Origin of the sequence: Pseudomonas sp. 20P_3.2_Bac5 (assembly GCF_025466035.1) — a bacterium.
GTDB lineage: Bacteria > Pseudomonadota > Gammaproteobacteria > Pseudomonadales > Pseudomonadaceae > Aquipseudomonas.
In genome coordinates this window covers 1-56,524 of record NZ_JANLOA010000096.1, presented here as the reverse complement: position 1 = coordinate 56,524, position 56,524 = coordinate 1, and the positions used below count along the sequence as shown (strand labels likewise).

49 protein-coding genes and 2 pseudogenes (1 of these 51 cut by a window edge) are annotated in these 56,524 nt (G+C 65.0%); 31 read left to right on the top strand and 20 right to left on the bottom strand.

The window, feature by feature from the left end:
• The 7 genes from NTD88_RS17350 to NTD88_RS17320 all read right to left on the bottom strand — a co-directional run.
• Window positions 1-645, bottom strand: the 5' portion of a protein-coding gene (locus tag NTD88_RS17350) for an ABC transporter permease (RefSeq protein ID WP_262155770.1). Its footprint begins 306 nt before the window's first position; only the first 645 of its 951 coding nucleotides appear in the window; its start codon is at window positions 643-645; the stop codon falls past the left edge of the window.
• Window positions 642-2,270: an ABC transporter substrate-binding protein gene (locus NTD88_RS17345; protein WP_095159640.1), complete on the bottom strand. Its 1,629-nt coding sequence runs from the start codon at window positions 2,268-2,270 to the stop codon at window positions 642-644. The genes NTD88_RS17350 and NTD88_RS17345 overlap by 4 nt, the downstream gene beginning before the upstream one ends.
• Window positions 2,271-2,322: 52 nt before the next feature.
• Window positions 2,323-4,737 carry a TonB-dependent receptor plug domain-containing protein gene (locus NTD88_RS17340; RefSeq protein ID WP_262155774.1) on the bottom strand — a complete coding sequence of 805 codons (2,415 nt, stop codon included), beginning with the start codon at window positions 4,735-4,737 and terminating at the stop codon, window positions 2,323-2,325.
• A 353-nt stretch (window positions 4,738-5,090) separates the two neighbouring features.
• Window positions 5,091-7,238, bottom strand: coding sequence for a TonB-dependent receptor (locus NTD88_RS17335; RefSeq protein ID WP_262155775.1), 2,148 nt, complete (start codon window positions 7,236-7,238; stop codon window positions 5,091-5,093).
• A gap of 157 nt (window positions 7,239-7,395) precedes the next feature.
• Complete coding sequence (locus NTD88_RS17330) at window positions 7,396-8,196, bottom strand: class II aldolase/adducin family protein (protein ID WP_262127950.1); 801 nt, start codon at window positions 8,194-8,196, stop codon at window positions 7,396-7,398.
• A 64-nt stretch (window positions 8,197-8,260) separates the two neighbouring features.
• Window positions 8,261-9,205 carry a D-isomer specific 2-hydroxyacid dehydrogenase family protein gene (locus NTD88_RS17325; protein ID WP_262155776.1) on the bottom strand — a complete coding sequence of 315 codons (945 nt, stop codon included), beginning with the start codon at window positions 9,203-9,205 and terminating at the stop codon, window positions 8,261-8,263.
• Window positions 9,202-10,398 carry an acyl-CoA dehydrogenase family protein gene (locus tag NTD88_RS17320; protein WP_262155777.1) on the bottom strand — a complete coding sequence of 399 codons (1,197 nt, stop codon included), beginning with the start codon at window positions 10,396-10,398 and terminating at the stop codon, window positions 9,202-9,204. The genes NTD88_RS17325 and NTD88_RS17320 overlap by 4 nt, the downstream gene beginning before the upstream one ends.
• Before the next feature lie 300 nt (window positions 10,399-10,698).
• Here NTD88_RS17320 and NTD88_RS17315 point away from each other — a divergent pair, with 300 nt between their 5' ends.
• The 3 genes from NTD88_RS17315 (at window position 10,699) to NTD88_RS17305 (ending at window position 13,761) form a co-directional block, all read left to right on the top strand.
• Window positions 10,699-11,664, top strand: a complete 966-nt coding sequence (locus NTD88_RS17315) for an ABC transporter substrate-binding protein (protein WP_262155778.1) — start codon at window positions 10,699-10,701, stop codon at window positions 11,662-11,664.
• A gap of 16 nt (window positions 11,665-11,680) precedes the next feature.
• Window positions 11,681-12,643 carry an aliphatic sulfonate ABC transporter substrate-binding protein gene (locus NTD88_RS17310; RefSeq protein ID WP_262155779.1) on the top strand — a complete coding sequence of 321 codons (963 nt, stop codon included), beginning with the start codon at window positions 11,681-11,683 and terminating at the stop codon, window positions 12,641-12,643.
• A 77-nt stretch (window positions 12,644-12,720) separates the two neighbouring features.
• Window positions 12,721-13,761 carry an NADP(H)-dependent aldo-keto reductase gene (locus tag NTD88_RS17305; protein WP_262155780.1) on the top strand — a complete coding sequence of 347 codons (1,041 nt, stop codon included), beginning with the start codon at window positions 12,721-12,723 and terminating at the stop codon, window positions 13,759-13,761.
• Window positions 13,762-13,888: 127 nt separating this feature from the next.
• Here the strand turns inward: NTD88_RS17305 and NTD88_RS17300 are convergent, their stop codons facing one another.
• The gene (locus NTD88_RS17300) at window positions 13,889-15,403 is read right to left on the bottom strand and encodes a nucleobase:cation symporter-2 family protein (RefSeq protein WP_262130134.1); all 1,515 of its coding nucleotides are present in this window, start codon (window positions 15,401-15,403) and stop codon (window positions 13,889-13,891) included.
• A 131-nt stretch (window positions 15,404-15,534) separates the two neighbouring features.
• Entirely contained in the window at window positions 15,535-16,893 is a 1,359-nt protein-coding gene (locus NTD88_RS17295; RefSeq protein WP_095159649.1) for an 8-oxoguanine deaminase, read from the bottom strand.
• Window positions 16,894-17,465: 572 nt separating this feature from the next.
• Here NTD88_RS17295 and NTD88_RS17290 point away from each other — a divergent pair.
• The 3 genes and pseudogenes from NTD88_RS17290 to NTD88_RS17280 form a co-directional block, all read left to right on the top strand.
• Complete coding sequence (locus tag NTD88_RS17290; protein ID WP_262155781.1) at window positions 17,466-17,945, top strand: GNAT family N-acetyltransferase; 480 nt, start codon at window positions 17,466-17,468, stop codon at window positions 17,943-17,945.
• A gap of 33 nt (window positions 17,946-17,978) precedes the next feature.
• A pseudogene (locus tag NTD88_RS17285) lies at window positions 17,979-18,092 on the top strand (IS5/IS1182 family transposase); the annotation flags it as partial.
• Window positions 18,093-18,106: 14 nt separating this feature from the next.
• A pseudogene (locus NTD88_RS17280) lies at window positions 18,107-18,229 on the top strand (LysE family translocator); the annotation flags it as partial.
• Between the two features lie 111 nt (window positions 18,230-18,340).
• On the opposite strand, the gene NTD88_RS17275 reads toward NTD88_RS17280, so the two are convergent.
• The gene (locus NTD88_RS17275; RefSeq protein ID WP_262155783.1) at window positions 18,341-19,924 is read right to left on the bottom strand and encodes a rhodanese-related sulfurtransferase; all 1,584 of its coding nucleotides are present in this window, start codon (window positions 19,922-19,924) and stop codon (window positions 18,341-18,343) included.
• Complete coding sequence (locus NTD88_RS17270) at window positions 19,921-20,529, bottom strand: cysteine dioxygenase (RefSeq protein WP_262155784.1); 609 nt, start codon at window positions 20,527-20,529, stop codon at window positions 19,921-19,923. Before NTD88_RS17270 ends, NTD88_RS17275 begins: the two co-directional genes overlap by 4 nt.
• 255 nt (window positions 20,530-20,784) lie before the next feature.
• Here NTD88_RS17270 and NTD88_RS17265 point away from each other — a divergent pair, with 255 nt between their 5' ends.
• The 6 genes from NTD88_RS17265 (at window position 20,785) to NTD88_RS17240 (ending at window position 27,595) form a co-directional block, all read left to right on the top strand.
• Window positions 20,785-21,867, top strand: a complete 1,083-nt coding sequence (locus NTD88_RS17265) for an LLM class flavin-dependent oxidoreductase (protein WP_262155785.1) — start codon at window positions 20,785-20,787, stop codon at window positions 21,865-21,867.
• An 86-nt stretch (window positions 21,868-21,953) separates the two neighbouring features.
• The gene (locus NTD88_RS17260) at window positions 21,954-22,439 is read left to right on the top strand and encodes a tripartite tricarboxylate transporter TctB family protein (protein WP_256587890.1); all 486 of its coding nucleotides are present in this window, start codon (window positions 21,954-21,956) and stop codon (window positions 22,437-22,439) included.
• Window positions 22,440-22,448: 9 nt separating this feature from the next.
• Window positions 22,449-23,951, top strand: coding sequence for a tripartite tricarboxylate transporter permease (locus NTD88_RS17255; protein ID WP_262155788.1), 1,503 nt, complete (start codon window positions 22,449-22,451; stop codon window positions 23,949-23,951).
• A 35-nt stretch (window positions 23,952-23,986) separates the two neighbouring features.
• Window positions 23,987-24,961 carry a Bug family tripartite tricarboxylate transporter substrate binding protein gene (locus NTD88_RS17250; protein WP_262155789.1) on the top strand — a complete coding sequence of 325 codons (975 nt, stop codon included), beginning with the start codon at window positions 23,987-23,989 and terminating at the stop codon, window positions 24,959-24,961.
• A gap of 173 nt (window positions 24,962-25,134) precedes the next feature.
• Window positions 25,135-26,040, top strand: a complete 906-nt coding sequence (locus NTD88_RS17245) for a LysR family transcriptional regulator (RefSeq protein WP_262155790.1) — start codon at window positions 25,135-25,137, stop codon at window positions 26,038-26,040.
• A 37-nt stretch (window positions 26,041-26,077) separates the two neighbouring features.
• The gene (locus NTD88_RS17240; protein ID WP_262155792.1) at window positions 26,078-27,595 is read left to right on the top strand and encodes a xylulokinase; all 1,518 of its coding nucleotides are present in this window, start codon (window positions 26,078-26,080) and stop codon (window positions 27,593-27,595) included.
• Window positions 27,596-27,597: 2 nt separating this feature from the next.
• Here NTD88_RS17240 and NTD88_RS17235 read toward each other — a convergent pair whose 3' ends face one another.
• Window positions 27,598-28,530 carry a LysR family transcriptional regulator gene (locus NTD88_RS17235; protein WP_177454496.1) on the bottom strand — a complete coding sequence of 311 codons (933 nt, stop codon included), beginning with the start codon at window positions 28,528-28,530 and terminating at the stop codon, window positions 27,598-27,600.
• A gap of 210 nt (window positions 28,531-28,740) precedes the next feature.
• Between NTD88_RS17235 and NTD88_RS17230 the strand changes: the two genes are divergently transcribed.
• The 9 genes from NTD88_RS17230 to NTD88_RS17190 all read left to right on the top strand — a co-directional run bounded on the left by NTD88_RS17230 (window position 28,741) and on the right by NTD88_RS17190 (window position 38,180).
• The gene (locus NTD88_RS17230; RefSeq protein WP_095159657.1) at window positions 28,741-29,259 is read left to right on the top strand and encodes a flavin reductase family protein; all 519 of its coding nucleotides are present in this window, start codon (window positions 28,741-28,743) and stop codon (window positions 29,257-29,259) included.
• A 46-nt stretch (window positions 29,260-29,305) separates the two neighbouring features.
• Window positions 29,306-30,289 carry an ABC transporter permease gene (locus NTD88_RS17225; RefSeq protein ID WP_095159658.1) on the top strand — a complete coding sequence of 328 codons (984 nt, stop codon included), beginning with the start codon at window positions 29,306-29,308 and terminating at the stop codon, window positions 30,287-30,289.
• 43 nt (window positions 30,290-30,332) lie between these two features.
• Entirely contained in the window at window positions 30,333-31,268 is a 936-nt protein-coding gene (locus NTD88_RS17220; protein ID WP_095159659.1) for a substrate-binding domain-containing protein, read from the top strand.
• Window positions 31,269-31,278: 10 nt separating this feature from the next.
• Window positions 31,279-32,775, top strand: coding sequence for a sugar ABC transporter ATP-binding protein (locus NTD88_RS17215; protein WP_095159660.1), 1,497 nt, complete (start codon window positions 31,279-31,281; stop codon window positions 32,773-32,775).
• A gap of 11 nt (window positions 32,776-32,786) precedes the next feature.
• Window positions 32,787-33,584 carry an SDR family NAD(P)-dependent oxidoreductase gene (locus NTD88_RS17210; protein ID WP_095159661.1) on the top strand — a complete coding sequence of 266 codons (798 nt, stop codon included), beginning with the start codon at window positions 32,787-32,789 and terminating at the stop codon, window positions 33,582-33,584.
• Between the two features lie 80 nt (window positions 33,585-33,664).
• Window positions 33,665-34,783 carry an LLM class flavin-dependent oxidoreductase gene (locus NTD88_RS17205; RefSeq protein WP_095159662.1) on the top strand — a complete coding sequence of 373 codons (1,119 nt, stop codon included), beginning with the start codon at window positions 33,665-33,667 and terminating at the stop codon, window positions 34,781-34,783.
• Window positions 34,784-34,821: 38 nt separating this feature from the next.
• Complete coding sequence (locus NTD88_RS17200) at window positions 34,822-35,700, top strand: transketolase (RefSeq protein WP_095159663.1); 879 nt, start codon at window positions 34,822-34,824, stop codon at window positions 35,698-35,700.
• A 2-nt stretch (window positions 35,701-35,702) separates the two neighbouring features.
• Complete coding sequence (locus tag NTD88_RS17195; protein ID WP_095159664.1) at window positions 35,703-36,683, top strand: transketolase family protein; 981 nt, start codon at window positions 35,703-35,705, stop codon at window positions 36,681-36,683.
• 324 nt (window positions 36,684-37,007) lie between these two features.
• Window positions 37,008-38,180 (top strand): maltoporin, encoded by a 1,173-nt coding sequence (locus NTD88_RS17190; protein WP_262155849.1) that lies wholly within the window; start codon window positions 37,008-37,010, stop codon window positions 38,178-38,180.
• Between the two features lie 73 nt (window positions 38,181-38,253).
• On the opposite strand, the gene NTD88_RS17185 is transcribed toward NTD88_RS17190, so the two are convergent.
• Complete coding sequence (locus NTD88_RS17185) at window positions 38,254-39,159, bottom strand: NAD-dependent epimerase/dehydratase family protein (protein ID WP_262130106.1); 906 nt, start codon at window positions 39,157-39,159, stop codon at window positions 38,254-38,256.
• 311 nt (window positions 39,160-39,470) lie between these two features.
• On the opposite strand from NTD88_RS17185, the gene NTD88_RS17180 reads away from it, so the two are divergent.
• On the top strand, window positions 39,471-40,253 hold the full coding sequence (locus NTD88_RS17180; protein ID WP_095159667.1) for an SDR family NAD(P)-dependent oxidoreductase: 783 nt from the start codon (window positions 39,471-39,473) through the stop codon (window positions 40,251-40,253).
• Here the strand turns inward: NTD88_RS17180 and NTD88_RS17175 are convergent, their stop codons facing one another.
• Entirely contained in the window at window positions 40,254-41,450 is a 1,197-nt protein-coding gene (locus NTD88_RS17175; RefSeq protein WP_095159668.1) for an MFS transporter, read from the bottom strand.
• A gap of 563 nt (window positions 41,451-42,013) precedes the next feature.
• Between NTD88_RS17175 and NTD88_RS17170 the strand changes: the two genes are divergently transcribed.
• Window positions 42,014-42,220 (top strand): hypothetical protein, encoded by a 207-nt coding sequence (locus NTD88_RS17170; protein ID WP_262155795.1) that lies wholly within the window; start codon window positions 42,014-42,016, stop codon window positions 42,218-42,220.
• 26 nt (window positions 42,221-42,246) lie between these two features.
• Here NTD88_RS17170 and NTD88_RS17165 read toward each other — a convergent pair whose 3' ends face one another.
• Window positions 42,247-43,167, bottom strand: coding sequence for a LysR family transcriptional regulator (locus NTD88_RS17165; protein ID WP_262155797.1), 921 nt, complete (start codon window positions 43,165-43,167; stop codon window positions 42,247-42,249).
• Window positions 43,168-43,255: 88 nt separating this feature from the next.
• Between NTD88_RS17165 and NTD88_RS17160 the strand changes: the two genes are divergently transcribed.
• Window positions 43,256-43,702, top strand: coding sequence for a multidrug/biocide efflux PACE transporter (locus tag NTD88_RS17160; RefSeq protein ID WP_262155798.1), 447 nt, complete (start codon window positions 43,256-43,258; stop codon window positions 43,700-43,702).
• Between the two features lie 77 nt (window positions 43,703-43,779).
• Here the strand turns inward: NTD88_RS17160 and NTD88_RS17155 are convergent, their stop codons facing one another.
• Complete coding sequence (locus NTD88_RS17155) at window positions 43,780-44,271, bottom strand: MaoC family dehydratase (protein WP_218241403.1); 492 nt, start codon at window positions 44,269-44,271, stop codon at window positions 43,780-43,782.
• A 43-nt stretch (window positions 44,272-44,314) separates the two neighbouring features.
• Here NTD88_RS17155 and NTD88_RS17150 point away from each other — a divergent pair, with 43 nt between their 5' ends.
• The 6 genes from NTD88_RS17150 (at window position 44,315) to NTD88_RS17125 (ending at window position 50,238) form a co-directional block, all read left to right on the top strand.
• The gene (locus NTD88_RS17150; protein WP_262155801.1) at window positions 44,315-45,169 is read left to right on the top strand and encodes an AraC family transcriptional regulator; all 855 of its coding nucleotides are present in this window, start codon (window positions 44,315-44,317) and stop codon (window positions 45,167-45,169) included.
• 51 nt (window positions 45,170-45,220) lie between these two features.
• Window positions 45,221-45,628, top strand: coding sequence for a DUF2000 domain-containing protein (locus NTD88_RS17145; protein WP_262155802.1), 408 nt, complete (start codon window positions 45,221-45,223; stop codon window positions 45,626-45,628).
• Between the two features lie 10 nt (window positions 45,629-45,638).
• Window positions 45,639-46,259: a LysE family translocator gene (locus NTD88_RS17140; protein ID WP_095159675.1), complete on the top strand. Its 621-nt coding sequence runs from the start codon at window positions 45,639-45,641 to the stop codon at window positions 46,257-46,259.
• A gap of 85 nt (window positions 46,260-46,344) precedes the next feature.
• Window positions 46,345-46,878: an RNA polymerase sigma factor gene (locus NTD88_RS17135; RefSeq protein WP_175650890.1), complete on the top strand. Its 534-nt coding sequence runs from the start codon at window positions 46,345-46,347 to the stop codon at window positions 46,876-46,878.
• Window positions 46,875-47,717, top strand: coding sequence for a FecR family protein (locus NTD88_RS17130; protein WP_262155805.1), 843 nt, complete (start codon window positions 46,875-46,877; stop codon window positions 47,715-47,717). Before NTD88_RS17135 ends, NTD88_RS17130 begins: the two co-directional genes overlap by 4 nt.
• Before the next feature lie 100 nt (window positions 47,718-47,817).
• On the top strand, window positions 47,818-50,238 hold the full coding sequence (locus NTD88_RS17125; protein WP_262155806.1) for a TonB-dependent siderophore receptor: 2,421 nt from the start codon (window positions 47,818-47,820) through the stop codon (window positions 50,236-50,238).
• 42 nt (window positions 50,239-50,280) lie between these two features.
• Here NTD88_RS17125 and NTD88_RS17120 read toward each other — a convergent pair whose 3' ends face one another.
• Both NTD88_RS17120 and NTD88_RS17115 read right to left on the bottom strand, forming a co-directional pair.
• Window positions 50,281-51,696, bottom strand: a complete 1,416-nt coding sequence (locus NTD88_RS17120; RefSeq protein WP_262155807.1) for a hypothetical protein — start codon at window positions 51,694-51,696, stop codon at window positions 50,281-50,283.
• A 118-nt stretch (window positions 51,697-51,814) separates the two neighbouring features.
• The gene (locus NTD88_RS17115; protein WP_262155809.1) at window positions 51,815-52,981 is read right to left on the bottom strand and encodes a GGDEF domain-containing protein; all 1,167 of its coding nucleotides are present in this window, start codon (window positions 52,979-52,981) and stop codon (window positions 51,815-51,817) included.
• Between the two features lie 202 nt (window positions 52,982-53,183).
• Between NTD88_RS17115 and NTD88_RS17110 the strand changes: the two genes are divergently transcribed.
• The gene (locus tag NTD88_RS17110) at window positions 53,184-53,894 is read left to right on the top strand and encodes a metallophosphoesterase (RefSeq protein ID WP_262155812.1); all 711 of its coding nucleotides are present in this window, start codon (window positions 53,184-53,186) and stop codon (window positions 53,892-53,894) included.
• Window positions 53,895-53,956: 62 nt separating this feature from the next.
• Here NTD88_RS17110 and NTD88_RS17105 read toward each other — a convergent pair whose 3' ends face one another.
• Both NTD88_RS17105 and NTD88_RS17100 read right to left on the bottom strand, forming a co-directional pair.
• Entirely contained in the window at window positions 53,957-55,192 is a 1,236-nt protein-coding gene (locus NTD88_RS17105; RefSeq protein WP_095159681.1) for a saccharopine dehydrogenase family protein, read from the bottom strand.
• A gap of 26 nt (window positions 55,193-55,218) precedes the next feature.
• Window positions 55,219-56,316, bottom strand: coding sequence for a carboxynorspermidine decarboxylase (locus NTD88_RS17100; protein ID WP_095159682.1), 1,098 nt, complete (start codon window positions 56,314-56,316; stop codon window positions 55,219-55,221).
• Window positions 56,317-56,524 lie beyond the last annotated feature (208 nt).

Genomic DNA, 56,524 nt, shown 5'->3' with positions numbered 1-56,524 from the left:
GTAGGCGGTGGTGATGTAGGGCTCGCGCCAGATGTCCTGGAAGCCGCGTTGCAAGACCTGGGCATACACCGCGGCGCTGGGGATCGCCAGGGTCACCGCGGGCAGGACCAGGCTCTCGAAACCGAGGCTGCCGGTGGCCGGGAACCAGCCGAGGCCAAAAGCGAAGATCTGGATCAGCAGCAGACCCATCCAGAACACCGGCACCGAAAAGCCCAGCGCCGGCAGGCGGGCGAGGGCGATTTTCAGTGGCTGCCAGCGCACATAGGCGGCGAGATAGGCCAGGCCGACCCCGCCGAGCAGCGACAGAAGGATCGCCAGCCCGGCCAGGGCCAGGGTTTGCGGCAGGCGTTCGGCGAGGATCGCGGTGACCGGGCGGCTGAGGGTCAGCGACTGGCCCAGGTCGCCCTGCAATACGCCCAGCAGCAGGTCCACGTAGCGCTCCAGCAAGCCTTGGTCGAGGCCGTAATAGGCGCGGGCCTTGGCCAGTTGCTCGGGTGACAGCGCATCGATTTCCATGCCCGAGGCGCTGAGCATGATGCTCAGCGGGTCGCCCGGCAGCAGGTAGAGAATGAAGTAAGTAATGGTGTAGGCGCCCCAGAGCACCAGCGCGGCCTGGGCGATGCGGCCGAGCAGGTAGCGGCTCATGGCTTGACCTCGATGTCATTGAGGAAGGCAAAACCTTCGGCGCTCCAGCGGAAGTTCTGCACGCGCTTGGAGGTCGCCGCCTGCCAGACCCGCTCGTACACCGGGATCGCCGAGCCCTGATCGATCAGCAGGTCTTGCAACTGGCCGTAGGCGTCGGCGCGTTGTTGCGGCGCGGTGGCGGTGAGGCCGGCGTCGAACAGCGCCTGAGCCTGCGGCAGCACGGTCGGCGTGTAGGTGTTGGTGGCCAGGGTGGCGCTGTTGGCGGTGCGCGGATCGAGGATGGTCTGCAGGATGATCGGGTCGGCGCGGGTCATGTAGGTGTAGGTCAGGTCGTAGTTGCCGGCGGCGTTGGCGGCGGCCCACTCGGCGGTGGTTTGCACCTTCAGCCTGATGTCGATGCCGACCTGGCGCAGTTGGTCCTGGATCAGTACGTCGCCGGCGGTTTCCTTGCCGGCCAGGTTGTAGACCAGGGTCAGGCGCTTGCCGTCCTTCTGCCGGTAGTTGTCCGCGCCGAGGCGCCAGCCGGCGTCATCCAGCAGTTTCGCCGCGCCTTGCGGGTCGTAGGCCAGTTTGTCGCCCTGGCTGCGGAAGAACGGCGTGGTCACGTCGTACACGCCGTCCACCACCGGGAAGGCGGCGTTGTAGACGGTGCTGGCGTAGCTCTTGCGGTCGATGGCTTTTTGCACGGCCAGGCGCACGTTGTGGTCGGCGAGGATGCGGTTGTCGCGGGTGTTGGGGTAGAGGTTCCAGGCCGGACCCGGCAGGGAGCGGCTCTGGATGGTGGCGTCGTTGCGTTGCAGCAGTTGCAGGTCGACTTCGGAAAACGGCACCCGCGGCCAGAGGATGTCCACCTTGCCCTGCAGGAACAGGCCGTTGCGCACGCTGTCTTCCGGCACGTAGCTGACTTCGATGGCGGACAGGTGCGCGTCGCCCTTGTTCTGCACGTTGGCCGAAGCCCAGGTGTAGCCGTCGCGGCGGACCAGCTTCAGGCCGGTTTCCGGGGTGTAGTGCTCGAGCTTGAACGGGCCGCTGCCGATCACCGCGCCAAGGGAGCGCTCCTTGGCGCTCTTGCGGTAGGACTCGGGCGCGAGGATCGACAGGTTGGTGGTGGACGTGGCCTGGAGAAAGCCCGCGTTGGGTTTGCTCAGCACCAGCTTGATGGTCTGTGGGTCGATGATTTCGGCGTGGTCGTAGCCGGCCAGGTAGGTGGCGCCGAAGGTGCTCGGCAGTTCGGCGGCGAAGGCCTTGTTGCTGTCGAAGGCGGTTTTCACCGCCTGGGCGTCGAAGACCTCGCCGTTGCTGAAGGTCACGCCCTGGCGCAGGTAGAAGGTGTACGCGCGGGCGTCGGGGCTGATGTCCCAGCGCTCGGCGAGCCACGGAATGATGTTGCCGGTCTGCGGGTCCTGGTCGGTCAGCGACTCGACCACGTTGCGCAGCACCACGCGGTGTTCCAGCCAATAGACCTGGAATGGATCGATGCTGACCAACTGCGTGTTGTCGTTCCAGAACGCGATTTTCAGTGTGCTGGCCGCCTGTGCGTCCGGTTGCGAAGGCGAGCAGCCCGGCAGGGTCAGGCCCAGGGCCAGCAGGATGGCCGCGCTGGCCAGGGTTCGTTGCAGTCTCATGGGCATTCCTCGTTGAGGGCCGCGCCGCATCCCGGCGGCGCGGCCGGGCTGATCAGAAGTCGTAGGCGATTTTGCTGTACCAGTAGCCGCCGCCCGGATGGAACGGCGGGTTGCCGTACGGCGCCAGGCCCAGCGGGCTGTACACCGCGTGCTTGTCGGGGCGCACGTCGAACAGGTTGGTGGCGCCGACGCTGAGGGTCAGTTGATCGAAGAAGGTGTAGGCGACGTCGAGGTCGGTGATCCATTTGGCGCCGAAGCTGCGGTCGCCGCTGGGGTTGACCGCGAGGGTCTTGACGCTGCCGAAGCGGGTGGTCTGCAGGTTCACCGCGAAGTCGCTGACCTTCCAGTTGGCGCCGAGGATCCACTTGGTTTCCGGGCTGGCCACGGTCAGGTCGCCTTCGCGGTCGCGGCCCACCAGGGTCACGCCGGAACCGGCGAGGGAGGCGGGGGTGTCACGCACGTCCTCGATGCTGGTTTTGTTCCAGTTGAACGCCAGGCTCCAGCGCACGTCACCCCAGGCGCCGAAGTCGGTGCTGTGGTCGGCGACGATATCCAGGCCCTTGGTGCGGGTGTCGTAGGCGTTGGTGTAGTAGTTGACCCAGGTGCCACGGGCCACGCCCTGGCTTTGCAGAATGCTGGTGATGACGCCGTTGCCCTGGTCGTAGATGTTGCTGGTCAGGGTGATGCGGTCGTCGATATCGATCAGGTAGGCGTCGGCGGTGATGCTGGTGCGCGGCGCCGGTTGCCAGGTCAGGCCGAGGCCGAGGTTGCGCGACTTCTCCGGCTTCAGCGCGTCGCCGCCGAGGGCCGCGGCCAGGCTGCTGTCGGACGGGGTCAGGCGGGTAACGGCCGGGACCACGTTGCCGTTGACGTCGGTGGCAACGCGGTTGTCCGCCACGGTGTAGCCGATCTGGGTCAGCGACGGCGCGCGGAAACCGGTGCCGACGGTGCCGCGCACGGCGACGCTGTCGGTCAGTTCATAGCGCGAGTTGAGCTTGAGGCCGAAGGTGTTGCCCGAGTCGTCGTCGTAGTGCTCGACGCGGCCGGCCAGGTCGAGGAACCAGCGGTCGGTGAGGTCGAAGCCGAGGTCCAGGTAGGCCGCGTAGTTGTTGCGGATCAGGCTGACTTCGTCTTCCGGACGCAGGGTCACCGCGGCCTGGGCGCCGGAGGCCGCCGGGTAGTTGCCGGTGAGGTACGCGGCGGGCTCGCCGGCGAAGGTGCTGAAGCGTTCCCAGCGGTGTTCGAGGCCGGCCGATACCTGCACCGGCGAGGTCAGGCCGAACAGGCTGTCGTAGCGGCGGGTCAGGTCGAAGTTGTTGACCCACTGCTCGAAGCGGAAGGTCGCCAGGTTGTCGAAGCTGGTGGGCGTGGCGGTGCCCAGCGACGGGTTGATGTTGAAGTCGCTGGAGTGGTGGATGTTGTTGCGCCCGTAGGTGGTGCTCAGGTCCCAGTGCCAGTCGGCGCGTTCGCCCTTGCCGCCGAACAGGAACTGGTAGTCGCGGTCCTTGATGTTGTTCAGCGGGTAGTAACCGTCCGGGAACAGCTCCGGTACCGATGCGGTGCCGGTGGGCAGGCGGAAATAGTTGTAGGCCTCGGCGTCGCGTTCGCCGTAGGTGGCGTAGGAGTAGAGGGTCAGCGCGTCCAGCGGCAGTTCGGCGTTGTAGGCGACGTTGAAGGCCTTGATCTCGGGGTCGCCGTTCTTGATCGCGACGCGGTCCCAGGCAGCTTCCTTCACCGGGTCGCGGAAGGCCCGCACGCTGCTGTCGGCCTTGTCGTTCCAGGCCGCGTCGCCGCGTTTGCGGGCGTCGGCGGACAGGTGCACAAAGCCGCTTTCACCGAGCTTGAAGCCCTGGTCGCCGGCCACCTTGATGGTTTCGCCCTGGCCGGAATAGAGCTGGCCATAGCTGGTCTCGACATGCCCGCCGGAGGCGCTGGACTTGAGGATGATATTGATCACCCCGGCCACCGCGTCAGAGCCGTACTGGGCGGCGGCGCTGTCCTTGAGGATTTCGATATGGTCCACGGCGCTGACCGGGATCAGGTCGATGTCCACCGCGTTGGCGCCGCTGTTGTCGATATTGCCGCGCTGACCGACGGCGCCGTTGTGGCGGCGCTTGCCGTTGACCAGCACCAGTGTGTAGGCCGGGCCGAGGCTGCGGTTGCTCAGCGGCCGGGTGACCGAGTTGTAGCCGGCGATATTGGTGCCGAAGTTGAATGACGGCAGCAGGCGGGAAATGGCTTCGGACAACTCGGCGCGGCCGGTCTTGAGCAGTTGCTCGCTGTTGATCACATCGATCGGCGCCGGGCTGTCGGCGACGGTACGTGCCTGGCCGCGGACACCGGTGGAAATCACCGTCACGGTATCGAGGCGGGCGTCTTTGTCTGCGGCCTGGGTTGCGGGCGCAAAGCCGGCGAACAGCAGGGCGGTGGTGAGGGTGCTGAGGTGCGGGTATCGGGATAAGTGCATGCGGGCATAGTCCGTTACTACGTGGCACTGGCCCTGGGTCTGGGTGCAGGTATGTCGCCTGGCGTTGATCGTTTTTAGAAGGGGGACGAGGTCGTCTGGGATTGATCTTATTTTTATAAGAACGTCAGCGGAAATTCTTTTTTGGAATATGAATATTATTCTTTTTAGGAATTATTATTTATTTTTAATATGCAAATTATTGATGTGTTTCTCTCCCTGGTTCCCTGAAACCACTGTGGGAGCTGGCTTGCCAGCGATAAGGCCAGGCCGGACACCCGCGGTGTCCCTGACTGCCTCATCGCTGGCAAGCCAGCTCCCACGGGTGAATCAGTGTTAGACGAGCCTAATCCGCCTCACAGGTCATACCGCACACTCAAGGTCACCGTCCGTGGGTCGTTCACCGAGTAATACGCGGTACTGCTCGCCGCCGAGTACGCGATGCTTTGCGGATACGCCCGGTTGAGCAGGTTCTTCACCGCCAGGGTGGTGGTCCAGTGGCCGTCGCCGCTGCTGTAGCTGGTGTTGGCGTTCCAGAAGCTTTGTTCCGGGACTTCATAGATGTCGCCATTGACCGCGTTGGCGTACGACTTGGTCTGGAACTGCCAGTCGGTGCCGGCCACCAGCGCGCCCGGCAGGTCCACCGGTACGGTCCAGTTCAGCCCCAGCGCCAGGTTCCAGCGCGGGGCGAAGACCATCCAGTTGCCGTCGGCATCGACACCCGGCCCGGCGGCGTTCTTGAAATCGTCGTACTGGGCCTTGAGGAAGCCGAGGTTGACCGTGGCGGTCAGGTCGCGGCTGAGCAGGGCGGTGTTTTCCAGTTCCACGCCATAGCTGTGGGCGCTGCCGACGTTGGTTCGCAGGTTGGCGCTGATGGCCGGGTCCCAGGCGTTGGTCTGCAGGTCTTTGTAGTCGTTGTAGAACACCGCGATGTTGCTGCGCAGACGCCCGTCGAGGTAGTCGCCCTTGAGCCCGGTTTCGTAGGTGATGACGTTTTCCGGGTCGAAGCCCTGCAAGGCGGCGAGACGGGTCGGCGCGCGGTTGTCGAAGCCGCCGGCCTTGAAGCCCTTGGCGACGTAACCGTACTGGATCAGGTTGTCGGTCCAGGCGTATTCCAGGCCGAGTTTCGGGCTGAAGGAAGCCCAGCTCTCGCTGGTTTCAGCCTCGAAGTTAAGGCCCGTGATGTCCCGCGCGGTGGTGATGCGGTAGTTCTTGTACTCGAAGTTCTTGTGCTCGGCGGTGTAGCGCAGGCCGCCGGTGACGGACAGGCGCGAGGTCAGTTTGTAGGTGCCCTGGCCGTACAGCGCGTAGCTTTCGGTGTCGGTGGTGCTGTACTGGCCGCTGGCGTTGACCCGGTCGGCGGCGACCGAATAGGTCAGGCTGTCGCGTTCGGCGCGGAAGCGCTCCTTGTACAGGAAGGCGCCGAGGGTGAAGTTGAAGCGCTCGTACTCGCCGTTGAGCTGGAACTCCTGGGTGGCGTAGCGCTGTTTGTAGTGGATCAGGTTGTTCTGCACCGGCGCGGCGTTGCCGCTGTTGGCCTCGCCGGAGTTGTCGTAGTCCACCGGCTGGTCGAAGGTCGACCAGGCCGTGACCGACTTGGCGCTCAACTGGTCATCGATGTGGTAGATCGAGCGCAGCACCGCGCTGCCCTGGTCGAGGCGGTTTTTCGGATCGAGGCTGCTGTAGGTCTTGAACTTGTCGAAATGGCCGTTGGCCGGGTCGAACGGCGTGTAGCTGGTGGTGTCGCCGCGGTCGAAGGTGCCGGCCAGGGTCAGTTGCGTGTCCCACGGCGAATCCGCCGGGGCCAGGCGCAGCTTGCCGCGGTAGGACTGGATATCGACGTTGTTGACGTCCTTGTCGCGGGTGCGGTTGCGCACGGTGCCGTCGCGACTCAGGCGCACAGCCGAGAAACTGCCGAACAGGGTGTCGTCGACCAGCGGGCCGCTGACCAGCAGGCGGCCGTTGCGCGCATCGTAATTGCCGGCGCCCAGCTCGACGAAGGCGCGGGTCTTCTGGTCCGGGTCGCGGGTGATCACGCGGATCGCCCCGGCCGCGCTGTTGCGCCCGTACAGGGTGCCTTGCGGACCGCGCAGGACTTCGACGCGCTCGACGTCGTTGAAGTCGAGCATCGAGGAAATCGCCCGCGGGATGTACAGGTCGTCGGCGTACACCGCCACCGCCGCTTCCTGGATCGGGTCGGTCTCGCCGATGCCACGGATGCCGTAGGTTTGCGCGCTGTAGGAGATCGACTGGCGGTTGAGGGTCAGGTTCGGCACGCGCCCGGAGAGGTCGCGGATGTTGTTGATCTGCTGGTCGCGCAGGGTGTTTTCGTCGAAGGCGCTGATCGCCACCGGGGTTTTCTGCAGGTTTTCCTGACGGTGCTCGGCGGTCACGGTGACGCTCGGCAGGCGTTCTTCCTTGGGGGCTTCGGTGGCGGCGAAGGTGGTCAGGGGGAGGGACAAGAGCAGTGGCGGGAGTGTGTGGCGCAAGGCTGGTCGGGGCATGCTGGGGGCTTCCTGGCTTTTTTTGGATTTCCTCCCTGAGTGGGGTCGGTCAGTTGGATTGGGGCTGGTTATCGCGAGCAAGCTCGCTCCTACAGAGAAAACGCGTTGCACCTGTAGGAGCGAGCTTGCTCGCGATGGCCTTGAACATCACAAAAAATCAATGCTTGTAGCCATCGCCCTCCCGATCCAGTTGCCGAATCAGCGCATCCCAATGCCGCTGGATCCCCGGGTTGTTGCCATCAAGAAACGCCGCCGTCTGCTGCTTCACTTTCTCGATCGCCGCCTCCGGCGCGAACAGCAGGTCGGCATTGCCGCCCGCCTGCGCGGCGATCTGGATATTGCAGGCGCGCTCCAGGCCATGCAGCTCGCGGAACGCATGTTCGACACTGCTGCCGCCGGTGAGCAGGCCGTGGTTGCGCAGGATCAGGATGTTGCTGTTGCCCAGGTTAGCCACCAGGCGCACTTGCTCGTCGAGGTCCAGGGCCACGCCTTCGTAGGTGTGGTAGACGACCCGGCTGTAATAGGCCAGTGCATGCTGCGACAGCGGCAGCAGGCCATCGCGCTGCGCCGACACCGCCGCGCCATCGCGGGTGTGGGTGTGCAGCACCGCCTTGAGGTCGGGGCGGGCGCGGTGGATGGCGCTGTGAATCACGTAGCCGGCCTGGTTGATGCCCAGCCCCAGCGGGTCGTCGATGATCGTGCCGTCGACGTCCACCTTGACCAGGTTGGAGGCGGTGATTTCATCGAACAGCAGGCCATAGGCGTTGATCAGGAAGTGCTCGTCCGGGCCGGGCACCCGCGCCGAGAAGTGCGTGTAGATGTGGTCGGTCCAGCGAAACAGCGCAGCCAGGCGGTAGGCGGCGGCGAGTTTGACCCGCACCTCCCATTCTTCGGCGCTGACCCGCTGGCGCACGCTATCGAGGTCGGAGGAAACGGTCAGAACGGAAACGGCAGTCATTGCAGTGCTCCCCACGCGCCAGGCGGCGCGTCAAGTTCATAGGTTCAGGTTCGAGGGTTCAGGTTCAGTAGCCGCGCTGGTGGTCCACCAGATTGCGCAGCGCTTCGCCCTGGTGATAACGGCGGAAGTTCTCGACGAAATCCTCGGCGAAGCCGCGGATGCCCTCGGTGGAAATGGCGCAGGTGTGTGGCGAGATGAACACCCGCGGGTCGCTGTACAGCGGATGGCCGGCGGGTAGCGGCTCGGGCTCGGTGACGTCGAGCGTGGCGCGGCCGATCCAGCCGGCTTCCAGCCCTTCGAGCAGGGCCTGCTGGTCGAGCAGGCCGCCGCGGGCGATGTTGATCAGGTGCAGGCCGGGCTTGGCGCTGGCCAGCACGTCACGGTTGATCAGGCCACGGGTCTGGGCGGTGAGGGGCGCGGCGATAACCAGATGATCGGACTCGGCGAACAACTGGTGCAGGTCAGCCACCGCCTCGACCGGCACGCCGGCTTCCAGCGCCTGGCCCGGCCGGCCCAGGGCGATCACCCGCAGGCCCAGGGCATGGCCCTTGGCGGCGAGGGCGCGACCGATGCTGCCCAAACCGAGGATGCCGAGGGTCTTGCCGCGCACCGGTTGCAGCGGGGTGAAGCTCCAGTCGTCGTCCTTGACCCAGATGTTCGGCAACTGCTTGGCCGCCGAGAAAATCGCCGCCAGGGCAAACTCGGCCACCTGCTCGGCATTGCTGCCCTTGCCGCTGGTGACCGGCGGGCCCTGGAACAGCCAGTCGGGATAGAAGTCGATGCCCGACGACACCAGTTGCACCCAGCGCAGCGACCACGGCCAGCCCGCAGGCGGCTGATCGACGCGACGGCCACGCACGTTGATCGGACGCACGATCAGTACGTCGGCGCGCTCGGCATTGAATTGATCCGGCGAGAGGTCCAGCACCCGGTGCTCGGGCAGTTGCTGGCGAATGTAGTCGTTGGCCTGCGCGTCGAGCTGGCTGGCGATCACGCTGATGGTGCTCATTGGCTTGCTTCCTCGCTGAGGGCCGCGCGGCCGGTGCCGTGGAACACCACGTCGTCCTGCGGGGTGTGAATGCGGCTGCACAGCACGTCGCGGTAGTGCCGTTCCAGCGGGTTATGGCGCGACAGGCCGGGGTTGCCGGTGGCCTCGATGGCCAGTTCCACCGCCTGGATCGCGTTCTGCGTCACCAGTTGCTTGAGCTGGCCGGCGTTCTTCGGCTCGACCAGGCCGGCGGCGGCAGAGTCCAGCAGGTTGCGGTTGGCGAACAGCAGGGTTTCGATGCGTCCGACCCGCTCCTGGAAGCGCGGCAGGCTGGCCAGCGACTGGCCGAGGTTGGACGGCACCCGCTCACGCAGGAAGGTCACCAGCCAGTCGCGCGCGGCCTGGGCCACCGCGTCGTAGATGCTCGACAGCAACACCGCCATCCACACCAGGCCTTCGCCGTCCAGCTCCGGGCGCGGCGCGCTGGCCGGGCTGACCGAGACGGCGTGGTCGAGGGGCAGCAGCACGTTGTCGAATTCGACGCGGTGGCTGCAGGTGGCGCGCATGCCGAGGTGGTCCCATTCATCGACGATACGGATGCCCGGCGTGTCCTTGTGCACCAGGAAGCCGCCCACCAACGGGTCGGCGTCATCGCTGCGGCCCCACACCAGATACCACTCCAGGCCATGGCTGCCGGTGGAGTAGAGCTTGGTCCCGGACAGCCGCCAGCCGTCGGCGGTGCGCCGGGCGATGGTCGCCGGCAGGCCGCCACGGGCCGGGGTGCCCAGTTCCGGCTCGACGCGGAAGGCGTTGATCAGCGCGCCGTTCTCCACGGCTTCGCGGGCCAGTCGCTCGCGCAGGTGGGCCGGCCAGCGCTGGTCGTCTTGCAAGCGGAAATGCTGCAGGTACTGCATCACCAGAATCAGCGCGGTGGACGGCTCGCCCTTGGCCACCGCGGCAATCACCTTGCGTGCGCTGGGCAGGTCGGCACCGCCGCCGCCCAGCGCCTTCGGCACGGTCAAGCCGAGCAGGCCATGGCGTTGCAGCAGGGCGAAGTTGGCGGCGGGGAAGGCACCACTGCGGTCGTAGTCGGCGGCACTGGCCGCCAGCTCGCGGGTGATGGTCGAAAGCACGACCGGGTCCAGGCCGGACGGGGCACTGTCCGACGGGGTCGGCCGGTGCAGCGGGACAGCAGTGGCGGAAGACTGGCTCATCAGGCACTCATCGCATAAGACGCAGGGAGCGCCCCCGAGGAGCGCCGTTCACCCACCCGGGACAGCGGATCCATGCCGGTGGGGCTTATGACCGTATGCTTGGCAAAGTGCTATGTAAAATTCTTTATGGTTCTAAGCTAATGGCGAGAATGAAAAATTGTTCGCATATTAGGTTATGACCAAAATGCATTTCACTGATTATCTAGGTGTCGGTACAGTCTGCTGACATTCGCGACACATGGCGGATGGAACCCAGAACCTGACAACAGGCTGTAGTCCAGCCTCCAAGGAGTGTCCGCGATGATCCCTTTCAAACGAATTCTGGCGCTTGGCGCCGCCGTGCTGCTGGCCGGCCAGGTGCTGGCCGCCGACCGCCTCGAACTGCGCATCGGCGACCAGAAAGGCAACATGCGCGCCCAACTGGAAGCCGCCGATGCCCTGCGTGATTTGCCCTATGACATCCGCTGGGCCGAGTTTCCCGCCGCCGCACCGCTGGCCGAGGCATTGAATGCCGGGGCGATCGATGCCGGCATCATCGGCGACGCGCCGTTGCTGTTCGCCCTGGCCTCCGGGGCGCAGGTCAAGGCCATCGCCGTGGACAAATCCGATGCCTACGGCACCGCGGTGCTGGTGGAACCGAAGTCGGCGCTGAAAACGGCCGCCGACCTCAAGGGCAAGCGCATCGCCACCGGACGCGGCTCCATCGGCCACTATGTAGCGCTCAAGGCCCTGGCCAGCGCTGGTCTCACCGAGAAAGACGTGGAGTTCCGTTTCCTCGGCCCGGTGGACGCCAAGGTCGCCCTGGCCAACGGCTCGGTGGATGCCTGGGCCACCTGGGAACCCTACACCGCGCTGGCCGAGTTGAGCGGGCAGGGCCGGGTGCTGGTCAATGGCCGCGGCCTGTCCAGTGGCAACAGTTTTCTCGCCGCCACCGACAAAGCCCTCGATGACCCGGCCCGCCGCGAAGCCCTGCAGGATTACCTGACACGCCTGGCCAAGGCCCAGGACTGGGCCAACCACAACCTCGACAGCTATTCGAAAACCCTGGCGCAGATCATCGGCTTCCCGGTGGAAGCCGCGCGCCTGCAGTTCGAACGCCGGCAACTGCGCTGGCAGGCGGTAGACGCCAAGACCATCGGCGAGCAGCAGGAAACCGCTGACTTCTACCAGGCCCATGGCCTGATCGCCGAACGCCTCGATGTGAAACCGACCTTTGCCAGCGGCTTCGTCCTGCCGGCCGCCGCCGCCCTGACTAAAACCCCCTGAAACCGGAGCTTCCCGCATGATTCCATTCCAGCGTCTGTACCGGCTGGCCGCCGCCGTGGTGCTTGGCGCCAGTCTTGTCGGCACGGCCAGCGCCGAAGAAACCCTGCGCATCGGCTACCAGAAATCCTCGACCCTGCTGACCCTGCTCAAGGCCCAGGGCGATCTGGAAAAGCAACTGGCCGGGCAGGGCATCACTGTCTCCTGGCATGAATTCGCCAGTGGTCTTCCGCTGCTCGAAGCGCTCAACCTGGGCAACGTCGATGTCTCGGCGGACGTCGCCGACACCGTGCCGGTGTTCGCCCAGGCCGCGGGTGCCAAGCTGACCTACTTCGCCCGGGAGACCCCGTCGCCGCTGGCCCAGGCCATTCTGGTGCCGGCCGATTCGCCGCTGAAAAGCCTGGCCGACCTCAAGGGCAAGAAGATCGCTGTGACCAAGGCCGCCGGCAGCCACTACCTGCTGATCCAGGCCCTGGCCAAGGCCGGATTGAACTTCAGCGACATTCAGCCGGCCTACCTGATTCCGGCCGATGGCCGTGCCGCATTCGAGAACCGCAAGGTGGATGCCTGGGTCACCTGGGACCCGTTCGTCGCCAGCGCCCAGCGTCAGCAACATGCGCGGGTGTTGAGCAATGGCGAGGGCCTGTCCAACTATCAGCGCTATTATCTGGCGTCCAGCGACTACGCCAAGGCCCACCCCGCAGTGCTCAACACCTTGTTCAACTCGCTGAGCAACGCGGGCAAGTGGATCAAGGCCAACCCGACCGATGCCGCCAAGGTGCTCGGGCCGCTGTGGGGTAACCTGGATGTGGCCACGGTCGAGCAAGCCAATGGCCGACGCAGTTATGATGTGCAGCCGGTGCAGGCCGACAACCTCGCCGAGCAGCAGCAGATCGCCGATGTGTTCTTTGCCCAGGGCCTGCTGCCGCGCAAGATCGACGCCAGCGCCGTGGAGCTTTTCAAGCCCGCCGTGCAGCGCTGATACCGTCACCGATCCAGGGCCGCTGGCACCTCTCGGGGTGCCAGCGGCCTTCGCCGTTATCAACCAAGGAGTGATTCATGGAAAAGCGTCAACTGGGCAACAGCGGAATCGAAGTCAGCGCCATCGCCCTCGGCACCATGACCTGGGGCGAGCAGAACAGCGAGGCTGAAGCCTTCGAACAGATCCGCGTGGCCCGCGAGGCCGGGGTCAACTTCCTCGACACCGCCGAGATGTACCCGGTGCCGCCGATCGCCCGGACCTACGGCGAAACCGAGCGGATCATCGGTAACTACTTCGAGCGTTTCGGTGGCCGCGACCAGTGGGTACTGGCGAGCAAAGTGGCCGGCCCGCACCGTATCGACCACATCCGTGCCGGCAATACCCGCCTCAACCGCGCCAACATCACCGCGGCGCTGGAAGAAAGCCTGAAGCGCCTGAAGACCGATTACCTGGACCTCTATCAACTGCACTGGCCGGATCGCCAGGCAAACTTCTTCGGTCAGCTTGGCTACGTGCACGACGCTGACGACAATGAAGCCGTCGCCATCGAAGACACCCTGGAAGTGCTGGCCGACCTGGTGGCCTCGGGCAAGGTACGCCAGATCGGCCTGTCCAACGAGACGCCGTGGGGCGTGCAGCGTTTCCTGCATCTGGCCGAGACCCGTGGCTGGCCGCGCGTGGTGTCGATCCAGAACCCCTACAGCCTGCTGAACCGCAGCTACGAAGTGGGCCTGGCGGAAATCTCCATTCGCGAGCAAGTCGGCCTGCTGGCCTATTCGCCGCTGGCGTTTGGTGTGTTGTCGGGCAAATACCTGAACGGCGCGCAGCCGGCGAAATCGCGCCTGACCCTGTTCGATCGTTTCCAGCGCTACAACAATCCGCAGGTGGAACGTGCGACCGCAGCCTATGTGGCATTGGCGCAGGAGCACGGCGTTGACCCGGCGCAACTGGCGCTGGCCTACGTCACCAGCCGCCCGTTCGTGACCAGCAACATCATCGGCGCAACCACCCTTGAGCAGTTGCACAGCAACCTGGACAGCGTTGAGGTGAACTTGACCGAAGAGTTGCTGCGCGGGATCGAAGCGATCCACGTAGAACAGCCGAACCCTGCGCCGTAGCAGAAATACGCCGGCCCCTCCTGTAGGTATGCCGGCCCCCCCTGTAGGAGCGAGCTTGCTCGCGAATGCCTCAGTCAACTCACTGACGCATCGCGAGCAAGCTCGCTCCTACAGAGAACAGGCTGGCTCAGTGCACCTGCTCGACACTCCGTTTACGCGGCGCATGACCTTGCTCATGCGCCTCGTCGCTTTCCACGATCGGCACTTCCTTGCCGTCGCAGTCAAACAGCTTGCCGTCGCGGAAGAAATCGCCATCGTTCAGGCCGGAGATGTCCGTGTAGCGCAAGGTGCGCTCACTGGCAGCGGCGAACACTGATTGATTGTCCGAATTGCCAGCCCGCAGGTGGTTGAACAGCAGGTTGAGCAGGATCGCCATGATCGCTGACGAGCTGATGCCGGAGTGGAAGATGGTTTCGACCCAGGCCGGGAAGTGGTGATAGAAGCTCGGCGCGGCGATCGGGATCATGCCGAAGCCGATCGAGGTGGCCACGATGATCAGGTTCATGTTGTTGCGATAGTCGACCTGCGCCAAGGTGCGAATGCCGCTGGCCGCGACGGTGCCGAACAGCACCACGCCGGCACCACCGAGAACCGCGGTAGGCACGGCGGCAACCAGTCGCCCCATCACCGGCAGCAACCCCAGCACCACCAGAATCATCCCCGCATAGGCCACCACGTAGCGACTCTTGACGCCAGTCACCGCCACCAGACCGACGTTCTGCGCAAAGGCGCTCTGGGTGAACGAGCCGAACAGCGGCGCCAGGGCGCTGGAAATCATGTCGGCACGCAGACCGTTGCCGAGGCGTCTGGAGTCGACCTTGGTGTCTATGATTTCGCCGACGGCGAGAATGTCCGCCGACGTTTCGACCATGGTCACGACGATCACGATCAGCATCGACAGGATGGCCGCGAGCTGAAATTCCGGAGCGCCCATCGGCAGGATGCCGGGCAACGCCACCAGCGGACCGTCGAAGGCCTTGGAGAAATCAGCCATGCCAAAGGCCATCGCCACCAGGGTGCCGATAAGGATCGCCAGCAGAATCGACAGGCGCGAGAGGCTGGCGCTGCCCAGCTTGCTCAGCAGCAACACCGTGGCCAGGGTGAACGCCGCCAGGGAGATGTTGGCCGTGCTGCCGAAGTCGGCGGCCTGACTGTTGCCACCCATGGCCCAGCGCGCCGTGACCGGCATCAGGGTCAGGCCGATCGTGGTGATCACGATCCCGGTGACCAGCGGCGGGAAGAACTTGATGATTCGCGAGAACACCGGCGTGATCAGCAGGCCGACGAACGACGACACCATCACCGCGCCGAACACCACTGACAGACCGCCAGTACCGTTATTGCCGATGATGGCGACCATGGTCGCGACGCTGGCGAACGACACCCCTTGCACCAGCGGCAGGCGACAGCCGAAGAAGGGGATGCCGAGGGTCTGCAGCAGGGTGGCCAGGCCACCGGCGAACAGCGACGCGGCAATCAGCAGGCCCACATCGGTGGCGCTCAGGCCGGCCGCCTGGCCGATGATCAGCGGCACGGCGATCATGCCGCCATACATCGTCAGCACATGCTGAAGACCGTAGGCCAGGTTGGCGCCGACGCCGAGGTTCTCGTCTTCCGGGAGGGATGAAGCAGGAGAAGTCATGGTGAATAGCTCGCTTTTGTTTTTTTGATGCGTCTAACAGCACGGTCTCAGTCGCACGGGATGAATACGGTGAAGGCAAGGCAGCAGTGATCCGGCTGCTGCGCCGTTGCGGGCGCAGCGACCGGGGTGGGTTATTCGCCGATGACCAACTGGCGGGCCAGTTGGTTGTGGCGTTCGAGTACCAGCGGCAGGTCGATGGTGGTGATGCGACCATCCTTGACCACCACGCGGCCGTTGATGACGCTGGTGTGAACCTGGGTCGGCGTGCAGAACACCAGCGCCGCCAGCGGGTCGTGATGGGCGCCGGCGTAGGACACATGGCCCAGGTCGAAGGCCACGAAGTCGGCGATCATGCCCGGCGCCAGGGCGCCGATGTCATTGCGGTTGAGCACCTTGGCGCCACCCAGCGTGGCGATTTCCAGCGCCTCGCGAGCGGTCATCGCATCCGGGCCGAAACCGACGCGCTGCAGCAGCAGGGCCTGGCGCACTTCGCCGATCATGCTGGCGCCGTCGTTGGACGCCGAACCGTCGACCCCCAGGCCGACCGGCACGCCGTGGTCGCGCATCTTGCGGATCGGCGCGATGCCCGAGGCCAGGCGCATGTTCGAGCACGGGCAGTGGGCGACGCCGGTGCCGGTGCGGGCGAACAGCTCGATGCCATGCTGGTCGAGCTGCACGCAGTGGGCGTGCCAGACGTCATGGCCGACCCAGCCGAGGTCTTCGGCGTACTCGGCGGGGGTCATGCCGAATTTTTCGCGGCTGTAGGCGATGTCGTTGACGTTCTCCGCGAGGTGGGTGTGCAGCGACACCCCGTACTGGCGCGCCAGCACCGCCGCTTCGCGCATCAGGTCGCGGCTGACCGAGAACGGCGAGCAAGGCGCAACCACCACGCGCAGCATCGAGCCATGGCTGGCGTCGTGGTAATCCTCGATCAGGCGCTGGGACTCCTTGAGGATGTCGCTTTCCTTCTCCACCACCGAGTCAGGCGGCAGGCCGCCCTGGCTGCGGCCGACGCTCATGCTGCCGCGCGCGGCGTGGAAGCGCATGCCGATTTCCCCGGCGGCGTGGATGCTGTCGTCCAGCTTGCAACCGTTGGGGTAGATGTACAGGTGGTCGCTGGAGGTGGTGCAGCCCGACAGAATCAGTTCGGCCATCGCGGTCTGGGTCGACACCGCGATCATTTCCGGCGTCAGCCGTGCCCAGATCGGGTACAGGTTGGTCAGCCAATTGAACAGTTCGCCGTCCTGCGCCGCGGGCACCACGCGGGTGAGGCTCTGGTACATGTGGTGGTGGGTGTTGACCAGACCGGGGATGACCACCTTGCCGGTCATGTCCAGGATCACATCGGCGTGCTGCGGCAGCTCATCGCTGGGGCCGACCTGCTTGATCACGTTGTCCTCGATGTACAGGCCGCCGCGTTTGATCTCGCGGCGTTCGCCGTCCATCGTCACCAGAAGTTCGGCGTTCTTGACCAGTAATGTCTTGGGCATGGGTGTTCCTCTCCTGTTGGGAGTCTTGTTTTCAGCTGGAATGTGTACCGGCACCCGGTCAGCGACCCGAGCAAAGCCCGTGCCGCCCGGCGCTGTATGGGAATACGGCGTTGCCGGCGGGCTCGATCAGTGCGCGAACGCACGCTTGGGCTCGGCGCAAGGAGATGTCCTTGGCGGGCTCAGGCGGTGACGAAAGGTATTGGGTAACAGGTCCGGGCCGTCCTGCGAGTCGCGATTGGCCGTAGCCAAAGGGACGAGGAGGGGGACTGGCATGAACGACATTCGGAGATGACGCTCGAGGGGGGCGAGCAAGTGTCGGTGTTGCATGGCTAAGACCGTCGCAATACGCATCGGCGATTACCGATGTCGTAGGCGTGGATTAGTGTAAACAGGATTTTTTTATTTTGTATACAAGAAATCGGGTGACGGGCTTTCCGAGGGGCGCTGCTACCCGACGGGTGTAACGGGTGCAGAGCGGGTTCGGCTACAGTGGGCCGTTCAGATCGTTGCCCGCATCAGGCCCCTGGTTCGGGCGACCCAGTGAATTGAAATGTTATGGAGAACGACCGCTCGTGCACATCCGACTCACCGAAACAAAAGACTGGAGGCTTCTGAAGTACGTCCGTCTCGCCGCGCTTCTTGATGCACCCACCGCATTTGGCGTGAGTCACCAGACGGCTGCCGCCTACACCGATGAACAGTGGCAAGAGCGTGCGTCTTCGCAGGGAACGCAATTCTGGTTGGCGTTTGACGGCGACGAACCCATTGGCATGATTGGCGCTGCGATTAGTGACGCGGGGCGCTTTAACCTGATTGGCATGTGGGTCGTGCCCGTGGGTCGGGGTTCAGGAGCGGCGGCGCTATTGGTAGAGGCGGTAAAGTCTCGGGCTCTGGAGCGTGGGTATGAACGGGTCTTTCTGAACGTCTCGCCTGAGAACGCCAGGGCCGCGAATTTGTATTTGAAGCTGGGTTTTTCGTTTATTGATGAGTGGGAGCCTTTGCACAGTCATCCGCATATCGTGGTGCAGACGATGGTTTGGGCGGGTGATTGAACAGAACTGGTCAGCAGCGTGGCGATTTTCTGTCAGAACCGCCGAATCGTGACACGCGTCGACAAGCTCGCAAAAAGTTATGGCGCGATGGTCTCGCTGGCCTGTGTCATGCGGTGTCTGCGACACCTGTTTTCAAACAGAGCCTAGTGCCGTTACGAGCTTCTGGAACCTGGATCGGCGGTTGGCTTGAGCGGAACCCGACAGCGCAGCGCATGCAGCGCTGGCTGTTTGGGGGATTGCTGATTGGTTTTGCGGCGCGTCTGGCGTTCATGCAGCAGGCTTGACTGGTCGTGATTCCCAAAAATCGAGCGCCGTTGGTGCGGCGCTCGATTTCATTGGTGCAGAAGACTTCCGTCATGCACCTGATGGCCTTGGCGAAACGCCTTTCCCTCCACTCAAATCACATAAAACCCGTGAGTCCCATCCCGCCCCAACTGCTCGACCAGACCAAACTCCCAATCCAGATACCCTTGCATGGCTTCACGCGGGTTATCGGTGCCTTCATACGGGCGGCGATAACGGTCACTGCGCGGTACCGCAAGGCTCGTTTCGCCATGTTCCAGCGGACGTTCTTCGGCGATCCAGCGACCCGTGCCGCCTTCCAGCAAGAACACCGGCTTGCGCGTCAGCGCCTGCAAGTCCACGGCGGCAAAGCGCGCCAGCAGGCTGCTGCCGCAGGTGACCACATACCGCTCAGCCACCGGCAGATTTTCCAGCGCCTGCGCCAGTTGCGCGCGAATCGCCCAGTGCGCGCCCGGAACATGCCGCTGCACGTAGTTGGCGCTGGTGGTGAAGTCCAGCAGCACGGTGTCGCCTTCGTCCAGCCAGGTCTGCAGTTGCGCGGACTGGATCGACGGCGGTTGCGGCAACGCGGGCAGCGGCACTTGCCACTCGCCGGTTTCGCTGAAGTCGGCCGCTTCCAGACCGTCGAGCACCGCGACCTGCCAACCCATCTGCGCCAGCCACGAGGCGCTCATGTTGGCGCGTACGCCGTCATCGTCCAGTAGCACGATCCGTGCGCCGCGCACGCTGGCGCTGTGGTCGGTCTCTTGCACCAGTTGCCCGCCCGGCACCGAGCGGCTGCCCGGCAGGTGGGCCTTGGTGTATTCCTCCGGTGTGCGTACGTCGAACAGGTAGGTGGTGCGGTGGGTCTCGGCCTGCCAGGCTTGCAGGCCGCCTTTGGACAGACGCGCCACGCCGGCTTTATCGGCCACGGCGCGGGCACGGCTGGCCGCGCTGGCGCGGGTATCGGCGCTGACGGAAGCGAAGCGCTGCGACTGACCGTGGGCCAGTTTCTGCCCGGCCAACGTCCAGCCGATAGTGCCGTTGCGCAGGGCCGAGACCGGGTTGGGGATGCCGGCGTTGACCAGCGATTGAGTGCCAATGATGCTGCGGGTCCGCCCGGCGCAGTTGACGATGACCCGGGTCGCCGGATCCGGCGCCAGTTCGGCGACACGCAATACCAGCTCAGCGCCCGGCACGCTGATGCCGCCAGGGATGCTCATGGTCTGGTATTCGTCGAAACGGCGCGCGTCCAGCACCACCACATCGGCCTTGTCGTCCAGCAACTGCTGGACTTCCTCGGCCGCCAGCGACGGCGTGTGGCGCTGGCTTTCGACCAGTTCGCCAAAGGCCTTGCTCGGCACGTTGACGTCACGGAACAGTTCGCCGCCAGCCTCGCGCCAGCCGGCGAGGCCGCCTTCGAGCACGGCGACATCGGTGTAACCGAGGGCCAGCAGGCGTTCGGCGGCGAGGGCGGCAAGGCCTTCGCCGTCGTCATACACGGTCACCGGCGTGTCGCGCCGGGGCACCCGGGCATAGACCTCGATTTCCAGTTTCGACAAGGGAATATTGGCCGCGAAAAGCGGGTGCTCCAAGGCGAAGGGCGCTTCTTCGCGCACATCGATCAGGGCGAGTTCATGCTTGGCCAGCAAGTGCTGGCGCAGCTCGGCGTAGGAGCGGGTAGTCGCGGTGCTCATGGGGCGGGGTTCTCTTTGGACAGGTCCCAGATATTGGGCAAGCGGGTGTTTGAGTAGCCGGAGATAAAGGGCTTTTCACTACCGTCGGCGAGGTAGACGGCCCGTTTTACCGCGCCGATGTTGGCGCCATAAACGTGGATGCTGATGGAGACCTGATCGTCATGGGCGTTGCTGACCTGGTGGATGTCGCCGATGCGTGGCGATACCGCTTCCACCTGGCCCGGCGCCAGGCGCACGGGGTCGCCGGCCGGGATCAGGGCGCCGCTGTCGGTGCGGGCGAAGCCTTGCGAATATTCGGCGCCGCGCAGCATGCCGATCAGGCCCCAGACCCGATGGTCGTGGATCGGCGTGCTCTGGTCCGGGCCCCAGACGAAGCTGACCACGGAAAAGCGCTGACGCGAATCGGCATGCAACAGGAACTGCTGGTAACGGGTCGGATCGGGTTGCGCCAGTTCCTCCGGCAGCCAGTCGTCGTGAGCGACCAGTTGCTGCAACAGGTTCTGGCCACGGTCGAGAATGGCGGCTTCCTCGGTTTCCTGGTCGAGCAATTCGGCGAGGTTACCGATGAACTGGCGAAGGCGGTCCAGGCGTAGCGGTTCGGTCATGATTCAGGGCTCAGGCTGCGGTTTTCGAGAACCCTAGCAACCGCCAGATGATTCTCAAAATTCAAATTCTGCATAAGCTAATATGCGTAAAGAGAATTTTAAAGATCAAATATTATTCTTTATTTTTTATATTAGCTTATGCCGGAAAAGAATTTCACAACGGAGGAGCTGATCGTTAGCTTATAAGCGTTCGTTTTGAAGAAAGCGCCTTCTATAACCATCAAGCTTTCTCATCCGCCTCAAGGAGCCCCCAGCATGAGCGTTCAATTCATCGGCATGATCGGCCATCGCCTGTCTTCGGAAACCCTCGACGCCAGCGGCCCGATCTTCGACAAGGCGTACATCACCCGCTTTGCCCAGGTGCACGAGGACGCCGGTTTCGACCGTCTGCTGGTGGGCTACTGGTCGGATCAGCCGGACGGTTTTCTGGTCACCGCACTGGCCGGGCTGTCGACTTCGCGCATCAACTTTCTGCTGGCCCACCGCCCCGGCTTCGTCGCCCCGACTCTGGCCGCGCGCAAGCTGGCGACGCTGGAACACCTGCTGGATGGCCGCCTGGCGGTGCACGTAATCAGCGGCGGCAATGACGGCGAGCAGCGCAAGGACGGCGACTACCTGGAGCACGACCAGCGCTACGCCCGCACCGATGAATTCCTCGACGTGGTGCGCAAGGTCTGGACCGCGGAGCAGCCGTTCGACCACCACGGTACGCACTACCAGGCGCAGAACGCCTTCTCGGCGATCAAGCCGCTGCAGAAACCGCACCTGCCGGTGTACTTCGGCGGGTCGTCGCAGGCGGCGCTGGAAGTGGCCGGCAAGCACGCCGATGTCTTCGCGCTGTGGGGCGAGTCGCTGGCGCAGACCCGCGAGACCATCGCCGCCGTGCGCGCCGAAGCGGCCCGGCACGGTCGCGAAATCCAGTTCAGCGTGTCGTTCCGGCCGATCATCGCCGAGACCGAAGAGGCCGCCTGGGCCAAGGCCGACGCCATCCTCACCACGGCCCGCCAGCGCCTGGAGCGCTCCGGCCCGGTGATCGCCAACAAGCCGCAGAGCGTCGGCGCCCAGCGCCTGCTGGACACCGTCGCCCAGGGCGAGCGGGTCGACGAACGCCTGTGGACCGGCATCGCCGCGCTGGTTGGCGGCGGGCACAACTCCACCGCGCTGGTGGGCACCGCGGAGCAGGTGGCCGACGCCTTGCTGGCCTACTACGACCTTGGCGTGACCACCTTCCTCATTCGTGGCTTCGACCCGGTGAATGACGCCGAGGATTACGGCCGCGAACTGCTGCCGCTGACCCGCGCCAAGGTCGCCGCCCGCGAGGCACAACGCGGCGCCTGATTGTCTTTCTTTCACGCTGAAACCCACGAGACCGCACGCGCGGATCGTCCGCCACCGTGCCTTGCCAAGGCACCTGGAGATGTTCCGTGTCCGATGCTCTGCGCACCACTCAAGCGCGATCCCTGCTTCTCGATGCCCGCGAGGTCCTCGCCGGCCTGCTGTTTCTCGGTTTCGGCAGCGCCGGCCTGGTGATCGGCGGCGACTACGCCACCGGCACCGCCATGCGCATGGGCGCCGGCTATTTTCCCTGGCTGGTGAGCCTGGCCCTGTGCGGACTGGGCGTTGCCCTGCTGGTGCGCGGGCTGGCGCTGTCCCGCGAGCGGGTGGCGCTCGGCGAGTTGTTCCAGGCGCGGGTGGGCCTGTCCATCGGCGGTAGCGTGGTGGCGTTCGCCTTGCTCCTGCCGAGCCTTGGCCTCGGGCTTTCGACGCTGTTGATGACCCTGCTCAGTGGCCTGGCCCGGCGCCGCGCCAACCTCGCCGAACTGACCGTGCTCGGCTGTGTGCTGGGGCTGTTCAGTGTGCTGGTGTTCGCCTACGGGCTCGGCCTGAACTTGCCGGCCTGGCCGGTCTGAGGACGGATCATGGAATTGCTCGACCACCTCGGCATCGGCCTCGAAGCCGCCTTCACCCTGAACAACCTGCTGTACTGCCTGCTCGGCGTCACCCTCGGCACCCTGGTCGGCGTACTGCCGGGCCTGGGGCCGGTGGCGACCATCGCCATGCTCTTGCCGATCACCTACGGCCTGACCCCGGCCGCCGCGCTGATCATGCTCTCGGGTATCTATTACGGCGCGCAGTACGGCGGCTCGACCACGGCGATCCTGGTCAACCTGCCGGGTGAGTCGTCCTCGGTGGTCACCTGCCTCGACGGCCACGCCATGGCCCGCAAGGGCAGGGCGGGCGCGGCGCTGGCGATCGCCGCCATCGGTTCGTTCATCGCCGGCAGCCTGGCGATCCTGCTGCTGGCCGCCGCGGCCACGCCGCTGGCGGAAGTCGCGCTGAAATTCGGCCCCGCGGAATATTTCTCGCTGATGCTGCTCGGCCTGGTGGCGGCGATCGTGCTGGCCCAGGGCGATGTGCTCAAGGCCGTGGCCATGACCCTGCTCGGGTTGCTGCTCGGGCTGGTGGGCACCGACGTCAATTCCGGCGTCGAGCGCTTCACCTTCGGCATTCCGGCGTTGAGCGACGGCATCAGTTTCGTGGTGATTTCCATGGGCATCTTCGGCATCGCCGAAATCATCGCCAACCTCGAGCGCGACCACGGCGGCGTGCCGCGGGTGGCGCGGGTCGGCAGCCTGTTGCCGTCGAAAGACGACTACCGCCGGAGCTGGAAACCGATCCTGCGCGGCACCGGCCTCGGCGCGCTGCTGGGCGTGCTGCCCGGCGGCGGGGCGATGCTCGGCTCGTTTGCCTCGTACATGGTGGAAAAGCGCCTGGCGAAACAGCCCGAGCGCTTCGGCCAGGGCGCCATCGAAGGCGTCGCCGGCCCCGAGTCGGCGAACAACGCCGGCGCGCAGACTTCGTTTATCCCGATGCTGGTACTGGGCCTGCCGTCCAACGCGGTCATGGCGCTGATGGCCGGCGCCATGATGATCCACGGCATCGTCCCCGGCCCGCAGGTGATCGACGACCGTCCCGAGTTGTTCTGGGGCCTGATCGTCAGCATGTGGATCGGCAACCTGTTGCTGCTGGTGCTCAACCTGCCACTGGTAGGCATCTGGGTGCGCTTGCTGGCGGTGCCGTATCGCCTGCTGTACCCGTCGATCCTGCTGTTCTGCTGCATCGGCGTGTACAGCGTCAACAACAGCCTGTTCGACGTGCTGCTCACCGTTGCTTTCGGCCTGCTCGGCTACTTGTTCATCAAGCTGCGCTGCGAGCCGGCGCCGCTGCTGCTGGGCTACCTGCTCGGCCCGCTGATGGAAGAAAACCTGCGCCGGGCAATGCTGCTCTCGCGGGGCGACCCGACCGTGTTCGTCACCCGTCCCCTGAGCCTGACCCTGCTGATCGTCTGCGTGCTGGTGGTGGTGCTGATGCTCTCGCCACGGGTTCGCGCCACCCGTCAGGTGGCCTTCAGCGAAGACTGAATCCTTCTCCGATCCCTCTGTTCCAGGAACCGCCCATGAAACTCGCCAAACCCCTGAAATTCGCCCTGGCCGCCCTGGCCCTGGGCATCACCGGCCTGGCCCAGGCCGACACCTACCCGAGCCGCGCCGTGACCCTGATCGTGCCGTTCCCGCCCGGTGGCGCGGCGGACACCGTCGGCCGCTACTACGCCGAGCAACTCTCGGCTTCCCTCGGCCAGCCCGTGGTGGTCGACAACAAACCGGGCGCCGGCACCGCCATCGCCGCCGAGGCCGTGGCCAAGGCCAAGCCGGACGGCTACACCCTGTCGCTGGCCACCGCCGGGCAACTGGCGATCCTGCCCAACCTGCAAAAAGACCTGCGCTACGACTGGAAGAAAGACTTCGTGCCGGTCGCCGTCGTCGCGTCGGTGCCCAACGTGGTCGCGGTCCAGGCCAGCAGCAAGATCGACTCGCTGGCGGGCCTGATCGCCGAGGCCAAGGCCCATCCGGGCGCGCTGAGCTACTCGTCGTGCGGTAACGGCACGCTGTGCCATTTGTCCGGTGAACTGCTCAAGCACCTCTCCGGCGCCGACCTGCTGCACGTGCCGTACAAAGGCAGCGCGCCGGCGGTGACCGGCTTGCTCGGCGGCGAAATCGACGTCGCCGTGGACACCCTGACCGTGCTCGCGCCGCAGATCCAGGCCGGCAAGCTCAAGGGCCTGGTCCTGAGCAGCGCCGAGCGCTCGCCCTTGCTGCCGAATGTGCCCAGCGCCACCGAAGCCGGGTTGCCGGGGTTCGTTGCTTCCGGCTGGTTCGGCATCGTCCTGCCCAAGGGCGCGGCGCCGGAACTGGTGCAGAAATTGAGCGACGCCATCGAGGTCATCGCCAAAGCGCCGCAGACTGCGGAGCGCTTCAGCCAGAACGGCATCAGCGTCGAACACAGCTCGCCTGAAGGCTTTGCCGAACTGATTGCGCAGGACAACACCCGTTGGGGGGAGGTGATCGAGGCGGGGAAAATCACGTTGGAGTGAGGTTCCATAGGGGGAGCGGCGGGGTGCCTGAGATCGCGAGCAAGCTCGCTCCTACTGTTCAGGCTCCGCGAGGCAGATTTCGGCTTTTCTGAAAACACTTTTCAGTAAAGCCCCTCTGCCCGCGCCCCCATCACCCGGCTACGCTTGCCCTTTTGCGACAGGGTGAAGCACGCATGGCGCGCCTGGATATCAATCGCTCTGGCGAGCTGGAGGTGTTGGTTCGGGTGGTGGAGACGGGCAGTTTCTCGGCGGCGGCGCGGGATCTGCGTATGACGCCTTCCGCCGTGAGCAAGCTGGTCGCGCGCCTGGAAACCCGTCTGGGTTCGCGGCTGTTCAACCGTTCCACCCGGCAATTGAGCCTGACTCAGGAAGGCCGCGCCTATTACGAGCGCGGCGTGTGCCTGCTCGCCGATCTGGATGAGCTGGAGCGCAACGTCGCGTCGCAGGACGCGCCCCGTGGCCGGGTACGGATCAACGCCAACCTGGCGTTCGCCTGGCATTTTTTGCTGCCGCTGGTGCCGTTGATGACCGAGCGGCTGCCGCAGGTGATGCTGGATCTGGTGCTCACCGATGAAGTGGTCGATGTGCTCGGTCAGCGCACCGATATCGCCGTGCGCGCGGGGCCGATGAAGGATTCCAGCCTGGTGGCGCGCAAGCTGGGGCAGACGCCCATGGTGATCGTCGGCTCGCCGGACTATCTGCAACGCCATGGCATGCCGGACAGCCCGACCGCGCTGCAGCGTCACAACCTGCTGACGGCCAATTACCGGCGGGCCTATAACGGCTGGCCGTTGCTGGACGGCGGCGAGGTGGTGAAGATCGTTACCCACGGCAGTGTCCAGGCCAGCGATGGCGAGGCGCTGCGCCTGTTGGCGCTGAATGGCAGCGGGCTGGCGCGGCTGGCGTTGTTCCGGGTGCGCGAGGACGTCGCCGCCGGGCGGCTGGTGCCGGTGATGGAAGCGTTCAACCCCGGGGACCTGGAAGAGATCCACGCGGTGTTCGTCGGCCAGGATGGCCATGTACCGCTGCGGGTGCGCGCGGTGCTGGATTTTCTTGTCGAGCACGTTCACGTCGAATAAGCGCCGTGCTCCCATCCTTGGCGTCGAGGTGCGGTTCGTGAGCAGTCAGGCCATTTCCATCGGCGTCGATCTCGGTACGTCCAGCACCCGCGCGGTGGCGCTCGATGCCCAGGGCAATTTGCGCGGCGCGGCGCGGGTGGGCGGTGTTCCGCCGGGGCTGCGGGCCGGGCCGGGCATCGGGTTCGACGCACTGTTCGAGTCGGCGCTGACGGCCATTGCCCAGGCGCTCGCCGAGGCGGGCAGCACGCCGGGGCAGGTGGCCGGGATCGCCGTGTGCGGACAAATGGCGGGTTTGTGCGCGGTGGATGCCCGGGGCCAGGCGCTGGGGCCCAGCGATTCCTGGCTGGACCTGGACTGCGCCAGCACCCTTGACCTGCTGCGCCCCCACGAACACGGGATTATCCAGCGCTCCGGCAGCCAGTTGATCGCCGGCCACGGGGCGAAATGGCTGCAGATGCGTGACCAGCAACCGGCGCGCTATCGCCAGGTGTGCAAGCTGACGACGCCCTCGGCCCTGGTCGCCTTGCAACTGGCCGGGCTGGACGGCAGCGAGGCATTTTTCGACACCACTCACCTGGGCTTCAACAACTTCGCCGACACACCTACTGCGGGTTGGAACCTGGCGCTGGTGCGGGCGCTTGGTCTCGATGCCGATCATCTGCCGCGAATCGTCGAACCCTGGGAACGGATCGGCGGATTGTCGCGCGCATGCGCCGAGCGTCTCGGCCTGCTGGCAGGCACGCCGGTCCATGCCGGTTGCGGTGACATCGCGGCGACCCTGCTGGGCAGCGGCGCGGTCGAGGACGGCCAGTTGGTGGACATCGCCGGCACCGGTTCGGTGCTCTGCGCGGTGCGCCGCGATTTTACCGTCGACCACTCGCACAAGACCCTGCTGACCCTGCGCCACTGCTTGCCGGACCTTTACTACAGCGCCGCTTATGTCGGCGGCGGCGGGCTCAATCTCGACTGGCTGGCGTCACTGCGCGAGCAGGTGCGCCCGCCTCATGAAGTCAGCGCGGCGTTGCGCGAGCACGGCGCGGTGCCGCCCTTGTTGTTCGCGCCGCACATGGGCGGGCGCCATCTGCCGTTGGCGGCGGACCGGCGCGGGGCCTTCGTCGGGCTGTCCTGGCAGCACAGCCTGGCGGATTTGCAGCGGGCGGTGATTGAGGCCACCGCCTACGAATACGCCGGTTTTCTCGACGCCATGCTCGCGACCGGCGTGTGCTCGGGCGAGGGCGCGGTGCTGGTGGTCGGCGGCGGTGCCGCGAGCGAGGCGTGCAGCCAGATCAAGGCCGACGTTCTGGGTTTGCCCTATCGCCGGCATGGCGTGTTCGAGGCGGCGGCGCTGGGTGCGGCGTTGCTGGCGGGGTATGGCGCGGGCACGTTCAGTGATCTGCGCGAGGCGGCGTTGCGGGCGGCGAGGGCGCCGGGCGGCAGGGTCCGGCCGGACCCGGCGCGACACGGCCTTTACCGACAGCGCCGGCAGGTGCAGGCGCGGATGCTGGTGGCGCTGGCGCCGGTGTTTGCCGAGCTGGCGCAGTTACCGCGAATGTAGCGTCATGCTCCGACCGGCGTCAGCAGCCGCCGCGCCGGGGTGTCCAGTTCGTTGAAATAGCGCACCGCGAAGTCGACGAAGGCCTTGACCCGCCGGGGCAGTTTCTTGCCGCCTTCGGTCAGCAGGTGAAAACCTGTGGCCGGACAACTGAAGTCTTCCAGCAGCGGCACCAGGCGGTTCTCCTGGATGTCCTCGGCCACTTCCCAGACGGATTTCCAGGCGATGCCCAGCCCTTGCAGCGTCCACTGGCGCAGGGTGAAACCGTCGTTGACCAGGCGATTGCCCTTGACCTGCACCGAGAAGGTTTCGCCGTCGCGGGTGAAGCGCCATTTGTCCTGGGGGAAGTCCGCCTGCAGGTGGATCAGGCAGTTGTGCGCCGCCAGGTCTTCGGGGGATTGCGGTGCGCCGTGACGGGCCAGGTAATCGGGGGAGCAGCAGACGATGCGCCGGTCGCCGCCGAGGGAGCGGGCGACCAGGGTGCTGTCGGGCAAGTTGCCGTAGCGGATGGCGATGTCCGAGCCCGACTCGACGAAGTCCAGCAGGCGGTCGGTGAAAAACAGGCGCACGGTGACGTGGGGGTGTTCCTCGACGAAGGCGTCCACCAACTGGCTGACCCACTGGCGACCCAGGTCGGTGGGGCAGGTGACGCCGATGGTGCCGCGCAACTGGGCGTTGCCGCCGCGGATCACGCTGTCCAGCGCCTCGACGTCCTCGAGGATCTTCAGCGCCGCCTCGAACAGATAAAGGCCCTCGGCGGTGGGGCTCAGGCCGCGGGTGTTGCGCTTGACCAGACGCAAACCATAGAACTCTTCCATGGCCTTGAGGCGGCCGCTCATCGCGGCCGGCGACAGGCCCAACTGGCGCCCGGCCATCGACAGCGAACCGGCTTGTACCACCAGCCGGAACAAGCGCAGGTCCTGGAGTCTATCGGCCATGAAGTGTGCTCCTCGTGGTTGTTTCATCAAGTATGGCGGACGCCATTCTTCATGCCTGGTTAAAGCCTGGCAATCACCGTATGGAAGAAGCCTGAATAAATAAGCGCAGCTTTCAGTCTGGCTGAAAAGTCATTCCCGGAAACTCGAATACCTGCTTGTTCAGCGGGCTCCTAAGATGGCGACAGGCTCAACGCTAAGAGGAGTTGAAAGATGTCCGCACTATCGAGTCAAGCAATCAACGGCACTCAGGAAGTCGCCGATCTGTTTCGCAGCGCCATGGGCCGCTTTGCCGCGTCCGTGACCCTGGTCACCACCATCGACGAGCACTGCTGCCCCCACGGCCTGGCCGCTACCGCGTTCTCCTCGGTATCCATGGACCCGGCGTCGGCGCTGGTCTGCGTCAATCGCAGCAGCAGCGCTTCGCCCATCATCAAGCGCTCCGGGCTGTTTTGCGTGAACATGCTGCAACGCGAGCACGAGGCGCTGTGCGCCATCTTCAGCAAGCCGGAATTGCGTGACCGGCGCTTCGTCGATGGCGATTGGGCGGTGGGTGAAAACGGCCTGCGTTATTTGCTCGACGCCCAGGCGTCGATCTTCTGCGAAGTTGTCCAGGAAGTGGATTACGGCTCGCACACCATCTTTATCGGCAATGTCATGAACGTAATAACCCAGTCGCTGGAATCACCCCTGGTTTATATGGGTGGGCGTTTCCGCGAACTGGCAGCCTGATTGCAATAACCGTACCCCTCCAATAAATACAAGAAGTGGTGTTCACATGTATGGCTTCAGTTCCAGGGCGCGCGTGCTGCTGCCCTCCCTCAAGCTTTCCGCGCAGGCGTCCGGCATCACCGGCCCGCTGCTCGGCCTGCTGCTGTTGTGTCTGGTGCTCAGCCTTGCCACCGACGCCTTTCTGACCCTCGGCAACCTCCTGAATATCCTCGACCAGGTGACCGTGCTCGGCATCATGGCGCTGGGCATGACGCTGGTGATCCTGATCGGCGGCATCGACCTGTCGGTGGGCGCGGTGCTGGCCGTGTCGATCATGGTCATGAGCTGGGCCGAACGGGTGCTCGGCCTGCCGATGGGCCTGGCGATCGGCGCCGCCTTGCTCACCGGCGCCGCCTGTGGCGGCATCACCGCCGGCCTGGTGGTGCGAGCCGGATTGCCGTCGTTCATTGCCACCCTGGCGATGATGTCGATGGCCCGCGGGGTCGCCTATATGGTCACCGACGGCACCCAGATCAGCGGCTTTCCCGAATGGTTCGGCAACTTGTCGATCATCCGCTACGCCGGCTTCATCTCGCTGACCGTGGCCTGTTTCGTGGTGCTCGCCATGCTGTTCTGGTTCGTCATGCGTTTTACCGTGGCCGGACGCAGCCTCTACGCCATCGGCGGCAGCGCCAAGGTCGCCAAGCTGTCCGGCATCCGGGTCAAGACCCACACCGCCATCGTCTATGTGATTTGCGGCATCACCGCGGCGCTCGGCGGGGTGATCCTCACCTCGCGGCTGGACACCGCCGGCGCCGGTGCCGGGGTCGGTTATGAGCTGGACGTGATCGCCGCCGTGGTGATCGGCGGCGGCAGCCTCAAGGGCGGCGTCGGCAGCGTGGCCGGGACCCTGGTCGGCGTGCTGATCATCGGCGTGCTGCGCAACGGCCTGAACCTCGCCGGGATTTCACCCTTCGTCCAGCAGGTAATCATCGGCGCGGTGATCGCCGCCGCGGTGATGCTCGATGCGATGAAACGCAAGAACGCCTGACCCCACAAGCTCCTCACAACCACAATAAATCCCGGAGGCGTCCATGCACGTTTTCTCTGCGCCCGTGCGCGCGTTTTTTGCCCTGTTGCTGCTCTTGCCGGCCCTGGCCCATGCCGAGAGCAAACCGCTCAAGGTCGGCATGTCGATCCCCAGCCTGCAATGGGTGTTCTACCTGATGGTGCGTGACGGCGTGATGGAGCAGGCCGAGGGCCTGGGCATCGACCAGGTACTGGTGGCCGACGCGCAAGCCGATCCGGCGCGCCAGGTCAGTCAGATTCAGGACATGCTCAGCAAAGGCATCGATGTGTTGCTGTACACCGCCACCGGCTCGGCGGCGTCCGCGGTGCCGGTGCGCCTGGCCAAGCAGCAGGGCGTGCCGGTGGTGTGCGTCGACAACTTCCCGAAGAACGTCGAATGCGATGCCTACATCTCCACCGACAACACCGGCGCCGCCGCCGAACTGGCCCGCCAGGTGGTGCGCCTGACCGGTCCGCAGGCGCAGGTCGGCCTGCTCCAGGGCACCCTCGGCGACACCACCGAGCTGACCCGCGCCGAAGGTTTCGACGTCGAGCTGGCGAAGACACCGAGCATCCAGGTGGTCGATCGCAAGCCCACCGACTGGCTGCAGGACAACGGTTTCAAGGTCGCCCAGGACATGCTGCAGAAGCACCCCGGCATCAACGTTTTCGTCGGTCGTTCGGACGCTCCGGCCCTCGGTGCGGCCCAGGCCGTGCGGGTCGCCAACGTCGAGCACAAGGTGTGGATCTTCGGCTACGACGGCTTGCCGGCGGCGCTGGAAGCGGTTCGCGACGGCAAGATGGACATGACCATCACCCAGCAGGCCGTGGAAATGGGCCGCACCGCGCTGCGCACCGCGGTGGCGCTGAAAGCCGGTCAGACGGTGGAGAAGCGCCAGTTGCTGCCGGCCTTCGTCACCACCCGCGACAACGTCGATGCCTTCATCGCCCGGCACCCGTAGGAGTCTGACCATGAACCCGACAACCGTTGACGCGCCGTTGTTTCGCGCCGAGCAACTGGGCATGTCCTTCAACACCGTCAGTGTGCTGGAGAGCATCAGCCTGGAGATCGGCCGCGGTGAAGTGGTGGCGTTGCTGGGCGAGAACGGCGCCGGCAAATCGACCCTGTCGTCGATCATCGCCGGCTCGCTGTGCCCGACCCGCGGCAGCATGCAGCTCGATGGCCAGGCCTACGCGCCGACCTGCCCGAAGGACGCCATCGCCCTTGGCGTGAACATGATCCACCAAGAGATCCAGTTGCTGCCCGAGCTGAGCGTGGCCGAGAACATCTTCCTCGGCCACCTGCCGACCCGCCATGGCGTGCTGGACCGCGAGCGCATGCGCCGCGAGGCGCGGGTGCAGCTCGAACGGCTGGGCCTGGATATTTCGCCGGACACCCTGGTGCGCGACCTGCGCATCGCCGCCCAGCAACTGGTGGAAATCGCCAAGGCGCTGACGCTCGAATCGCGCCTGCTGATTCTCGACGAGCCCACCGCCGCGCTGGGTTCGGAAGAGACCGAACTGCTGTTCCGCCAGATCGAGGTGCTCAAGCGCGAAGGCGTGTCGTTCATCTACATCAGTCACCGCATGGAAGAGATCGGGCGCATCGCCGACCGCGTGCTGGTGATGCGCGACGGCCATCTGGTGGCCCGTCATGAGCGCGCCGATGTGGCGGTGGACACCCTGGTGGCGCAGATGGTCGGGCGTTCCATCGAGCGGCTGTTCCCGGCCATTGCCGCGCCGCAGTCGCATGAGGTGCTGCAGGTGCGTGGGCTGTCGTGCCGGAACCAGCGCTTCCGCGATATTTCCTTCTCGGTGCGCGGGGGCGAGGTGTTCGGTATCGCCGGCATGGTCGGCGCCGGCCGCAGCGAAGTGATCCGCGCCATTGCCGGGGTCGATCCGGTGGCCGGCGGCGAGGTGCGGGTGGACGGCAAGCCGTTGCGCCTGGACGGCGTGCGCGCCTCGATTGCCGCCGGGGTGGTGCTGGTGCCCGAGGACCGCAAGGGCGAGGGCGTGGTGCTCGATCATTCGATCGCCGAGAACCTGGCCTACTGCAACCTCGACCGCCTCGGTGCGCGCGGCCTGCTGTCGCGGCGGCGCATCGACGCCTTCGCCAGTGAGCGGATCGCCAGCCTCGGGGTCAAGGGCGACCCCGGCAAGCACCTCGACAAGCTCTCCGGCGGCAACCAGCAAAAGGTGGTGATCGCCAAATGGATCGCCCGCGAGCCGAGGGTAATCATCCTCGACGAGCCCACCCGCGGCATCGACATGGGCGCCCGCGCGGCGATCTACCAGTTGATCGCCGACCTCGCCGCCACGGGCGCGGCGGTGGTGGTGGTCAGCTCCGACCTGGACGAAGTGATCGGCCTGTCGCACCGGGTGATGGTCATGGCCCGCGGCGCATGCCAGGGAATTCTCGACGGCGAGCAGGTGGCGCCGGAATCGATCATGGCACTGGCCACGGCCTGAGGAGGTTTTCCATGCAAACCATCGAATACCGGCACCTGGACGAAACACCGTTCGAGGCCCTGTTGGACTTGCGCGGCAAGGTCGCGGTGGTCACCGGCGGCAGCTCCGGCATCGGCTTGGACATCAGCCGCCGGCTGGCCCAGGCCGGCGCCCGCGTGGTGATTGGCAGCCTGGCCCGCGAGCGCACCGACGAATTGCTCGACGAAGGCCTGGCGGTGAGTTTCGTCGCCACCGACGTGTCGCGCCGCGAGCAGATCGAACGGCTGGCGGCCGAGGCGGGTGGGCAGGGCGGCCTGGATATCTGGGTGAACAACGCCGGGATCTATCCGCTCAGGCCGGTCGCGGCGGTGGACGAGGATTTCTGGGACCGCATGCAGGCGATCAACACCCGCGCCGCGTTTTTCGGCGCCCAGTGCGCCCGCGCGCAGATGCTCCGCCACGGCCGTGGCGGCAGCATCGTCAACCTGTCCTCGGTGTGCGGCCACCGGCCGATGGCCAACCACGTCACCTACGACACCAGCAAGGGCGCGATCCTGGCGATGACCCGCAGCCTGGCCAAGGACCTCAGCCGCGACGGCATCCGGGTCAACTCGATTTCGCCGGGGCTGACCGCGACGCCGGGCAACCTCGAACCTGAGCTGTTCCGCCAGCACCAGCAGAACCGGGTGCTGGAAAACATCCCGCTGGGCCGCCCCGGCGAGCCGTTCGAGATCGCCAACGTGGCGCTGTTCCTGGCCTCGCCGCTGGCGTCCTACATCACCGGCACCGACATCACGGTCGACGGCGGCTGGCTGCTTCACGGCAGTTGATCGCCCGACCTATCGCCAGGGTGCCCGCGTGGGCACCCTGGCCCGCTATCGCCTGATAGCCACTTGTAAGGAGAACCACGATGAAACTCGCAATGTTCATGCAGCCCTTGCACCACAAGGGCTGGGACTACCATGAGATGTACGACCAGGACATCGCCTGCGTCGTGCATGCGGACAAGGTCGGTTACGACGAAGTCTGGGTTGGCGAGCACACCTCCCAGCGCACAGAGCCGATCACCAACGCGCTGCAATTCCTCTCCGCGCTGATCCCGCTGACCCAGCGCATCAAGCTGTGCACCGGCGTGCTCAACCTGCCGCACCACCACCCGGCGCGAATTGCCGCCGACGCGGCGATGTTCGACCACATGAGCCGTGGCCGTTTCCTCATGGGCATCGGCCCTGGCGGCCTGGCCTCGGACTTCGAGGTCTACGGCAGCAACGGCAAGGACCGCGGGCGGATGATGGTCGAGTGCTACGAGATGATCCAGCGCATCTGGGGCAGCGACGCGCCGTACCAGTTCGCCGGTGAGTTCTTCGACGTCTCGCTGGTCAACACGGTCAACCACGAACTGGAAATCGGCTACATGCCCAAGCCGTTCCAGCAGCCGTTCCCGCGGGTGGCGACCACCGCCATGAGCCCGTTCTCCGGCACCGCCAAGCTGGCCGGCAGCCGCGACTGGGACCTGATGTCGGCCAACTTCAACCCGACGGCCACCGTCGCCTCGCACTGGCAGGCCTACCGCCAGGGCGCCGAGGCCGCCGGGCACCAGGCCGACCCGCGCAACTGGCGGGTGGCGCGCTCGGTGTTCGTCGCTGACTCCCAGGCCCAGGCCGAGGACTACCTGGCCGACCCGAACTGCACCCTGCGGCGCTACTTCGATTACATGATCGACAACCTCGCCAGCAACAACTACATGCAGATCTTCAAGACCCGCCCGGACATGACCGACGCCGAAGTCACCGTCGATCACTGCATCCGCGAAATGGTGATCTACGGCAATGCCGACAGCGTGGTCCAGCAACTGGTCGCCTTCAGCGAGCAGACCGGCCCGTTCGGCACCCTGATGACCACCTTCCACGAGTGGGACAACGAGGCCCTGTGGCGCCGCTCCATGGAACTCACCGCCCGCGATGTGATGCCGCAACTGAGCCGCTTCATGCAGCCCCGGCTCGACGCCGCGCTGGCCGTCGGCGCCTGAGCGCTGTCCCCGAAAGACTACTGATCCACAGGTGGAAAATGACCCTGACAGTCGATTCAAAGCACGCCGCTGACTTCGCCCTGACGCCCGCCGAACTGGCGCGGCTTCGCGACAAGGCGCAGTTCATCCGGCTGGAAACCATACGCCTCATCGAGATCGCCAAGGTCGGCCACTACACCTCGGTGTTTTCCGCGGCCGAGCTGTTTGCCGCGCTGTATTACGACGTGATGTCGCTGCGGCATGGCGAGCCGAAATGGGCCGGGCGCGACCGCTTCATGATGGGCAAGGGCCACGCCGCCGTGGGCCTGTTCCCGGTGCTGGTGGAGTGGGGCTTCTTCGCCCGGGAGATCCTCGACGGCTACACCCGCCTGGGCAATCCGCTGGGCGATCACCCGGACATGCGCAAAGTGCCGGGCGTGGACTTCTCCTCCGGCTCCATCGGCCACGCCCTGTCGGGCGGGCTGGGCATGGCCATGGCCGGGCGCATGCTCGGCCAGGACTTCACCACCTTCGTCATGCTCGGTGACGGCGAGATGCAGGAAGGCCAGGTGTGGGAGGCGGCGATGGCGGCGTCCCACCACAAGGTCGGCAGCCTGGTGGCGATCGTCGACCGCAATGGCTTCCAGCTCGATGGCAGCGTCGACGACGTGATCGGCATCGAGCCGCTGGCGGACAAATGGCGCGCCTTCGGCTGGGACGTGTACGACGTCGACGGCCACAACCTCGCCGAGCTGACGCCGCTGCTGCGGCGGATCAAGGCCGAGCGCAACCGCGAACGGCCGGTGTGCATCATCGCCCAGACGCTCAAGGGCAAGGGCGTCTCGTACATGGAGACCGAGCCGGGCTGGCACCTGGGCTACCTCGACCCGGAAGACGCCCAGCGCGCCATCGATGAAATCAAGAGCAAGGTGATCTGAACATGAACACTGCACCCCTGTCCGCGAACTCCTGGCAGTACCGCGCCCTCAACACCCAGACGCCGGGCCTCGACGCGCTGTCCGACGCTTTGCTCGAACTGGTCGAGCAGGGCGAGCCGGTGGTCGCCGGCACCGCCGACCTGCAGTACTCCAACGGCCTGGCGAAATTCGCCGAACACTGCCCGGAGCGCTTCGTGCAGTTCGGCATCTCCGAGCAGAACATGGTGTCTTGCGCCGCCGGCATGGCCGCGGTGGGCATGAAGCCGTTTATCGCGACCTTCGCTTCGTTCCTGCCGCTGCTGTGCTGCGAACAGATCCGCATGGACGTCGCCTATTCGGCGCTGCCGGTGCGCCTGATCGGCCATCACGCCGGCATTTCGCTGGGCTTCTATGGCACCTCGCACCACGCCACCGAGGACCTGGCAATCATGCGCGCGATCGCCGACATCACCATCGTCGCCCCGGCCGATGCCAACCAGTTGAAGGCGGCGATCAAGGCCTCGGCCCATCATCCGCAGCCGATCTACTTCCGCATCCAGCGCGGGCGGGATCCGGTGGTCTACGAACAAGAGCCGCTATTCGAATTCGGCAAGGCCACCGCGCTGCTGACGGGCGAGGAACTGACCATCATCGCCACCGGTTCCACCGTGCACCCGGCGTTGCAGGCCGCGCGCGCGCTCAACGCCCAGGGCCGCTCGGTGGGTGTGCTGGACATGACCACGGTCAAGCCGCTGGACGTCGAGGCGGTGTTGCGCGTGGCGCGGGAAAGCCGGGCGATCCTCACCGTCGAAGAGCACAACATCCTCGGCGGCCTGGGGGGCGCGGTCTGCGAGGTGATCGCCGAAGCCGGCATCGGCACCCGCGTCCGCCGCCACGGGATCTACGACGAGTACAGCCTGATCGCGCCGCCGACTCACCTCTACCGCCATTACCGCCTGGATGCCGAAGGCATCGAAAGCGTGGCCCGTGAACTGATCGACTGAGCCTCGGCGGGGCAGGCCACTGGCTTGTCCCGCCCCCTCCGGATCTCTTGCCCGACAACAATAATCAGAGAGCAAGCATGAACCTGACCCACCCTGATTGCCGCCGCCCCGGCGGCTGACGCTTCTCGCGACAACCCCACAGCAAACGACTCGCGCCGCGTTCTGGCGGCGGGTGAGTGCGCCTGTTTCCCGCGCGCTCGCCAGGGATGGCTGTCGCCCGCTGTTTCCGATCGCCCGCACAACAACGACAACAACGAGCGGAGCAAAACCATGAAGCGTATTTCCCTGAACCTGCTGGCCGGTACGACCCTGACCAGCCTGCTGATGCCCGTGCCGGCCAGCGCCCTGGAATTCACCGGCTACCTGCGCAGCGGCATTGGCGGCGCCGACGGCGGTGGCCCGCAACGCTGCTTCCAATTGCCCGGGGCGCCGTCCAAATACCGCCTGGGCAACGAATGCGAGCAGCTTGCCGAACTGCAACTGGCCCAGGACCTGATTAAGCCCGGCGACGGCTCGACCCTCGGCGTCGAAGGCATGGCCCAGTTGTTCAACGCCTATGGCCACGACCTGCAGTTTCGTGGCGAGCATGGCTACTCGCGGATGGTCCAGTTGTATGCGCAATGGCGCGACATGCCGGCCCTGAATGGCGGCTCGTTCTGGGCCGGGCGCCGCTACTACCGACGCAACGACATCCACATCTCCGACTACTTCTACTGGAACCAGAGTGCCACCGGCTTTGGCTTCGATGACGTGGTCATCGGCGACCTGAAATACAGCTACGTGTTCTCGCGCAAGGACAACCTGTTTCAGGAACCCTACATCAACCGGCATGACGTCAATGTCGGCGGTTTCCAGAGCAATCCGGGCGGCGAGATCGAACTCGGCCTGAGCTACCTGCAACGCCCCGACAGCCGCGACGGCCATAGCGGCTGGTCGGTGGCGTTGCAGCACAAGCAAAAGGGTGTTCTCGGTGGCCTCAACACCTTCGCCGTGCAATACGGCCGCGGACCGGGCACCGCGCTGGGCTACACCGGCGACCCGACGCTGGACCGCGACAACCAGAGCTGGCGGGTGGTGGAGTATTTCGACTGGCAAGTGACGCCGCGTTTTGGCGGGCAGTTCCAGGTGGTCTACCAGCAGGACAAGCGCCCGCGGGGTGACGACCAGAACTGGCTGTCGCTGGGTGTGCGTCCGGTGTATGCCCTGAGCGAGCAGTTCAAGCTGATCACCGAACTGGGCCGCGACCAGATCGACGCCCCGGGCGGCACCCGCACCCTGACCAAATTCACCGTGGCACCGGCCTGGTCACCCAAGGGCCCGGGCTTCTGGAAGCGGCCGGAGGTTCGTCTGTATTACACCTGGGCGCAGTGGAACGAAGCGGCGCAACGGGCGGCCAGCCAGATCGCGGCGGGCTCGGCGCTGTCCGACAGCGGGGCATTTGGCAGCGCGCTGCATGGCGGGAATTTCGGGGTGCAGGTGGAGTATTGGTGGAAGTGAGGTCGGCGTGGCCCCGTTGCCCTTGAAATTGAGCGCCGCCCATGCGGCGCTCGATCTCAAGGACGCGGTGACCCTACCAAAGCACCTCGGTACTGCGCAGCCACTGGTGAATCGACTCCCGCCGCGGCTGCCAGCCCAGCAATTGCCGGGCATTCACCGCCCGCACCCGGCTGTTGGAGCCAATGGCGAAGCGTGCCCAGTCGCCCAGTTCGGCAATGGCGTCATCCGCCGGCCAGCTTTCGATTCGGCCTTCGAAGCCCAGCGCATGGCTGATCGACGTGGCGATCTCGATAAACGACGCCTCACCGTTCTCGGCAAAGAACAACGACGCCGACGGCGCCTTTTCCACCGCCAGCCGGTACAGCTCGGCGAGGTCTTCGATATGCACGTTGGACCAGCGATGCACGCCAGCCCCGAGGTACGCACCCGCGCCGAACTGGCGTGATTTCGCCAGCAGTTTCGGCAGTTGGTCGCTGGCGGTCGGCAGGCCGAGGGCGTCGCCGTAGATCATGGTGGGGCAGAACACCACGGCGCGAATGCCGTCTTCCACGCCCGCGCGGCGGACTTGTTGGTTGATCGCCACGCGGTCGCGGCGGATGTCCATGGGCTCGAACGGCGTCTCGTCGGTGAAGATCGCCTCGCGTTCATAGGCGCCACGGGCATCGTCGCCGACCACGCTGGAACCGGAGGTGTGGATGAACGCCTTGCCGCTGCCGCGAAGGGCGTTGATGAAGGTCTCGACGCTGGCGAGGTGGTCGGAGTCGGCGGTGTGCACCACGGCGTCGGCGGCCTGCGCCTCGCGGGTGAGGATAAAGGCGTCGTCCAGGGTGCCGAGCACCGGGCGGATGCCCAGTGCCTGCAGGGCATCACGCTTGGCGGGGTCGCGAATCAGGCCGGTGACCTCGTGCCCGGCATCGGCCAGGTACTTGGCAACGGAACCGCCGATGTAGCCGGAGGCGCCGGTAATGAAGATTTTCATCGAAGACCTTTCTTGTTTGAGAGTGGAAGGAAGCGCGTTGAGCGCGACGCTAGGGTTTGTACGAAAAGTCGCCGAGCGGCGATCAGGCGAGCCTGTTTTCAACGCAGCATGATCGTCGCGCAGGCACTTTTCGTACGAAGCCTAGGGTAGAAATCCGCCACCTTTCCCACCAGCCACTGACCGGGAACAACAGTTGTGAGGTCAAGTCGTAGCGGTTTTTGGCGAATTCTGTTTACGCGGGAAGTGAATACGCCCGGTGTGTCGATCCGTAATAGATTCGTGCCGATAACAACGACAAGAGGCGCGACACCATGGATTACCAACTGACCGGCAAGAACGTCCTGATCACCGGCGGTGCCACCGGCATCGGCAGGGCGATCGCCCAGTGCTTTCTCGCTGAAGGCGCCAGGGTGGTGATCAGCGGCCTGACCGAGGATCAGGTCGGCCAGGCCTGCCGGGAACTCGGCCCGAACTGCGCCGGCATGGCCGGCGACCTGACCCAGCCGGGTGTCGCCGACGACCTGGCCGACTTCGCCCGGCGCCAGGGCCGGGTGGACTACCTGATCAACTGCGTCGGCATCTTCGAGGTGCGGGATTTCTTCGAGACTGACGATGCCCAGTGGTTTCGCTATTTCGACGTCAACGTCATGACCGCGGTGCGCATGAGCCGCCTGTTGATGGCCGACATGCTGGCGGCGGGCGAGGGCTCGATCGTGTTCATCAGCAGCGAGTCGGGGGTCAAGCCGCAGCCGTGGATGGTTCACTACGGGGCGATGAAATCCTGCCTGCTCGGTGTCTCCCGTGCCTTGGCCGAACTGACCAAGGGCACGGCGGTGCGGGTCAACAGCATCCTGCCGGGGCCGACCAGCACCGACGCGGTGAAGCACTATCACGCGGAAATCGCCGAGGAAAAGGGCATCAGCCCGCAGCAGGTGGTGGCCGACTACTTCGACCAGACCGAACCCACCTCGCTGATCCGCCGCATGATCGAGCCCGAGGAAGTGGCCCGCAGCGTGCTGCACCTGGCCGCGTCGCCGGCCCTCAACGGCATGGCCATGCGTGTCGAGGGCGGGACCATTCGCAGCATTCTCTGATCAGCAGGCCTGCAGGCTGACCTGGCGGCGGCGCCACAGCAGCCACGCCAGCGGCAGGTGCACCAGCAGCGCGGCGGCGACCCCGGCCCAGGGCGTGAGGGCCAGTTGGCCGCTTTCCACCAGCAGGCTGCCGGCCCGCTCACCCAGGGTGATACCGAGGTTGAACGCGGAAATGTTCAGCCCCGAGGCGAAGTCCACGGCGCCCGGTGTGTGCAGGCGGGCGGTGGAAAGCATGCCGGTCTGGAACGCCGGGGTCATGCCGAAGGCGACCACGCCCCAGATGAACACCGTCACCACCATCAGCGACTTGTACGGCAGCGCCAGGGCCAGCGCCACCAGGGTCAGCGCCAGTGCCACGAACAACAGGCGCAGGCTGCGTTCCCAGCCGAGGCTGTCGGACATCCGGCCGCCCAGCAGGTTGCCGAGCATGGTCGCCACGCCGAACACCAGCAACAGGGCGCTGGCGCCGGTGGCCGAGAAGCCGGTGATGTCGGTGAGGATCGGGGTGATGAAGGTGAAAGCCGAGAAGCTGGCGCCGAAGCCGAGCACGGTGACCAGCATCATCGCCCAGATCGCCGGACTGCCCAGCGCGGCCAGTTGGCCCAGGGCATTGCCGGCGTTGCCGGCCGGTTGCCGGGGCAGCCAGGCGGCAGTGGCGAGCAGGGCCAGCAAGGCCAGCAGCGCCACGGCGTAGAACGGCAGGCGCCAGCCCAGGGCGTTACCGAGGTAGCTGCCCAGCGGGACACCAATCACCATCGCCAGGGTCAGGCCGGCGAACATCGCCGCGATCGCCTTGCTGGCCTGGCCTTCCCGGGCCAGGCTGGCGGCCACGGTAGCGCCGATGGCGAAGAAGCTGCCGTGGGCCAGGGCGGTGATGATCCGGCCGAACAGCAGCACCGGGTAATTGGGCGCCAGGGCCGACACCAGGTTGCCGGCCAGGAACACCGCGATCAGGCTCAACAGCACCGTCTTGCGGGGGAAGCGGCCAAGGCCGATGACGATGAATGGCGTGCCGATCGCCAGCGCCAGGGCGTAGAGCCCCACCAGGCTGCCGGCGCTGGCCAGGGAAATATCGAAGGCTGCCGAGATCGACGGCAGGATGCCGACGATGATGAATTCCGCCACGCCGATGGCGAAAGCGGTGATGGCGAGGGTGAGGATGCCGGGGTGCAATCCCGTGCTCGAGGTGGTGCGCATAGTGGTTCTCCGGGTTGGATCGCGAGAGGTGCAGCAAGCCGTCGCCGGGGTTCTGGTTTTTGTGGAGGCGTTGGGCGCGAGGGGCTGGACGTTGTGGTTATGGCCCCGGTGCAGCGCTCGGGCGCTGCGGTTCGTGGCGTCTACTCTGCGGCACGCGAGGCGGGCGGGGTATCCGGGCGGGCGGCACATCATTTGTGCCGTGGCGTCATGGGTGGTGATGGCGGGGCACAGGTAGGCCGTTATCACGGCGGGGAAGATCTTTTTTACCGTTCTTCGGCCTAATGAGCCTCTATTTATGACGTCTTGGAAAGTACGCCTCTTTTCGCTCATTCCCGTCCTGCTGGCGCTCGCCAGAATGGTCTCGGTGGGGGGGGCGCCTCCTTGATTTCCAGCGTCGGCTTCACGCTTGGCTGGAGCCTCTACGGACTGCTGGGACTGTTACTCGGAGGCGTCTGCTGGGTGGCGGTGGGGCGGGGCGTCGCTGCGTCATCGGTTTCGCCGAGGCGAGAACACTGAGCCGAGCGGGCTCGTTTCAGGCATCACGTGGAAGAGGATCATTCAGAATGAGCGAGATACTGCAGCAGGAGCTCTACGGCCGCTTGTACCTTGGCAATCCGCCCCTGCTCAAAACCCGCGATTTCGAGGATATCGACGCCGCCACCAAATACAGGCCGCCCCGCGCCTTCGGCCTGTGGCCCCGTGGCTGGTTGGTGGGCGGGCGCAATGAGGACACAACCGTTGCAGCGCCAGCTCCCGCGAGAGCGCCGTAAGTGCATGCGGTAAATCGACGACCTGCTCAGCTCGCAGTGGCCGGCGGCGCAAACGGATTACCACACAGCCCGACCCCTTCCTGATGCGGCCAGGTCTCGACGAGGAAGTCCCGCACCGATTTGATCCGCGCACTTTCGCGCATCGAACGGTGGGTGCACAGCCAGACTTCGCGGTTCAGTTCGGGCACATCCATCACCAGTTCCAGACTGGGGGTCAGGCGGGCGGTGCGTTTTTCCACGATGCCGATGCCGCCACCGGCAATCACGCAGTCGTAGATCCCCAAGGTGTGATTGCAGCGCAGCCACGGCGCCGGCGCGCCGTCCAGACGTTCCCACCAGGCTTCCATGGTCTGGTCCATCCGTGATTCATCCAGGCCGACGAAATCCAGCTCGGCCCAGTTGCGCGCCGCCAGTGCCTCGCGCTTTTGCGCCGCGTAGCTGCTGGAGGCATACAGGGCGAATTCGATTTCCCCCAGCGGCTCGGCGATCAGGTCGGTGGCGTCCGGCCGGGCATAGCGCAGCGACAGGTCGGCCTCGCGCCGGGTGAGGTTGACCGGGAACGGCGTGGTGAGGATTTCCATGCCCAGCAGCGGGTAACGGGTGCGGATCGGCGCGAGCAGGGCGGTCACCAGGAACGACAGCCATTCATCGGCATTGACCCGCACGGTGCCTTCCACGGTCTCTGGCGAGTCGGCCTCACGCAGCACTTCGTTGGCCGCGCCCTCCATCTGTTCCGCCCAGCCGACGATGCGCTGGCCAAAGGCGGTGGCGAAGCAGCCGGTCGAGGTGCGTTCGAGCAGTTGTCCGCCGAGTTGTTCTTCCAGCGCATCGAGGCGCCGCGACAGCGTGGCGGTGCTCAAGCGCAGGCGCTGGGCCGCGCGTTTCAGGTTGCCGCTGCGGACCACCGCCAGCAGCACATGCAGGTTGTCCCATTCCAGGCGTTTCATATATGCAACCGTACGTTAGGAAGTTGGTGGTTGAGGTGCATAAATGTAGGTCATATGCTGGCCAGGTTCAAACGTCGGGAGATTAGAAATGCTGCAGAAAAAGAGCCTGACCGAGCGCATCGTCCATGCGCTCGGCTTCGAATTCTTCGCCTTGTTGCTGTGTGCGCCGACCATCGCCCTGGTGATGGACAAACCGCTGATGAGCGCCGGGCTGTTGACCTTGGCGATCTCGGTCACGGCGACCCTGTGGAACATGCTGTACAACGTGCTGTTCGACCGGCTGCAAAACCGCGTCGGCTTCCAGCGCACACCGCTGATCCGCATGCTTCACGCCCTCGGTTTCGAAGGCGGGCTGATTCTGGCGGTGGTGCCGATGGCGGCGTGGTGGTTGTCCATCGGCCTGGTCGAGGCGTTCCTGATGGAAGTGGGCTTGCTGGTGTTCCTGCTGCCGTACACCTACCTGTACAACCTCGGGTTCGACAGGTTGCGCGAGCGGTATCTGGCGCGGCAGGTGGATGTTGGCGTGAAGTGCTGAGGGCTCCGTGGAAGCGTGCGTGCTGGCGATTTTCGCGAGCAAGCTCGCTCCTACGGGATAGGTGGGCGGGTGGGGCATCAGCTTTTGAAGCACAGCACCTTTGACGTCAGCTTTTGCAACACCTCATCTCGCTGATTGCTGGTGATCGATTGCACCAGCACCATTCCTCGGTCCGGCTTCGAACGCGATGGATTGATCTCGAGAATGGTGCTGGTGACCTTGAGCACATCCCCCGGCCGGGTCGCCTGGGGCCAACTGATTTCGCCTCCGGCACCGATGACGCCGCGGCCCAGCGGAAAGCTGGCGACCAGCAGTTTCATGGTCAGCGCCGCGGTGTGCCAGCCGCTGGCGGCAAGGCCCTGGAAGAAGGTGTCGCGTGCCGCCTCCGGGTCGGTATGGAAGGGCTGCGGATCGTACTGACGGGCAAAGCGGATGATCTCTTCGGCGTCCAGCGGATAGTGGTCGCTGACAAAAACATCGCCAACCGCCAGGTCATCCAGATAGATTGGTGGCTGGATTTTTCCTGCGTCCATTTTGTTTTCCTCTGACAGGGTCTGGTCGATGTTCATCGTCCAGACTCGCGGCCCGACATTCAACCCCTGACGAGTCTTTATGAGCGTTGATGCAAGCACTACCTCCGCCAGCGACTGGCTTCGCATGCGCCGCGACCAGGAGACCGGCATCGAGAGCGTGCACGCGCATTTCCAGGGTCACGCCTACGATCCCCACGACCACGACGAAATGCTGGTGGGCATCACCCAGCAGGGCGTGCAGCAGTTCAGTTGCAATCGTTCGCTGCATGTCAGCACGCCGGGGCGGGCGATGCTGATCGAGCCCGGCGCGGTTCACGACGGCCACGCGCCCGAGAAGGAAGGCTTTACCTACGCCATGCTCTATCTGCCGCAGTCCTACGTGTCGGGCATGACCGAGCGGCTTGGCCTGGGCGATGCCTCGGCGCTGCAGGCGGCGTTCCACCACACATTGACCGACGATGCGCAGTTGATCGGCGCGATCCAGCAGGCCTTTCTCGCCGTCCACCAGAACGAGGGCCGGCTGGCCCGCGACCAGGGCCTGGACCAGTTGCTCGCCAGGCTGTCCCGTCACCTGTACCTGAAGGCGCCGTCGCTGCGCCGCGATTCGCCGCTGGAATTGCAGCGGGCGCGGGATTTTCTCCATGCGCAGATGGCCCAGGACGTCAGCCTGGAAGAGCTGGCGACCTATTCCGGGGTCGACCGTTTCCGCCTGACCCGGCAATTCAAGAAAGCCTTTGGCCAATCGCCCCACGCCTATCTGGTGCGCCTGCGCCTGCGCGCGGCGCGGGCGTTGCTGGCGCAGGGCATGGCGCCGGTGGAGGTGGCGGCCGAAGTGGGCTTCGCCGACCAGAGCCACCTGGGCGTGTGGTTTCGCCGGGCGTTCCGCATGACCCCGGCGGCTTATCGGAAACAGTGCACAAACCTTACAGACTGAACCTGCCTCCCACTCCGATCATGGCGCCTCAGCTTTGATCTGGAGTTTCCGATGTTCGATACCAAAGTCGTCATTGTCGTGCGCAATGACCTCGCCACCTGGCAGCGCCTGAATGTGGTCGCCTTCCTTTCCACCGGCATCGCCGCGGCGGCGCCGGAGGTCATGGGCCAGCCCTATGTCGATGCCGACGGCCGTCAGTACGGCAACCTGTTCGGTCAACCGATGATGATCTTCGAGGCCGACCTTCCTGGCCTGCAAAAAGCCCACCGCGCCGGGCTGGAGCGGCAGTTGACGATGTCGCCCTACGTCTTCGCGATGTTCTCCACCGGCCATGACGCCGCCAACCGCGAAGTGTTCCTTGCGGAGGACCCCGCCAACCTGAATCTCGTGGGCCTGGCCCTGCGTGGGCCGAAGAAGGCCGTGGACAAGGCGATCAAGGGGCTTTCCCTGCACGGATGAGGTGGCTTGGATGAGCAGTACGACGTTATGGGCCTTCTGGGCGTTTTCGATGATTTTCGTGGTGATTCCCGGCCCGGACTGGGCCTACGCGATTGCCGCAGGTGTGCGCGGCAGGGGCGTGATGGCGGCGGTCTTCGGTTTGCTGGTGGGCTATCTGGCCCTGACCTTGGCGGTGGCCACTGGCTTTGCCGTGCTGGGCGCCAGCAGTTCGGCGTTCATCACCGGCCTGACGGTGGTCGGCGCCCTGTACCTGGGCTGGCTGGGGATTGGCCTGTTGCAGAACCCGCCGGTGCCACAGGCGGGCGCCAGCGATGCGGACGGTGTCAGCAGAACCGGGCAGTTTCTGCGCGGCACGCTGGTGAGCGGATTGAACCCCAAGGGCTTGTTGTTTTTCCTCGCCTTCGTGCCGCCCTGGACCAGTGCCCAGGCGAGCTGGAGCGTGCCGGTGCAGATCGCCGCGCTGGGCCTGGTCTACACCGCCAGTTGCGCGGTGGTGTACTCGATGGTCGGGCTGGGCGCGAGCGCCGCGCTGAAAACCCGGCCGGCGGCGGCGCGGATGATGGGGCGGCTGTCGGGCGGGGTGATGGTGGTGTTGGCGGTGGTGCTGGTGGGGGAGTTGTTCTGGGTGTGAGGCCAGCGTCGTCGCAATAACAGTCCTTGGCAATCAAATCGCCATGTCTATAATGCGACTCACTTTCATTCGCATACCTCCCGCCATGACCAAATCCTCGTCCAATCCCGAACTGATCGGCGCGCTGGCCCTGCATTACGACGACCTGGTGGCTTACATCCGGCGGCGCTTCCAGGGTTCCCAGTTCGCCCGCGAGGTGGTGCATGAGGTGTGCGTGCAATTGCTGGAGAAGCCCCCGCAGCAACCGGTGAAGCTGCCGTTCGCCTTTCTGCGCAAGGTGTCCTTCAACAAGGCCATCGATCGCCGTCGGGCGGACAGCACCCGCAACACCTGGATCGACTTCACCCCGGACGTTCCCGACTGGTATGTCCACGACCTGGACGGCGCCGCCAGTCTGGATTTCGAGCAGCAACTGCACGCTCTGCTGGCGATCATCGAAGCGCTGCCGGCACGGGCGCGGCAGGTGTTCCTGCTGCACCGCATCCACGGCATGGCGCAGCGGGAGATCGCCGCCGAGCTGGGCATTTCCCTGAACATGGTCACCCAGCATTTCGCCCGTGCCATGCAAGCCATTGTTCGTGACTGGGAACCGGCACGCCGGGCGCTGGTGACGAAATGAAGCCCGGCGACCCCCCCGAACAGATTCCGGACGCCGACCCGCTGGCGCCTTTCGAGCAAGCGCTGCGCAACCGTGTGCCGTCCCGCGAGGCCCTGTTGGCCGAGGCGAAGGCGCAGACTGTGCGTCAGCGCCGACGCAAGCAAACGCTGGGCGGCGGCCTGTCGTTGCTGCTGCTGGCCGGCGGTTTGTGGCTGCTCGATCCGGCGTTGTACAGCGATGACCTCCGCACCCCGGTCGGCACGCGGGACAGCCTGCAACTGGCTGACGGCAGCGCGATCAGGCTCAACAGCGCCACTCACTTGCGCATCGAGCACCGCCTGCGCAGCCGCCAGTTCGAACTGCTGGAAGGCGAGGCCACCTTTACCGTGGCCCACGGGCCGCAGCCGTTCATCGTCCGCAGCCAGGGCGTTGCGGTGCGCGATATCGGTACGGTGTTCAACGTGCGCAGCGACAGCCGCGGCGTCGCGGTCGCGGTGATCGAAGGCGAGGTGGAAGTGTCCGCCAAGGGCGCTGCGCCGCGCCGCGTACACGGTGGGCAACAATGGCTGGCGAGCGCTGCGCAAGCGGGAACGCTCAGCGCCATCGACCCGGGCCGGGCCATCGCCTGGCAGCAGGGCAAGCTGCGTTTCGATGGCACGCCGCTGCGCGAGGTGATCGCCGACCTGCAACGCTACCGCCAGGCGCCGATTCGCCTGGTCGATCCACGGCTTGGCCAGTTGCGGGTTTCCGGCGAATTCGACAGCGACGCGGTGGAACCGCTGTTGGACCTGCTGCCGTCGATCCTGCCGATCAGTGTCAGCCGCGCCGCCGATGGCAGCGTGTCGATCAAGGCTCGCTAACGGAAAAGAGAATATTTTTCATTTCAGACCTCAACATGTGCCGGTGCTCATTCGCCACTCCCTGTGAACGTCACTTTTGATCGTGTCATTGGGGAGTCAAATGAGCACCAATCCATCTTCGCGCCGCTTGCGGCTGAGCCGTCTGTCGCTGCTGACCGCAGGCATTACCCTGTCTTGCGCGCTGCACGCCCAGGATGTCCGCCATGCCGTGAACCTGCCGCCACAACCCCTGGACCAGGCGCTGAACGCCCTGGCCGGACAGACCGGCGCGCGCATCCTGTTCGCCACCGACAGCGCCGAGGGCCTGCAGGCGCCCGGCCTGAGCGGTGAGTTGAGCGTGGAACAGGCGCTGCAACGGCTGCTGCGCGGCACCCGGCTGAAGATCCAGAAGTCCGGCGACGGCAGCTATCTGGTCTCCGTTCCGGCGTCCGTCAGCAGCAGCGCGGTGGAACTGGGCGCCACCAGCGTCAACGCCAGCGGCCTCGGCGCCACCAGCGAGAACACCGGTTCCTACACCACCGGCAGCATGAGCAGCGGCACCAAGCTCAATTTGTCGCCACGGGAAACCCCGCAGTCGGTCAGTGTCGTTTCGCGCCAGCGCATGGACGACCAGGCCATGACCACCTTGGGCGACGCGGTGAAATACACCCCGGGCCTGACCCTCACCAAGTGGGGCGGCGAGCGCGAGCGCTTCAACTCCCGTGGCTTCCAACTCAACAACCTGATGGCCGACGGCATCCCGGTGCAGTACGAGGAAGGCAGCCTGTCCACCGGTCTGCTGTCGATGTACGACCGGGTCGAAGTGGTGCGCGGCGCGGCGGGCCTGATGGAGGGCGCCGGTTCGCCGGGCGGCTCGATCAACCTGATCCGCAAGCGTCCCACCGATACCTTCCAGGGTTCGATCACCGCCGGCGCCGGCAGTTGGGACAACTACCGCACCGAGCTGGACCTGAGCGGTCCGCTGAACAGCAGCGGCAGCCTGCGCGGGCGCACCGTGGTGTCGTTCCAGGACAAACACTCGTTCATCGACGACTACAAAACCCAGCGCAACCTGGTCTACGGCGTGCTCGAAGCCGACCTGAGCGAGGACACCCGGGTGAGCCTCGGCGCCAGTTGGAGCCAGGACAACAACCCCGGCGCCGACTGGAACGGTCGCGGCACCCAGCCGGACGGCCGCTTTCTCGACATTTCCCGCTCCAGCCGCATGAGCCCGAGCTGGTCGTACTGGGACAAGGAGAGCACCAGCGTCTTCGCCGACATCACCCACCGCTTCGCCGACGACTGGACCGCCAAGCTGGCCGCCACCGCAGTGAAGAGCGAGATGGACATGCTCGGCACCTACCTCTATCGCCCGGATGAGGCGTCGCGGGTGATGGGCTTCGGCGTCGGCGCCTACCACTACGAAAACACCCAGACCAGCCTCGACGGCTATGTCAGCGGGCCGTTCAGCCTGTTCGGTCGCACCCACGAACTGGTGGTCGGCGGCAGTTACCGCCAGCAGGATATCGATGACGGCCCTGGTGGCTGGCCGCTCGGATTCGAATACGAATTCGACCCGCTGGCCTTCGATGGCAAAGCGGTGCCCAAACCGCAAACCGTCAGGGCCTGGTCCCGCGATGGCCAGATCGACCAGTCCAGCGCCTACGTCACCGCGCGGTTCAGCCTGACCGAGCAACTGAAGATGGCGCTGGGCGGGCGGCTGGACTGGTACGAATACCAGGTCACCACGCACTCCGGCACCTGGACCGGCAATGACGGCTACAAAGCCACCCGCGAGTTCACGCCGTACCTGGGTTTCACCTACGACCTCAACGACACCTACACCGCTTATGCCAGTTGGACGCGCATCTTCAACCCGCAGAACTACGCGCTGGCCAGCGGCGGCCTGCTTGATCCGCAGACCGGCAGCAACTACGAGATCGGCCTCAAGGGCGAATACTTCGATGGCCGCCTGAACGCCAGCGTCGCGCTGTTCCAGATCGACCTGGAGAACCTGCCGATGCAACTGGACAGCGGCCTGTGCCCTGACCAACCGTCCGGTTGCTACGCCGCCTCCGGCGAGGTGCGCAGCCGCGGCGTCGAGCTCGAAGTGAGCGGTGAAGTGCTGCCGGACTGGCAGGTGTCCGCCGGCTACACCTACAACGACGCCCGCCACATGAAGGCCTCGCAGTTCGCGCCGATCGGCACCGCCTCCAGCGCCGATCGCTACGCCACCAACTTGCCGCTGAACCTGTTCAAGCTGGCCACCAGCTACCGCCTGCCCGGTGACCTGAACCGCTGGCGCGTCGGTGGTGGGTTGCATGTGCAGAGCGACATCTACACCAGCGATGGCATTGACCAGGGCGGCTACGCAGTCACCGACCTGTTCGCCAGCTACGACGTCGATGACCACCTCACGGTCAGCGTCAACGCCAACAACGTGTTCGACCGTGATTACTACTACAGCATCATCACCACCACCGGCGGCAACTTTGTCGGTGATCCGCGCAACTACCTGTTGACGGCGAAGTACCGCTTCTGAGGAGGGTTGGCGGCGTTGTGCGGCCTCGGCTGCACAACGTCGTCAGCGAATCTGCTCGCCAAAGGTCAGGTCGAAATTGCGTCCGACCGTGCCCTTGAAGACCCGGCCGTCATCCAGGTGCACGATCACCGGGCCGTTGATACGGCCATCCTTGATATCGCCTTCCACCTGACCACCCTCGAAGCGCCAGAGACCGCTGCCGGCCACTGGCACCCAGTCGTCCCGGTCGCGTTTGTGCTCCAGGTATTTCATGGAGGACTTGTTGGAATACGCGGCGAGGAACCGCACGCGCTCGTCCGCCGACAGGTTGATCACCGAGTCGTAGCCGTTGTCGTTCGGCACATAGGCCGCCACCGTATGGTCGCGCTTGGCGTCGAAGGCGTAGAAGCTGCGGTTGGTGACCAGGGTGCACAGCGCGGGGGTGCAACTGAAGGTGTAGGCGAGTCCGTCGTCCTTGCGACTCGGCACCGAGAAGGAACTGGCGGTGGCGGCGATGGCGTAGCTGTCGACCCAGTGCAGTTCGAGGACTTTCTCGAACGTCTGGCGGGCATCCAGTCTGCTGAAATCAGTGCCGGTCTTCTGGCCTATCGCCCGGTTCAGGTATCGGGCCAGTTCGGCTTGATCGTTGGGGGCGAAGAGGAAGGTCGGCTTGGAATAGGGATAGTTGCCGGACAAGTACTCGGCCAGCACCAGGCCCTGGGTCGCCAACACCAGGCGGTTCATGCTGGTCGAGGTGTCGCGAGGCAGGATGCGGGTCAACGAGCCGCCGTTGCGGCCGCAGTAGAACAACTGATTCCACATGCCCATGGCCGCGCCGACTGCCCGCAGGTTGGCGACGGTGGACTGGCCTGGCGCGGGAGCGTCCTCGGCGGGCATGTTGAGCACGAAGCTCTTCACCAGTTGCGGCGAGTACTGGTCGTAGATTGCCTTGGTCAGCGCGAAGTCTTTCTTCTGCGGCGACTTGAACATCGCGCAGACATAGTCCTTGTGGGCAATGATGCTGGCCGGGAGGCGGCTGAAACCGAAGTTGACGAAATCATCCAGCGAGGGCGCGGCGCGGTAGCCGATGTCGGTTGCATTGCGGTCGATTTCAGGGTGGGTATGGATGATCCCGGACAGGGAGGACTGTGGGCATGAACTCAGGTACTCGCCCATGTCGATGGAGAATTGCTGGCCCTTGAAAATCTGGCTCAGGCTGACCTCATTGCCGCTCTTGAACAGGCAACTGCCGCGTTCCCTGCCGTCGCTCTGGGTCTGCGCGGTCATCTCGCGGATTTGCCGGTAGACCGCCTCGGGGAGGAGGATTGCCGTTGGCGGGTTGTCGATCTTGCCGACATGGCTTGGCCAGCTCAGCAGTGCCAGGGCATCGCTGCTTTCACTGGCGGGCGCCATGCCGGGCAGGGCAATCGCCAGGCTCAATACGCAGAGAAGTCGAGCCAGCCGTGCAGGATGGAGCATGCGGGGTTCTCTGCTGGAAATGAACGAACGGGATTTTTCGATAATAGACGAGCCGCTGCGCAGGAGCTGGCTTCTGGCCATGTAGTCGACGGATTGCAGGCCCCGAACAGCGCTCACATCAACAAAGCTGCGCCTCACCCTCGGTGCAATCCACCAGTCGAATGCTGTCCCGCCCACCGCGCTTGGACTCGTACAGCGCCGCATCGCTCTGGTCGATCAGCGCCGCGAGGTTTTCCGGTGGGTGCTGGAACAGGTTGGCGCCGATGCTCAGGGTCACCGCTTCGGGGGTGACGAAGGCTTTGGCGGTGGTGTGGAATTGCTCGCGCAACACGCTGCCCAACCCGACGATGCGCTCACGCGAGGCATTGCCCAGAAGGATGACGAACTCGTCGCCGCCCAGCCGCGCCGCCAGGGCATCCTGCGGCAAGGCCGAGCGGATCATTTCGCTCAGCGCCACCAGCAGGCGGTCGCCGGCGGAGTGGCCGTACAGGTCGTTGACCAGTTTGAAGTTGTCGATGTCGATCAGCAGCAGGGCGCCGGGGCGCGCGGCGGACACCTCGCTGAGCAGGCGCGGCGCGCGCATTTCCAGGGCGCGGCGGTTGTACAGGGCGGTCAGCGGGTCGCGGGCGGCCAGACGGGCGATGCGTTGTTCGCGGCGGTAGCGTTCGCTGCCGGTCATCGACAGGGCGATCAGCATGATCGCCATCGCGCCCTCGACCAGGGACACCTGGATGATCTCGCCACGGAAGGAGGCGAGGTCGATCAGCGTGCCGGGCACGATCGCCAGGCCAGCCTTGATGAAATAGAACAGGCCATGGATCAGCATCACGTAACGCAATTGCACCGCGCCGACGCTCAGGGACTTGCCGTGAGGACGCAGCAGCAGGCTGGCCCGCAAGGCCAGCAGACCGACCAGGGCCGAGTTGGCGAGCATCATCAGCTTCGACCAGGCCTGGTTTTCCGGCAGCGCCAACAGCGCCAGCCAGGTGGCGAAGATCAGGTACCAGGCGCGGGAAAGCCGGGTGTCGGTGAAGCGCGACACGCCCAGCAGAAAAAACCAGTGGGCGAGCACCAGCAGGCCGTTGGCGAACCAGATGCCGATCAGCAGAAAGCCGTTGCTGCGCAGCAACGACAGGGTGCAGCCGACGGTGATGGTGGCGAATCCCGCGCTCCAGAACAGCAGTGAAGATTCGCGCACGCTGCGCCATTCGATCGCCAGGTAAAGTGCGGCCGAGGCGGCGAGTACGGTGGTGAGTACCAGCAGGGTAGGTGGGTCGAGCGCCATGGATGGACTGGCCTTGTTGTTCTGCCTGAAAGACGGCGATTGTAAGGGGTTGAAACGATTTTTCAGAGCATTTCCCGTGTTTCCCGTTACGCGTGTAAGCCAAGGGCTTTGCTGTGCGGGGTTGCCGGGACCTTGGCACTTTGCTGTCTGCCCACGGCTAGTGAATACTCGCGGGCGACTACCCACATGAAGCAGTGAGTGAATGGAAAAATCAGCAAGCGTCGAAGGATCGATCTGGTTTCTGGGGGATGTGCACGGCCGCTTCGAGCATGTCATCCGGCTTGTGAAGCTGCACCGCCCCGAAGCTGTGGTTTTCCTCGGGGACCTCGAGTGCGATTTGCCCTTGGACATGATCCTTCGCCCGATCCTCGATCTGACGGAGATCTGGTTCATCCATGGCAACCACGACAGCGACAGGCCCGCGTTCTGGCACAACCTGCACGGCAACAGCCTGGCGGAGCGCAACCTGCACGGGCGGGTCGCCGAGGTTGCGGGCCTGCGCATCGCCGGCCTTGGAGGAACGTTCGAGTCCGCGGTATGGCGTCCGGGTGATCCGGAAACGGGCGTGCAGAACTATCAGGACTATCTCCAACGGCTGGCGCTTCGACCGCAGCATGCGGACATCGTGGCGACCAAGAAGCAGCAGGCCCTCTCGGCGATTTACCCTGACGACTACTTTGCCCTGGCGATGGAGAAGGCCGACCTCCTGGTTTGTCACGAGGCGCCAGACTGCCATCCCTACGGCTACCTGGAAATCAACGAACTGGCCTTGGCCCTTGGCGCGAAGCAGGTCGTTCATGGTCATCACCACGACAGCCTGGATTACCGGGCCGAATGGAGCCGGATGGGGTTTGCAGCCTACGGTGTCGCGTTCCGGGCGGTGATGGGCCTGAACGGAAAGGTCATCAGTTAGTCTGCCCAACAACGACAAAGGGCGCCGCAATGGCGCCCTTCGTGTTCAGCGGTCAGACCGGATCACGCCCAGGGGCGGTCGCCGTTCTCGTCCTTGACGCGGGTCGGCAGACCCATTTCGTCGAGGGCGTGGAGGAACGGCTCAGCCGGCAGTTCCTCGACGTTGACCATGCGCTGCACGTCCCACTGACCACGGGCTACCAGCAGGGCTGCAGCCACTGGCGGAACACCTGCGGTGTAGGAAATGCCCTGGCTGTCGGTCTCGGCGTAGGCTTCTTCGTGGTCAGCCACGTTGTAGATGAAGACTTCGCGCGGTTGACCGTCCTTGGTGCCCTTGACCAGGTCGCCGATGCAGGTCTTGCCGGTGTAGCCCGGCGCCAGCGAGGACGGATCCGGCAGCACGGCCTTGACCAGTTTCAGCGGCACGACTTCCAGGCCTTCAGCGGTTTTCACCGGTTGCTCGGAGAGCAGGCCGAGGTTGCGCAGCACGGTGAAGACATTGATGTAGTGCTCACCGAAGCTCATCCAGAAACGCACGTTGGGCACGTCGAGGTTCTTCGACAGCGAGTGCACTTCGTCGTGGCCGGTCAGGTACAGGTTTTGCGAGCCCACGACCGGCAGGTCGTCGGTGCGCTTCACTTCGAACATGGTGTTGCTGGTCCACTGGCTGTTCTGCCAGCTCCATACCTGTCCGGTGAACTCGCGGAAGTTGATTTCCGGGTCGAAGTTGGTGGCGAAATATTTGCCATGGGAACCGGCATTGACGTCGAGGATGTCGATCGAATCAATGCGGTCGAAATACTGTTGTTTGGCCAGTGCCGCATAGGCGTTGACCACACCCGGGTCGAAGCCCACGCCGAGAATGGCGGTGATGTTCTTCTGCTGGCACTCTTCGAGGTGTTTCCACTCGTAGTTGCCGTACCACGGCGGTGTCTCGCAGATTTTGCCCGGTTCTTCGTGGATGGCGGTGTCCAGGTAGGCCACGCCGGTATCGATGCAGGCACGCAGCACCGACATGTTGAGGAACGCGGAGCCGACGTTGATCACGATCTGCGATTCGGTCTCGCGGATCAGTGCCTTGGTCGCTTCGACATCCAGGGCGTTCAGTGCGAAAGCCTTGATGTCGGCGGGCTGTTTCAGGCTGCCCTTGGCCTTGACGCTATCGATGATGGCCTGGCATTTGGAGATGTTGCGCGACGCGATGGCAATACGACCAAGTTCATCGTTATGCTGCGCGCACTTGTGGGCCACCACCTTGGCGACACCTCCTGCACCAATGATAAGAACGTTCTTCTTCAATTCTCTATCTCTCCTTATCTGCCAGCTCAGGAAAGGCTGGACAGGTAGTCTTCGAAACCAAACTCACGAACCAGCTCAACGCTACCGTCAAGTTGTTTCACTACGATGGACGGCATTTTCAGGCCGTTGAACCAGTTTTTCTTGACCATGGTGTAACCCGCGGCGTCGACGAACGACAGCCGATCGCCGATGGCCAGCGGACGATCAAATTGGTACTCACCGAAGATGTCTCCGGCCAGGCAGGATTTGCCGCACACCATGAAGGTGTGCTCGCCTTGGCTTGGCGCCAGCTTGGCGTTGAGGCGGTAGATCAGCAGGTCGAGCATGTGCGCTTCGATCGAGCTGTCGACCACGGCCAGGTGCTTGCCGTTGTAGAGGGTGTCGAGGACGGTGACTTCCAGCGAGGCACTTTGGGTGATCGCCGCTTCGCCTGGCTCGAGGTAGACCTGCACGCCGTAGGTTTCCGAGAACGACTTGAGGCGTTCGCAGAAGGCGTCCAGCGCGTAGCCTTCACCGGTGAAGTGGATGCCGCCGCCGAGGCTGACCCATTCGACCTTGTGCAGCAGGTGGCCGAAGCGTTCCTCGATGGTGCCGAGCATCTTGTCGAACAGGCTGAAGTCGCCGTTCTCGCAGTTGTTGTGGAACATGAAGCCGGAGATCTGCTCGATCACCGCCTCGACCTTGACCGGGTCCCATTCGCCGAGGCGGCTGAATGGACGCGCGGGGTCGGCCAGCAGGTAGTCCGAGCTGCTCACCTGCGGGTTGACCCGCAGACCGCGGACCTTGCCTTCGGAGGCGTCGGCGAAACGCTGCAACTGGCTGATCGAGTTGAAGATGATCTTGTCGCAGTTATCGAGCATTTCCTCGATCTCGTCGTCGGCCCAGGCCACGCTGTAGGCGTGGGTCTCGCCGGCGAACTTCTGCCGGCCGAGCTTGAGCTCGTAGAGCGAGGACGAGGTGGTGCCGTCCATGTATTGCTGCATCAGGTCGAACACCGACCAGGTGGCGAAGCACTTGAGTGCCAACAGGGCCTTGGCCCCGGATTTTTCGCGCACGTAGGCAATCTTTTCCATATTGCCCAGCAGCTTTTGTTTGTCGATGAGGTAGTACGGTGTCTTGATCACTACGAGGCTCCGGGAAGGCCGGCCAAAAAAAGATCCGCATTGTGCCCGTACTCGATACATATCGAAAGGGCGGAACGCGGATTTAGCTGAGTCAATGGGTTGGGCGCACGCCGTGCTGGCGTTTGGCTGGCCAACCTGTTGCTGGATGTTACGCGATGTTGGGGGCGGCTGGTGTTGGATCGGATGAAGGCCACCCTGTGCATGGCGT

Excerpts from the sequence above, each read along its gene's own strand:
- NTD88_RS17345 (WP_095159640.1), bottom strand. The coding sequence starts at position 2,270 with ATGAGACTGCAACGAACCCTGGCCAGCGCGGCCATCCTGCTGGCCCTG.
- NTD88_RS17340 (WP_262155774.1), bottom strand. The coding sequence starts at position 4,737 with ATGCACTTATCCCGATACCCGCACCTCAGCACCCTCACCACCGCCCTG.
- NTD88_RS17335 (WP_262155775.1), bottom strand. The coding sequence starts at position 7,238 with ATGCCCCGACCAGCCTTGCGCCACACACTCCCGCCACTGCTCTTGTCC.
- NTD88_RS17330 (WP_262127950.1), bottom strand. The coding sequence starts at position 8,196 with ATGACTGCCGTTTCCGTTCTGACCGTTTCCTCCGACCTCGATAGCGTG.
- NTD88_RS17325 (WP_262155776.1), bottom strand. The coding sequence starts at position 9,205 with ATGAGCACCATCAGCGTGATCGCCAGCCAGCTCGACGCGCAGGCCAAC.
- NTD88_RS17320 (WP_262155777.1), bottom strand. The coding sequence starts at position 10,398 with ATGAGCCAGTCTTCCGCCACTGCTGTCCCGCTGCACCGGCCGACCCCG.
- NTD88_RS17315 (WP_262155778.1), top strand. The coding sequence starts at position 10,699 with ATGATCCCTTTCAAACGAATTCTGGCGCTTGGCGCCGCCGTGCTGCTG.
- NTD88_RS17310 (WP_262155779.1), top strand. The coding sequence starts at position 11,681 with ATGATTCCATTCCAGCGTCTGTACCGGCTGGCCGCCGCCGTGGTGCTT.
- NTD88_RS17305 (WP_262155780.1), top strand. The coding sequence starts at position 12,721 with ATGGAAAAGCGTCAACTGGGCAACAGCGGAATCGAAGTCAGCGCCATC.
- NTD88_RS17300 (WP_262130134.1), bottom strand. The coding sequence starts at position 15,403 with ATGACTTCTCCTGCTTCATCCCTCCCGGAAGACGAGAACCTCGGCGTC.
- NTD88_RS17295 (WP_095159649.1), bottom strand. The coding sequence starts at position 16,893 with ATGCCCAAGACATTACTGGTCAAGAACGCCGAACTTCTGGTGACGATG.
- NTD88_RS17275 (WP_262155783.1), bottom strand. The coding sequence starts at position 19,924 with ATGAGCACCGCGACTACCCGCTCCTACGCCGAGCTGCGCCAGCACTTG.
- NTD88_RS17270 (WP_262155784.1), bottom strand. The coding sequence starts at position 20,529 with ATGACCGAACCGCTACGCCTGGACCGCCTTCGCCAGTTCATCGGTAAC.
- NTD88_RS17265 (WP_262155785.1), top strand. The coding sequence starts at position 20,785 with ATGAGCGTTCAATTCATCGGCATGATCGGCCATCGCCTGTCTTCGGAA.
- NTD88_RS17255 (WP_262155788.1), top strand. The coding sequence starts at position 22,449 with ATGGAATTGCTCGACCACCTCGGCATCGGCCTCGAAGCCGCCTTCACC.
- NTD88_RS17250 (WP_262155789.1), top strand. The coding sequence starts at position 23,987 with ATGAAACTCGCCAAACCCCTGAAATTCGCCCTGGCCGCCCTGGCCCTG.
- NTD88_RS17245 (WP_262155790.1), top strand. The coding sequence starts at position 25,135 with ATGGCGCGCCTGGATATCAATCGCTCTGGCGAGCTGGAGGTGTTGGTT.
- NTD88_RS17235 (WP_177454496.1), bottom strand. The coding sequence starts at position 28,530 with ATGGCCGATAGACTCCAGGACCTGCGCTTGTTCCGGCTGGTGGTACAA.
- NTD88_RS17230 (WP_095159657.1), top strand. The coding sequence starts at position 28,741 with ATGTCCGCACTATCGAGTCAAGCAATCAACGGCACTCAGGAAGTCGCC.
- NTD88_RS17225 (WP_095159658.1), top strand. The coding sequence starts at position 29,306 with ATGTATGGCTTCAGTTCCAGGGCGCGCGTGCTGCTGCCCTCCCTCAAG.
- NTD88_RS17220 (WP_095159659.1), top strand. The coding sequence starts at position 30,333 with ATGCACGTTTTCTCTGCGCCCGTGCGCGCGTTTTTTGCCCTGTTGCTG.
- NTD88_RS17215 (WP_095159660.1), top strand. The coding sequence starts at position 31,279 with ATGAACCCGACAACCGTTGACGCGCCGTTGTTTCGCGCCGAGCAACTG.
- NTD88_RS17210 (WP_095159661.1), top strand. The coding sequence starts at position 32,787 with ATGCAAACCATCGAATACCGGCACCTGGACGAAACACCGTTCGAGGCC.
- NTD88_RS17205 (WP_095159662.1), top strand. The coding sequence starts at position 33,665 with ATGAAACTCGCAATGTTCATGCAGCCCTTGCACCACAAGGGCTGGGAC.
- NTD88_RS17200 (WP_095159663.1), top strand. The coding sequence starts at position 34,822 with ATGACCCTGACAGTCGATTCAAAGCACGCCGCTGACTTCGCCCTGACG.
- NTD88_RS17195 (WP_095159664.1), top strand. The coding sequence starts at position 35,703 with ATGAACACTGCACCCCTGTCCGCGAACTCCTGGCAGTACCGCGCCCTC.
- NTD88_RS17190 (WP_262155849.1), top strand. The coding sequence starts at position 37,008 with ATGCCCGTGCCGGCCAGCGCCCTGGAATTCACCGGCTACCTGCGCAGC.
- NTD88_RS17185 (WP_262130106.1), bottom strand. The coding sequence starts at position 39,159 with ATGAAAATCTTCATTACCGGCGCCTCCGGCTACATCGGCGGTTCCGTT.
- NTD88_RS17180 (WP_095159667.1), top strand. The coding sequence starts at position 39,471 with ATGGATTACCAACTGACCGGCAAGAACGTCCTGATCACCGGCGGTGCC.
- NTD88_RS17175 (WP_095159668.1), bottom strand. The coding sequence starts at position 41,450 with ATGCGCACCACCTCGAGCACGGGATTGCACCCCGGCATCCTCACCCTC.
- NTD88_RS17170 (WP_262155795.1), top strand. The coding sequence starts at position 42,014 with ATGAGCGAGATACTGCAGCAGGAGCTCTACGGCCGCTTGTACCTTGGC.
- NTD88_RS17165 (WP_262155797.1), bottom strand. The coding sequence starts at position 43,167 with ATGAAACGCCTGGAATGGGACAACCTGCATGTGCTGCTGGCGGTGGTC.
- NTD88_RS17160 (WP_262155798.1), top strand. The coding sequence starts at position 43,256 with ATGCTGCAGAAAAAGAGCCTGACCGAGCGCATCGTCCATGCGCTCGGC.
- NTD88_RS17155 (WP_218241403.1), bottom strand. The coding sequence starts at position 44,271 with ATGAACATCGACCAGACCCTGTCAGAGGAAAACAAAATGGACGCAGGA.
- NTD88_RS17150 (WP_262155801.1), top strand. The coding sequence starts at position 44,315 with ATGAGCGTTGATGCAAGCACTACCTCCGCCAGCGACTGGCTTCGCATG.
- NTD88_RS17145 (WP_262155802.1), top strand. The coding sequence starts at position 45,221 with ATGTTCGATACCAAAGTCGTCATTGTCGTGCGCAATGACCTCGCCACC.
- NTD88_RS17140 (WP_095159675.1), top strand. The coding sequence starts at position 45,639 with ATGAGCAGTACGACGTTATGGGCCTTCTGGGCGTTTTCGATGATTTTC.
- NTD88_RS17135 (WP_175650890.1), top strand. The coding sequence starts at position 46,345 with ATGACCAAATCCTCGTCCAATCCCGAACTGATCGGCGCGCTGGCCCTG.
- NTD88_RS17130 (WP_262155805.1), top strand. The coding sequence starts at position 46,875 with ATGAAGCCCGGCGACCCCCCCGAACAGATTCCGGACGCCGACCCGCTG.
- NTD88_RS17125 (WP_262155806.1), top strand. The coding sequence starts at position 47,818 with ATGAGCACCAATCCATCTTCGCGCCGCTTGCGGCTGAGCCGTCTGTCG.
- NTD88_RS17120 (WP_262155807.1), bottom strand. The coding sequence starts at position 51,696 with ATGCTCCATCCTGCACGGCTGGCTCGACTTCTCTGCGTATTGAGCCTG.
- NTD88_RS17115 (WP_262155809.1), bottom strand. The coding sequence starts at position 52,981 with ATGGCGCTCGACCCACCTACCCTGCTGGTACTCACCACCGTACTCGCC.
- NTD88_RS17110 (WP_262155812.1), top strand. The coding sequence starts at position 53,184 with ATGGAAAAATCAGCAAGCGTCGAAGGATCGATCTGGTTTCTGGGGGAT.